This is a genomic window from Planococcus sp. FY231025, assembly GCF_052078085.1.
Classification (GTDB): domain Bacteria; phylum Bacillota; class Bacilli; order Bacillales_A; family Planococcaceae; genus Planococcus.
The window spans coordinates 285429-341162 of record NZ_JBQJJG010000008.1 but is presented as its reverse complement, the minus strand read 5'-3'; the positions used below and the strand labels follow the sequence as shown (position 1 = coordinate 341162).

The window sequence follows — 55734 nt, the reverse complement described above, 5'->3', positions numbered from 1 at the left end:
GAAGGCGTCTGAACAGAAGGAAAAGCAATGCTTCACTGCTTGGGCATTATTTTCAAGAACCAGACTTCAAATAAGATCAATTGTTTCTTAGCTATTCAGTTTCCAATTATGCCTATTCAAAGTAATTATTGTTTTGAGAAGGACTATGAGGATATTTAGAGAATTTATTTAATCAGCTTTATATTTAAAATGGTTTCTGTTTAGCGTTTGAAAGATGTTATGCGCAAAAATTTCTCGCTTGGGGATGCCCAGGCCAACATGGAGGTTTTCATATGCAATATCTTTGTATGGGCTTTTTCAATCAGGATAAAATGGATGCTCTTCCTCAAGACGAAATAAATGCTATCATGCAGGAATGCCAGCCTCCCCTCGAAAAACTCCGTAATAGCGGCTCATTGCTGGTGGATGCAGGTGTTGAGAAAGAAGTGAAGATCTTGCAGCGGGTTGACGGGAAAATCCAGATTTTTGAGAATCTCTTCGCGGAACACAAAAGGGTATTGGGCAGTGTTTTTATTATTGAAGCGAGCAATTTCGAAGAAGCGATTCACATAGCCTCTATGCACCCGACAGTCCAAGTAGCCATAGGGGAACAGCTCGGTTGGGAAATAGAAATCCGGCCGATTCACTCCTTTGAAATGAAAGAATCAAAGAAACCAGCAGGCTGACCATTGCCAGCTGGTTTTTAATATGGAATTTGATGCACAAATGTCATGAAACGGTCTCTGTATTTAAAAAAGGACCTCGTCTTGATTGCAAGTATATAATGGGACATATGTCCTTTCCCGCTCCGCACAACCCATATAAAGTAAAAGGAAGAAAGGTGCGTGGCATTGATGAAAGGAATCTTATTTGCACTTGCAGGCGGCTTCTTTTTGACTTTCCAAAGCGTGGCTAATGCCACAATCAGCGGGCAGATCGGAACTTGGCAAGCTGCAGCGATGACGCAGATGACCGGCTTTGTGCTGGCGGTTCTGATTGTCCTTCTTCTTCGGGATAAATCATACAAGCAGATCAGAGGCGTCTCACCGCTATATGCTTCCGGCGGCCTTCTAGCCGCCTTGGTATTGTTCAGCAATATGACTGCCGTCCATCGGATGGGGGTTACCCTGACCATCGGCGTTTTTTTGATTGCCCAATTGGTTGCCGCAGTGCTTATCGACCAAAGAGGATGGTTTGAGATGAGCAAAAAGAAAATCGGCCGGACACAGGTCGCAGGCGTATTATTAATGATTGCCGGAGTTGTTGTGTTGAAGTGGTAAGGAGGCAAAGGATGGAGAAACAAATAGCTGATCATTTGGAAGGCTTCGGTTTGGCCGATATGTTTCCGCAACGGTTGCAGCGAGCGATGCGGCTGGAATCCTACGCAGCAGGAAAACGGCTGTTCACCCAAGGCGATACAGCCGACACGATTTGTTTTCTGGTCCAAGGAAAACTGAAAGTCTCGATGCTTTCCCCCGAAGGAAAACGGTTGATCCTCGCATTTAAATCGCCGTTCGATATTGTCGGCGATATTGAATACGTGCGGCATTGTCCATTCATCAATACGGTAGAGGCAGTAATGGATACGGTTGTAATCCGCATCCCTAATGAATTGGTACGGGCTGAAATGGCCGATAACACGGCCTGGCTGCAATTCCTGCTTGAAACCATCACGCATAAATTCGAAATGAAATCGCGTGCCATGAACTTTAACCTGCTTTATTCCGTTGATGTGCGCGTGGCCAGCTACCTGCTTTCCATGACGCCTGAAAAGCCGGTGATCGATTCGACATCGCTCGTTGATATGGCGGATTTGATCGGCACGAGCTATCGGCATCTGAACCGGGTACTGAAACAATTCGAACGGAACGGCTGGATAATGAAAAAACGCGGAACCATAACTTTGCTCGACCGCAAAGCGCTGCTTCGCCAAGCCGGACAGAATATTTACGAATAGGAGGAGCTCACATGGCTCTTGGCATTCTTTTAGCGTTGTTCGGCGGCACACTTGTCTGTCTGCAGAATACGTTCAATGCAAATGTAAAAAAACAGGTCAGCGTCTGGTCGACCACTGCTTTGGTCCTCGGACTTGGCTTAGCTGCATCGTTTGCCATCGGCATCACAGTAGAAGGCGCCGGATTATTCCAATTTGAAGCGGAACCATGGTTCTGGTTCAGCGGAATTGTCGGTATCGGAGTTGTCACTTGTGTCACACAAGGCGTGCAACTATTAGGTCCGAGCCGCGCCATATCACTCGTCATGGTATCCCAGATTCTTTTCGGTCTCGCTTGGGATTCGCTTGGCTGGCTTGGCCTCGAAAAAGTACCATTCACATGGCAAACCTTGTTCGGTGTCCTATTGATTAGCGGAGGGGTATTATTGTTCCAATTAGGGCCGGTATTGGAGAAGTTCGCCTCGCTTAGGCGACGCCGTTCATTAGACAGCGTCCGTTGAACCGGCACTTAAGGGATCCATTAAAAGGAGCAGCGGATCACTATCCGCTGCTCCTTTGCTTCTTTTAATTTAATTATACTTAGTTATCAAACGTAAGGATCAAATTGGTCCCGTCAATCTGGCCAGGAGCGGATTCCATTACTATTCCCCGCCAGAACACCTTCACTTGATCTCCTTTTTCAAACTCCGTGTTTAATTGTTCATTGACCCAAGGGATGGAAAAATAAGTCCCCTGTGATTGAGCCGCTTTCTCTTCCAACAACCGCTGTATTTCATTTTTTGTTTTGTTTGCCGTCTCATGCTCCTTTAGCTCAATTATTAAGAGCCGCTCTCCTCCTTCCATTTCGCGCATATCTGCTACATAGCCTCGATCAACTCGTTGAAAGACATACCAGGATGCCGCAAAGAAAAGTAGGATACCAAGAAACCCAAAGAATATCCTCTTTAACATTTGAACCTCCTTTCAGGTTTTTTCTTTTATCCATTCATTAATTGCTGCAATTTCATCGTTCATTTTCAACTCCAGGCGTTCAACTTTGCTCTCTAGTTCTGCCGTTTTATTTTGAGCGGCTTGAGAAACACTATATGCCACGCCTAATCCGATTCCGAAAAGCGCACCGGCTGCTCCAAAAGTTATTCCCCAATATTCCCCCTATTGCTATGTATAGCAAAGTCAAAGCCATCACCTCCATTTTTCTGCAATCGAATCCCCCCCTTTTATACTTCTATCTGAGTAATCCGATGCCGCAAGATCTTCATCTAGCATAAATTTCGGAATAAGCGATTCCTCCAGCAATAACAATCACGAGGCTAAGAAAAAAGATAACCTGCTTCTGAACTTCCGTGATCCTTTCCTGCTGCTCATGCTGATTTCGCAGCAGCGAAAATAGAAAGAGCAGTACAATTGCCCGCCAAATCCCTTCAAGCCAATTGATTTCCTGCTTTAAGCCTAAAAAGATATATCCAATCAATGAATTAATGATGATGGATACAGAGAAAAGCTTAAGTTTCTGATACATTTCGGCAAGATCCTTCCTGTGCGCCACCCAATGAATACTTTTTTCTTTAAAGGGTGGTAAAACTTCTCCTTAGGTTTTGAATGTTTCTATATTCCCTTTAGAATTCTAAAAACAGCTCCGACTATAAAAAAAAATAAATTATAAAAAACGGCTTTTTGTGATAGACGGAACCATTCCTCCTGGAGCACCTTTTCATTCTTCTTCATATTCCACATAAATTTACATATTTTATAAAGTTCAATGAATGATAATGCCCCAAAAATGATTACTCCTAAAAAACTGATTCCGATTGCTAACGATAATAAATTCATGTTGATCTTTTCTCCTCTGATCATTTGAGCTGAAAACTAACTATCGGAACCGCTGGGCTCCCATGTATTTTAAAAGGATAAAGTTGGAAAATCGCCACCCGGCAGGATTACGAATTTCCTGAAATGCCTATCTTCATTTTCTTTTCCGGATAGAAAACAAAGGGAATAACCTCGACGAGTCATTTCGATTGTTTTGCAGTAAAATAAGGCCCGCAATCCAACTCATGCGGAATCACGAAGGTCCACGCAAATTCCCTATCTACTACATAAATATCTTCAATAAAAACATCGAAATGGGCTACCAAATCTCCCCCTTTTAACTCCTTTGCATTTTGAAGATAAAGGGCATTTTCTTCTCCGGCATAAAAGATGAAGCATTCTTTTTTATTCAGCCCGGTAAAGGCAGATATCGCTTTTTCTCCTCTAGTACTAGCTGCTTTATCTAAGCTGAACACATTCCACATGCTCTGATAAAACCGGATTTTTCTCTTTTGGGAGCCGCTCAAAGATTGAGCGAATACGCCTTCCCACCTCGTGAGAAATTCATCTCTCTTTCCTTGCACGACCTGAGAAGGGATGCCTTTGAGGTTGAGAAGTTCTATTTGTTTTTTAATTAAGCTACCCAATCCTGATCCCTCCAAGTGCAATCCGCTTTAGAATCTAAACTAAGCTTTATACCGATCTGAATCGCTATTGGTCATGTCTTTTCATTTTTAAATCATCTCATAAAGCCGCCTTCAGAATGGATGACCTGCCCTGTAATCCAGCCAGCCTCGTCGCTGGCCAAAAACTTGATGACCTTTGCGGCATCACTTGGCTTGCCTATTCTGCCAAATGGAAACATCGGCTGCAAACTTTGCGAGATCTCCGGCGTCATCCAGCCGGTGTCAGTCGGCCCCGGGTTGACGGCATTCACCGTAATGCCAAGCGGGGCAATTTCTGCCGCCAATGTGACAGTTAGTGCATCGACCGCCCCTTTTGTGGTGGCATAGGCCAATTCACCAGGCATCGGTCCCTGGGACTGGCCGGAGGTTAGGTTGATGATGCGGCCTCCTGCTTTCTTCTTGAAGCGCTTGGCAAACTGACTGCTGAGCAACGCGGTTGCGCCGACATTCACTTTGAAATGGTGGTCCAGCTCTTCTGCTGTCAGATTCGAATAATCGTTGTTCGTGGAATAAGCAGCGTTGTTCACCAAAATGTCCGGAGGTCCGATTTCCTGCGTTACCTGCTCCAGCAACCCATCCAGTCCATCATAACGGGTCAAGTCCTTCTCCATACCGGCCGCCTTCACCCCATATTGCAGAAGTTCTTCTTTTAGCCGATCGGGTTCAGACGCGTCCGAACCCCATGGCATCCCCTCGTCATAGGGCGCCCAATAAGTGAAAAAGACATGGCAACCGTTCTTGGCAAACTCCCGGCAGACTGCAGCTCCTATTCCATCAAGTCTGCTTGCCCCGGTCACTAAAGCTATTTTCCCTTCAAGCTGTTTCAATCCATCGGCTCCTTTCTACTGTTTGCTCTCATCATGGTTGCAGCTTTCCATTATTTAATGACTTTGTACCAAACTTCCACTTGCTGCGCAGTTTCGAATGTCTTCAACTTTTCCAGGTGAATTTCACGCTCTTCAAGGCCTTCAAACAGACGAATTCCTTTGCCCAGAAGAATCGGAGCGATCGCGATTTGCAGTTCATCCGCCAATCCCGCTGCAAGCAGCTGCTGTCCCGTGCTCGCTCCGAGTACCAGGACATCTTTGCCGTCCGCGGCTTCTTTAGCTTGGCTAATCGCACTTTCGATTCCATCTTCGACAAACGTAACCGTGAGTTGTCCGTTCTCTTTGGGGTGCTTAGCCGGCGGACGATGGGTCAAAATGAACAACGGCACCTGATACTCATAGTGGTCCGCATAAGCGTCGGCATTTTCTGCCATATCGAATGTATGGCGTCCCATGACCACGGCGCCTGTATTTTCCATTGCTGCCTGAATTCCTTCGTGCGGTGTGTAGCTGGCATACAGTTTCTTCAAATCCCCAGTGGAATCAGCAATGAAACCGTCGAGTGACTGAATCATGCCAAAATATATTTTCCCCATTTCCATCCCTCCTTTAAAAGATTGGACTTCGACGTCCGTTTGGCATATGTTTCGTGGCGTGATATTAGGCTTAATGTGGATCTTCGCATAAGAAGTTAGTCCCCACTAAAAAATTCCGCCTTCTTTTCCTTAATATACGTTTCAAAGGCTTCTTTGGCTAGGTATTTTTCTAGGATGCCCGAAAGAAGAACCGCTCTTTGCGAGCAGAAAGTATTTGCCGGCTGAGGCTGTAAAAGGTTTGAACGAGTGGCCCAAACGGGAAAACACAGTAACAATTACATTCTCAAAAGAAGGGATGATTTTATGTCGAAAATTGCAGTGGAACAACCGTTTACTGACATTCAGCAAGCCTTGCGCAAAAGTGGCTATCAGGCGGACATGATTGACCAGCGGGAGAAAGGCTTAACGTACGATATCCTGGTCGTACGGAATTTGGAAAGCTACGATGATCTACGCTTTAATGGTTCGATCATTGAAGTGAGCGGACGGACAATCAACGAAATTGTAGATGAGGTTGAAGAGCGCCTGATGCGCGCCGGCAAAATCCAGGGACGCGCGGATGCAGAAAAGAGCAGATCCGGAAGCGGATTTTTCACAGGCTTTATCAGCGGGGCGGTAATCGGTTCGGCAGCTGCCCTCCTCATGGCACCAAAGAGCGGCAAAGAAATGCAGATGACCGTTAAGGAAAAATTAGCGAGCAGTGATTCGGGCTCAAGCAGTGAGAAGAGCGGAAAGCTGGACCAAGTCAAAGTAAAAGCTGCAGGCTTGGCAAGCCAGGCAAAAGAAAAAGCAACGGATGCCACTAACCAAGTAAAGGAAAAAGTTTCAAGCTCAAAAGATGGCCAAAGCAAAACCACCGGCCAAAATGCCGAAACAGAACAAATTTCCGTAATCCCGAAAGAACCATACGTTACACCTCAGTCGCCGAATAAACCTAAATTCTAATTATGAAAGAACCGTGCAGGCAGCCCCTCTCTGGTAAGCTGACTGCACGGTTTTCTGCTTCCACATACATCAATTGTATTTGCTAGCCTGGATGCACTTTTTCTTCGCAGTGAAGGAACACTCTGCTTCAGAAGAACGTTTGGCAGCTTTGTCCAACAGTGCTAAAAAGGATATTGAATGCTTTCCGAATCAGTATAAGCTATTATTAATGAATATTATGACTGCGTTGAACAGCGCCGGCTAAAGAGAATAGCTTCAAACCCTATTAGTTTCATAAAGCTGTATCTGGACAATGGCCAGCTATTAAAACACACAAAGACTGGAGTATACTACATGAACCATTTAAGCATTGAAAGCCGGCTTGCCATTCTTGAAGCGATGTTAAACGGAAGCCGCGTAGCGACCGTAGTGACCGATCCCCAACAAAATGACAACCCGATCATCTACACCAATCAAACCTTCGAAACCTTAACCGGTTATGCCCGCGAAGATGTTATCGGATTGAATTGCCGTTTTCTGCAAGGAGAGGACACCAATCCAGCAGCCATCCGCCAGCTTAAGGAAGCGATCGCGAACAATGAAAAAACCACGGTCATGCTCCAGAATTACCGGAAAGACGGGACACCGTTTTGGAACCGGCTGAATATTGAACCCGTGACGATTGAAGGCCGCCCTTATTTTATCGGTACCCAGACCAATGTTTCGACCGAAGAGCAACAGCGGGTCCTTCTCTCAGAGCAGGAGGAAGAAATCAACCGGCTGCTGCTGCCGATACTGCCGATCCGGGAAGGTCTGGCGGCCGTTTCGTTGATCGGCAAGATGAACGATGAGCGTTTTACAATCTTAATCAGCAAGCTAAGCGAATTTGTCCAAAAAAATGCGACGCAGCATGTCATCATCGATATTTCCGGCGTCATCTGGGAAGACCATCCCTTGGTCATCAAATTGAAGATGATCCAGGATGTGATGCGGCTGATGGGCTGCAATCTGTATGTCACCGGCCTTACGCCGAAAGCTGCTATCGAAATTGCAGGATTGCAGGAATTGAACGGTTCCCTTGTTACATTTTCAACCGTCCAACTCGCTATCCAATTCATCGAAACTGCTCCTCTCAAGGTCTGACATGGCCTTTAATAGAAAACCCCGAATGCGCTGCGGCGCATTCGGGGTTTTCTCCTTTTATTAATGAAAATGTCCACTATTTTTGCTGGGCCAACTGAATAAAGTTGCCGCATGTGTCATCGAAGACCGCAATGGTGACTTCTCCCATCTCCGTCGGTTCAATTGTAAACTGTACTCCGAGTTCTTTGAGGCGTTCATACTCCGTCTCAATGTTATCCACGCCGAACATCGTAGCCGGAATTCCTTCGGCAAATATCTTTTCCTGGTATTCCTTGGCAGCCGGATGGTTGTTCGGTTCCAGCACAAGTTCGGTTCCCCCTTGCTGCTCGGGAGAAACCACCGTAATCCATCTGAATTCACCCATGGGCACATCGTGCTTTTTAGCAAATCCCAATTTTTCAGTGTAAAACTGCAGTGCCTTGTCCTGATCTTCAACGAATAAGCTTGTAACGATGATTTTCATCCCAATTCTCTCCTTCCTATTTTTAAAACTGATTTATCAAGGGCTACTCTAACCATCTCTTCAGCAAATCTTTGAGCGGTTCGCCAGTGAACATCAATACGCGGTACTTCCCTTTCCGTTCTGATTTCACCAAGCCGGCTTCATCCAATACAGCAAGGTGTTTGGCAATCGCCTGCCTTGAAATGGACAATTCATGCTTAGTGATGAGGCGCACCGTCAATTCATACAGTGTCAATCCGTTGCGTTCCGTAAGTTCGTCCAATATCAGCCGGCGAGTCGAATCGCTGAGCGCTTTGAATACTGCATCATCATTTTTCATATCTCCATTATAAGCAACCACAAGGTTGCGTGTCAAATTCACAACTCCTTCTATCTACACTGAAACCTCTTTTTCCGTTTGCTCGTTCCGTCTTCAATAAACCGTTTTCCGAACCAATCCCAGCTGCCTTTTCGGATTTCAATTTTTCATTCAGTCCAGCTTTCAGGATATAAAAAAAACGCCTTATCAAGGCGTTTCAGACTGTAGACAAAGTCGAATTATGATGAATAGAGATGTATAAGCCCGACCGGGCTGGCCACTTCGCTTTCCGTGGGCTCGGCTTCAGTCTCCTCGTCACTGCGTTCCTGCGGGGCCTTCAGCTCGAGCTGGTCCCACAGGAGTCTCCGTGGCCAGCCCGATCGGGAGCGTCACCTGTATATAAATAAAGGGATAAGACGCTTACCCTGCTTTGTGTAGCTAGTTCCAAGCCGCTGGCTTTAGGATCCGCAACGGAAGGCGGCGTCTCCTGCGGGAAAGCGAAGTGCCGAAATCCACTCGGATGCGAGTCCGAGTTAGTTCGGCGCGAGCCCGCGGAAAGCGTCCGCCTGAAGTGGAGGATCCGGGATAGCTTCTCTCAAATGTAATTTCATTCTTAAAGAGGGATAAATATTCTTTTGTCTACAAGCTGAAACGCCTTATCAAGGCGTTTCAAACTTTTGATCTAAATTTCTTTTCCTATTAGCTGTGCAAGCGTGCTGCCTAAGACTGCCTCTCAGGACTGACGGTTAGAACTTCACCGCGTCTGCCTGGTCGCTTCTGCGCGCCAGCAGCATCAACGGGATTAAGATCAAGGACAGCAATCCGCCAAGCAGCGAAAGTGTCGTGTAGCTGGAGCCTGCCACCACCATTCCTGACAAAACCCCGCCGGTCGCACCGGAAAGGGCGATAAATACATCTACCGTGCCTTGGGTTTTCGCCCGTTTCAATGGATCGGTGGAGTCAACCACTTTTGTGGTGCCGCTGATCAAACCGATGTTCCAGCCGATTCCGAGCAATGCCAATGCCACAATCAGGAAGAACAGCGAATCCCCCGGCGCAAACGCAGCGATTGCGCTTGCCAGCACCAACGTGGCTCCGGACACTGCCGCCATAAAATTTGAACCGAATCGGTCGACGAGTATCCCGGTAAATAGGGACGGAAGATACATCGCGCCGATATGGATGCCGATGACGAGTCCGATATCGGCCAAATCATGGCCATGTTGCCGCATATGCACCGGTGTCATTGTCATGATCGCGATCATGATCATTTGTGTCAGCACCATTAGGGTGGCCCCGGCCGCGATGCCTTTTGGATTGTGTACTTGTGAGACGTCTGCAGATGCTTCATCATGTTCTTTCCGGTAGGCTTCCAGCGCTTTTGCGATCAGAAACGGATCAGGCCGGAGCAAAACGAAAATGACCGCTCCCGCCAGAAGAAAGGCCGAACCCGATAACAGGAAAGGACCCGACAACTCCGGAATGCCGATGGCTGAAGCCAGCTCGCCCATAACTCCCACCATATTTGGACCGGCAAACGCTCCGATTGTGGTCGCCACCATCGTGGTGCTGACAGCTTTGGCCCGCTGATTCTTGCCGGCCAAGTCCGTTCCGGCATAGCGGGCTTGCAAGTTGGTCGCCGTACCGGCTCCATATACGGTCAAAGCGATAAACAAAAGCGGAATGCTGTTGAGTATCGCAGCAAGTACGACGCCCAATCCGCCGAAACCGCCGACCAAAAAGCCGGCCGTCAATCCTGTACGCCGTCCGAGCCGCTGGGAAAGCCTCCCGACCAGGAAAGCTGCTCCCGCAGAACCTAACGTGAAAAGAGCGACAGGCAGCCCGGCGAACGCATTCGTTCCAAGCATTTCTTCAGCCAGAAGCGCCCCTACTGTGATTCCGGCTGCAAGACCGGCTCCGCCGAATATCTGGGAAAAACTGATCACCAGCAGCACCTTGTGATAGAGCTTTTTCAATTTCTCCGGATCGTCCAGATAACTGCGCACCGTTTCATCGCTAATTCTCATGGTATATTCTTTCCTCTCTGCGGAATCGCTTTCATATTTATTTTCGCGAACACTTTTTCCAGTTTTATCATCTCAGATGTGCAAACGAATCTTTTGTTTTATGTAATAGGGATTGAATAACTTTACAAAATTCATTTTACATTATAAAATTCAACTATTCAATTGATCACTTTAATAGATTGGGGAGAATATCATGGAACCACGCGAATTTAAAGATTTCGTCTACGGGCAATTTGCCCGGATCACTAAAGCCCTTTCCAGCCCACGCCGGTTTGAGATCCTCGACTATTTGTCCCAGGGACCGAAAACGGTGGAAGGTTTATCGAAAGAAACGGGCATGTCTGTCGCCAATACGTCCCAGCATCTCCAATCTCTGCTCGAAGCCAAATTGGTGAAGTTCAGCAAAGACAAAAACTTCGTCTTTTATTCGTTGGCGGATGCCGAAGTGGTGGAAGCTCTCCACGCAATCCGCAATCTGGCGGAAACCCGGTTTTCCGATATCGGCCAACAGCGCAAAGACTATATTGAACGGGACGACAACGTGAGAGTGGTCCAGCTTGAAGAAATGCTGCAGGACCTAAAGAACGGAGACGCTATTCTGATCGACGTCCGGGCGCAGGAAGAATATGAAGCGCAGCATATTCCGGGTGCTTCGTCCATGCCGCTTAAGAGCTTGGAAGATCATCTCGCTTCCCTTCCGCGCGACAAGAAAATCATCGCTTATTGCCGCGGGCCGTACTGCCTGTTTGCCACACAAGCGGTCGAGACATTGAATTCGTTAGGCTTTGAAGCGTTCCGTATAGAAGAAGGCGTCCACGAGTGGAAGGAATCGTGCGTCCATTAACCATTTACCGTATCTAATAAAATGATATTACTGGATAGGTTAACGGACCTAAAAGCTGCTTAAAACTGAAAATCTATTGGAAACGTGATCTTCGCCGTTTCCTCTTTCAAAGGTGAAAGCAATGAAAACCATCCAAATTGGCATCAAGGATAACCTCCTCAACTTCATCTTGCTGGTCATCGCCAATTTCTTCGTCGGTTCCATGGTCGGTTTGGAGCGGACGCTCCTCCCGATCATCGGCGAGGAAGATTTCGGCTTGGCTTCTACCAGTGCCGCGTTGTCGTTCATCATCAGTTTCGGCTTTTCAAAAGCTGTGGTGAACTATTTCGCAGGAGCCATTGCTGACCGGTTAGGCAGAAAAAAAGTCCTTCTGATCGGCTGGGCAATCGGGCTGTTTGTTCCGCTGCTGGTCATTTTCGCCAGTTCCTGGTGGATGATCGTCGTAGCAAACGTCTTTTTGGGCATCAACCAAGGGCTTACCTGGTCCATGACCGTCAACATGAAAATCGACCTTTCCAACCCGGCACAGCGCGGATTTGCCGTCGGCTTCAACGAGTTTGCCGGATACACCGGCGTCGCCGTAATGGCAGCCCTGTCCGGTTTTGCCGCTTCGGCCTATTCGAACCGGCCAGAGCCTTTCTATATAAGCATAGTTATTGTCATCATCAGATTCCTATTATCACTTAGCATTAAAGACACAGCGTCCCATATGAAAATGCAGGCGAGCGTGGCGAATAAAACCAAAGCCGTCTCTGCAATCGAAGTTTTCAAAAATACGACTTTTAAAAACCGGAACCTATCCATCCTGACGTTCTCGGGGCTGAGCACCAATCTTAAAGACGGGATGGCTTGGGGTCTGTTCCCGCTGTTTTTTGCTGGCGCCAGCTTAACCGTACCGCAAATCGGGGTACTGGTCGCCTTTTTTCCTGCTTCTTGGGGGCTTTTCCAACTTTTCACCGACATGCTCAGCGACAGAATCGGCAGAAAATGGCTGATTGTCGGCGGTATGTGGCTTCAAGCCCTATCACTCTGGATGATCCTGGTTGTCGGGAATTATGGCTGGTGGGTCTTGGTCGCAATCCTTTTAGGATTAGGGACAGCCATGGTCTATCCGACGCTGCAAGCTGCCGTCAGTGATATAGCTGAGCCTGCTTGGAGAGCTTCTTCTATGGGAGTCTATCGTTTCTGGAGAGATAGCGGCTATGCTTTCGGGGCTGCTGACAGATATGCTGAATGTCAACTGGGCAATCGGAGTGGTGGCTTTCCTGCCGTTGAGCGCTGGAATTCTTGCAGCGATGCGTTTGAATGAAACATTGCCGCGCTCTTAAGAGCTAGTCAGCCACAAATGTGACTTTATAGATAGAAGGGGCTGAAAGTTTAGTTGCAATGGAATCAATGGCAATATGATAGTCTTCGGCCATATATGGCTTGTACCGGACGAAGTCATCTGCCAAGCTTTGGATGTCTTTTCCTTTCCACGTGCTATCACTATAATAGTCCTCGAGTTTTCTTAGGTACTTTAACTGGATATACACTTTATCAATCTCTTCGAACATCGCTGAGTGCATTTTTTCATCCCATGAAAAATGGGAAATTTCCTTGTTATTCCGGTCATATAAATAAGCATCTAAAGCCATTTGTTAACCTCCTTCTTATTTAAGAATTTATTGATGAGCAGCATGAGAACCTTAATTGGAGCAACTTCAAAAATAACTATGTATTATATGATCTTCCTTTTATTCTAAAGCAAAATTAGAGTTAATTAATAAAAAGAACACTTGTGGGATTGCAAACAACTGAACAACTGAACACCTGCAATTGATACAATTCCTCTGAAAGTCTTTATAAATCCGAGTTATCACTGTAAGGAAGTTAACTGATTTTTAGTTGCTTTTTTATATTATCTAATGCCTCTCCTGGATGCGGCACAATTTCTAATACAACTATTATATCCAGAATTTGCCCATCTGTTAATCGATTGATTTCCAAATTGTCAAACAAGTAAATCAGAAAAGCAATGAGTTCTTCCTCCACAATGTCGCCAGAAATATTAAGATTTAGGACATCCCAAAACCATAATTCCACTTCCTCAATGCTGATAGAATTGTTGATATAGTTTGTTAAAACCTTAAAGATGGCCCCTCTAGTGATTTCCAAATCGTTATCCTCGGGGTCATCAAATATTATCTCTAGCAGATTATTGAATATGGAATCCTCATGATACGGTTTGCGAATAAATTTTGGGTTTACATTCCCGATTAAATATTCTCTTTTAATTGCTCCTTTTACATATTCATTTACCAACGTCCGCAGTTCCGCTTCCAATCCGGCACTTCCCGTCTCATTAAATATCAAGCACTACAAACCCTTTAAGGAGGATTAACTCGTTCGGACTAGAACGACCGACCGATTTAAATCTCGTGTACTGTTTCAACAAGATTAACGGCTTGATTAACCATTTCCCTTAATCGAATGGAACATCACCAATTCTTTTTCAAGCTTGAGAATTTCAGTCCAATCTTCACTTTCCTGGTTGTTTTTTTCCAATCTTTCATATGCAAGCATTAATCTTACTTTCACTTCATTTGTACCCATCGATGAATGTTTGCTTATGCCACGATACATATGTAAATTCTTTTTAAAATTTCTTCTTGCTTCTTTCAAAGAATAATCGCCATTCGGCCCCCCTAAAATTTCCGCTGAAACTGACTCATCCTGGTTATCGTCTTCCCAATCGCACAGTCTACAAATTTCATTCTGGCCCCTATTTTGCAAAGTTGGAAATCCGCAACATGGGCACTTTTCTCTTTTCATACTATCGCACCTTTAGAATTCATCTTTTTTTAATCAACTTTATAGATAAAGCTTATGATTTACTCATCCTCAAGTACCTTTTCGGCAAGACAAATATGTTACCTCTCTTTGTACATCTTATCGCTTTTATTTATAGTTTCAAATAGACTTTTAAGAAAATTCTTCTAAAACGAAGTTCAATAAAATTTGATACAACTAAAAGTGACTCCTTGATTTTTTGTTGCAAATACAACATAATTGTTTTATATTTATATTGAAGCTAAAAAAATGCTCATCAAGTAAATCACAAAGGAGCTCCTTATGACAGAGATTTTGCGCGAGATCGGCATGATTGCCCGGGCCCTGGATTCCATCAGCAATATCGAGTTCAAGGAAATCGACCTGACCCGGGGGCAGTATCTGTATTTGGTGCGGATCTGCGAAAATCCCGGCATTATCCAGGAACAATTGATCGACTTGATCAAGGCTGACCGTTCCACGGCCACCCGCTCCATCCAAAAACTCCAAAGCAATGGGTTTGTTGAAAAAAAAGAAGATCCGCACAATAAAAAGATCAAACGGATCTTCCCGACTGCGAAAGGAAAAGCCGCCTACCCTTTTATCAAAAGGGAAAACGACCATTCCAACCTTGTGGCGCTCGAAGGATTGTCAGCTGCCGAAGCCGAAATGGCTTTCGACCTTTTGCAACGGATCCGGAAGAACGTGGAAAAGGATTGGGAATGGGTGAAAAAAGGCAACAAGCGAATTTATTAACCAAGAAAAGGAGCGGTTTTCCGAATGGCAATTACGGTAAAGAAATGTACAATAGAAGATCTTAGTGAACTGCAAAAAATCAGCAAAGTGACCTTTACAGAGACTTTCGAGGAACATAATTCGCCCGAACACCTGAATGCCTATCTGGAGAAGGCATACAACGCCGGCCAATTGGCGAGCGAACTGGCAAACCCCTCCTCCGAGTTCTATTTTGTTTGTTATAACGCGGAAACCGCCGGCTATCTGAAGATCAATACCGGCGATGCACAAACTGAACCGATGGGCAGCGAAGCGCTTGAAATCGAGCGCATTTATGTGAAGAATAAATTCCATAAGCACGGCTTAGGCAAACGGCTGATGGTTGAAGCGTTCGACATCGCGGCACGCGGAAAGAAAACGAAGATCTGGCTTGGTGTTTGGGAAAACAACGAAAACGCCATAGCATTTTACGGAAAAAAAGGCTTTGTCCAACAAGGATCACACTCCTTCTTTATGGGCGACGACGAACAAGTGGATTTGATTATGGTCAAAACAATAACCCCCTAGGAGGCGCGGCATGTACATTCCAAAACACTTCAAGGTCAGCGACATCGAAGAAATCCGGGATTTCGTCCAGCATAATTCATTCGGAACGCTCGTCACGACACGGAAAGGCAAACCGATCGCCACGCATCTGCCGTTGCAATTGGTGAAGAAAGAGGATGTCTATTATGTAACCGGGCACATGGCTTACGGCAATCCGCAATGGCGGACTTTCGAAGAAGCTGAATCTGTTTTGGTAACTTTCCAAGGCCCGCATGCCTACATTTCATCTTCTTGGTATGAGCAGGAAAATGTCCCGACATGGAATTACCAAGCCGTCCATCTTTATGGTCCAGCCCGCCTATTAAGCTTTGAAGAATTAAAGCAGGACTTGTCCATGCTGCTTGAAAAATACGAAAAGCATCGGGAAAAACCCTTGCTCTGGGATAAACTGTCCTCTTCCATGCTGGAAAAGGAACTCAAAGGGATTGTCGGATTTCAGATAGAAGTCCAGGAAATCCAGGCTGCCTATAAACTAAGCCAGAATCGAAACGACAAAGATTATGCAAACATCATCGAGCAATTGCACAACGAAGAAAATCCGGATTCGGAAAGAATGGCTGATGTGATGGCATCAAAGGTACGCAGTAAAACAGACTGAATGCGAAGAATGGCGGGATGCAGAAAAATTTTTTCTGCATCCCTTTTTTATTCCCTTAGCAATTGTGTCCCGCTTCCATTGGAAACCCAATTTCCTGGAACTCTTAGATGCTTCTCAAAGCTTCGATCGGGCTTAGCCTCGAGGCTTTCCTTGCAGGGGCGTAACCGAAGACGATTCCGATTGTCATTGAGAATCCGAGTGCCAATATAACAGTGGAAGGGGAAAGCAAGAAGCTGGTGCCCATAAATGCACAGATGGCAAATGCGGCGAGTACGCCGGATACTACACCGATAAATCCACCAATCAGCGACAAAAAAGCCGCTTCAAGGAGGAATTGCTGCTGGATTCGTTTCGGCTGTGCTCCAAGCGCTTTCCGGAGACCGATTTCTGCAGTCCGTTCTGTCACGGACACAAGCATCATATTCATAATGCCGATTCCGCCGACTACAAGTGAAATAGAAGCGATGCCCGCAATCAGCAAAGACAGCGTGGTGATCATCCCATTGATGGTCGACAGCATATCTTGCGTATTCCTCAGCAAAAACCCTTCCTCCTGGCTCTTGAATGCTTCACGAAGCACTGTTTCGATGGCGAGGGTCGTTTTTTCCGATTGCGCAGAATCTATCATATAAACGTCGGCCGCCATTATATAATTGGTTCCTAGCAGCTGCATGGAAGTTGTATAAGGGATGATTACCGCCTCATTGATCGAACTGGACGAGAATGCATGCGATTGTTGAAGTGTGCCGATGACTGTGAAATTCATGCCGCCGATCAGCAGGTCTTTCCCGATCGGGTCCTCTCCATAGAACAATTCACTGGCAATCGACGACCCGATTAAAGTGACTTTATTTTCACTTTGGATATCTAAAGGGTTAATCCCTCTTCCCGTTTGGATCAGGTCCTGGTTTTTAGAAAAGTACACATCATTTTTCCCGTTCACGCCGACTTCTTTTTTGACCGTGCCATTGGCCGCTATTGAAGTGAAACCGGATACAGTCGGGGATACGCTGTCCACGTTCCTGATTTCTTCAATTCTTTCTATATCCTGATGCACCAGACCCATTTTGGATGGCGTCCCGATGGCTGTAACGACAATCCGGTCCGCTTTAAAAGAGGCGAAATCGTTGGTCATGTCAACGGTAACCCCCTTGACTATCGTAATCAACGCAATGATGGAGCCTACGCCGATGACAATGCCCAGGATGGTCAATGCCGAACGGATTTTGTTGTGGACGACATTCTTCCAGCTCATTCGCAGATTTTCAATCAGCATCCGGCCATCTCCTCCCGCAGCACGCCGTCGAGAAGGCGGAAGATCCGCTTAGCGCTTTTTGCTGTTTCAGGGTCATGCGTAATCATGATAATCGACTTTCCTTCTTCGTTTATCTGATGAAAAAGATCCATGATTTGCTGTCCCGTTTTTTGATCGAGCGCGCCCGTCGGTTCGTCTGCAAGCAGAATTGTCGGCTGGGTCACCATCGCACGTGCTATTGCCACACGCTGCTGCTGGCCGCCCGAAAGCTGATTCGGCCGGTGCTCCATTTTTCCTTCAAGGCCGACCCTGGCCAGGATGTTTTCTGCCAGTTGTTTCCGTTCTTTCCCATGGATGCCGGCATACACGAGCGGCAATTCCACATTGTCCCTTGCACTCAGCCGCGGCAGCAAATGAAATTGCTGGAACACAAAGCCGATTTCCGTATTCCGGATAGCGGCCAGCTCTTTTTCATCCAACTCCTTCACGTTTTGGCGGGATAAAATGTATTCGCCGCGAGTCGGCGTATCCAGGCAGCCGATCAAGTTCATCAAGGTGGATTTTCCGGAACCCGATGGCCCAAGTATTGCTACAAAGTCCCCTTTGTATATCGTCAAATCAATCTCGCTCAGAATCATTTGCTCTTCTTTACCAAGAAAGTAGGATTTGCAAATGCCGGACATTTTTAAAATTTCCTCTTTCATGGTCTCTCACCTCCAGAAAAGCTGTTCCAACAGCCCTTCCTCGTTCGGCGCATGCATGACGTTTTCTCCGGCTCTGACGCCGCTCTTGACTTCCACTACCATCCCGTCATTGATGCCCGTCGTAATGCCTTTTTTCACCGGTTCCCCTTCTTCGGACGGTTGCAGCACATAAGGCTTATTGGCATTATCAAAGAAAATCACGTCCATCGGCAGCACAGTTGCGGCTTTGGCTTCTTCTTTGATGATTTTGGCTTCAGTGCTCATGCCGATGCGTAATTCTTCATCTTTCTCAAGATCAACCGCGACGGAAAAATAAGCAACGCCGTTTTCATTGACCGCTTCGTTGGAAATAGCGGCAATGGTTCCGCTAAGTTCTTTGGCGAATGCATTGATCGTCACTTTTATCTTCTGGCCGGTTTCCAAAAATTGAATGCTCATTTCATCGACTTTGACGTTGGTTTCAAGGTTTTCATAATCCACCAACTTCACCATTTCTGTGCCTGCTGCCACTGGCATATTTTCTTTGACCCGTACTAGGACGACTTCGCCATTTATAGCCGCTTTAATTTCTTTACCGGAAGCAGCGGACATTAGAACGTCGCCTTTTCGGACTTGGTCTCCAACGTTCACGTTAATGTTGCAGATTTGCATGGGTTTATCGCTTAAGACTGTCTCCCTGTTTTTTGCGTCAATAGTGCCCGGAAAGTTATGGAACGTCATAATATCTCTTGTTTCCGCAAGCTCTGATTGGAAAGCTACCGTTCCTTTCGGCATAAAAATAAACGCTCCCGAAACCGCTCCAACCAGAATGACAAAGATTCCCCACATTAACCATTTCTTCTTTTTGCGCCTGATCACATTTCCCATATATTTCGCCCCCATTTTTTGGCGGTACGGCTTTCCAAAATGCAGAAGCTTCTTACCCGGGTTTGCCCGATTTAATATACCTTATTCATTTTTATTTATGTCAATAAAAAAATGACCTTTTTGATAAATAATAGACTTATGATATCATATATAATCTAATTATTCAGTCTTTTTATCTATGTTTTTTTAAACAGGAGTTATGGATCGGTTTTGAAAGCTTTTGGCCTATGCTTTGCTCTATTAAAGAGGGCTTAAGCATTTTTAAGTAGAAATAAAAAAGCAGCCGATTCGGCTGCTGAGCTTGTACACAAAAGAATAATTTTTCAATTAGATGAATAAAATTAATGAAAGCTGTGTTGGATCCTCCACTTCAGGCGGACGCTTTCCGCGGGCTCGCGCCTAACTAACTAAGAACTTGTGCTCCTGCGCATGCTCGTCGCAAATACTTGCCCTCGCAAGCTTCGGTCAAGCATTGACTGGCGTCCGAGTGGATTTCGGCACTTCGCTATCCCGCAGGCAAAACCGGTGCTCCTGTCTCTGCATCGCTGCGCTAGCTTCGAGACACGAAAGGGCGTTGCATCTCTTCGCTGCTTCGTCGCAAACAAGTCGGCCGAACTGCCTTCGGCCAACTTGCTCGCCGCCTTCCGTTGCGGATTTTAAAGCCAGCGGCTTGGAACTAGCTACACAAAGCAGGATAAGCGTCTAATCCCTTTTTTAGATACAGGTGACTCTCCCGACCGTGCTGGCTACGAGACCATGCGCGTCAACTTAAGCTTCACGAATACGAATACTTATCGAGTCCGAGCCATATTTCCGGTCGACCGCTAAAAAACGTTTCATCTTTTGTAAAACGGGGGATAGGGATACTATCAACCCTGAACTTGAAGGCATGACAAATAAACATTCCAATTCCCCAAAATTCGCGTGTTTGTCTGCCTCTTAGGCTCGCAACCAGCTGATTGGCCCGGGTTCTCTTTCTTTCTTCCGGCCAATGGCGTTCAGGGTTTTCTCGATCTTTTGAAGGGTGCTTAGCCAGTCCGTTCCATCACGGACTCGCCAATGCACCCCTATTTTTTTGGCGATTTCCTTGAGGGCAATCTGTTCACTCAAGATGAAGTTGTGCTCTTGATAGAAACGGACGCGCAATTGATACGTGATCAAGGTGCTCAGAAGCAAGAGAATCAACTCTGCGTAAAATGACATTCCCAACGCGCTTGCTTCATTTGACGGAACTGGTCCAGGTTCAGGTCACTTTTCCACGAACGAAACAAGAGCTCGATCTGCCAACGATACCGGTAGAGCGCCACCACTTCCCCTGCGGGGATTTCGGCGGGCAGGTTCGTCACCAACATGGACACACCCGCTAAATCTAACGATTTTTGCTTAATAACCCCCTGCTTGGTTTGATCACGCCGCTTGATCCGGTATTCTTGGCGTCGCTGCTCTTCCTCTGTCATCCGATAGAGGATGAGGCGGGACGGCAATTTCTTATGTTTCCCTAGGTAGACCCTTGGATAATTTCTCATCTCACCCGGTTTGAGCGTTTTCACTTCCTCTTCCGGAAAGAGTCGTTCGTACGCATACTTTTGAACGATGGTTCCATCCGGATGATAGCGAGGGGTTGGATGCGCTATATAGAACATGGCATCAGCCCTTGTCCGACTAATATAAAAGGCCTCTGCCTGATTGATCTGTTCAAAGGTATCGTATTGAAAATAGCCGAGGTCCTGTAAAAACAATTCATCCTTTCGGATGTTCGCCAGTCGTTTTTGGCCAGACGGGCAATCGTTAGCTTTTGCGGGTTGAATCTCCAGGTGGTGAAACTGGCCGGTCAGGTAATCAATCTCCAGTTGGAACTTGGCTCCTGCCCCAACCGAACTCGGGTACTCTTCCTGGCACTCTTTTGAAAGACGAATGGTCGTGGCATCCAGAATACGGAGGGTACGAAACGAACGGCTGGTGGCTAACCGAATGCCCGGAAGGGCTAAGCTCTTCTGATACCGGAAAAGCTCAAAGAACAACTCTCTCAAGAAGCAGACGGTACGTTCATTCAAGTGATTGTTTAAGGCCTCTTTGGATAACTGCACATGTTGGTCGGCCAAATCCGAACAGAGTTCGGTCAAAGAATGCGCACTCAGAACGCCCGGGGACGTGAATAAGAGCTTCATAAAGGAACTGGCGGTCAGCTTTCGTTTTCGTTGGATGAATTTGGTCGTTTTTGCGAGTGTATCAAGTTCTTTTGGGTGAAAGAAACTGGAATAACTGTCTCAGCTGATACGCTGAATGGTCCCGTTTCATGACAACCCCTCCTTTACCTGATGATATTCTTCTTTACCATCCGGTAAAGGGATTTAACCCTCTATAAATTCTTAAGTTGACGCGCATGGCTACGAGACTCCTGTGGGAGCAGCGGAGCGACTCGAGCTGAAGACCCTGGACTGAGCGAAGCGAATGTTTTTTCAATTTGCGACGAGTAATCGCAGGAGCAAGGGAAGCGGCTGAAGCCGAGCCCACGGAAAGCGAAGTGGCCAGCCCGGTCGGGCTTATACATCTCTATTCAGTCAAATTAGGCTTTGTCTAAAGTCTGAGCAGCCGGTTCGGCTGCTTTAGCGGTAAAGTAATAACGTTATGTGTTTTTCATGCATCGGCCCTCTTCACAAACAGCTGGAACGGACAGCCTCAATCAAATCCGATTTAGCTTGGTCGACAAGTTTTCCAATCATCAAATCTCCATGCAATTCCGGACGGCTATATTCGATGTTAAATTCACTCTCTGCAGTTCCATCAGATTCAACAGTGGTCACACTTACCAATGAAGTTGCATCCAACAAGGTCTTGTTATCGTTCCATCCATGGATCTCTTTTTTCCAGTAGCTCAGCCCGTCTGCTGTTTTACCGTGCTGTATTTCGTTATCCAGTTCAATCCATTGCCAAAATTTCATCCAATCTCTCGCTTTCTTTACTGTAAAGTTATTTTTATATTAGAAGATATAGCTATCCAGCTCGTTTTTTTGCCGCAGGTGGTGGCGGAAATGCATTTCCACCAACTTAAGCCATTCCTCTGCATTCAGCCACCCGAATCCGCCGTGCCGTACTTTGGTGTGCGGATCGATAGCATCGAGCTCCGTTTCCCAACGGGCCATCCGCCGGATCAATTCTTCCATCCGCGCGTTCAAGTCTGCCCTGCTGCCTGAATTGTCCGGAGGCGCATTTAGTTCATCCGGCAATCTGATTTTAACAGGTGGAAAACCGCCGTCTTTGAATAATCTCTCGCCATATTCCGTTTTTCCGAGCGGCTGATCTTCTGCTGACCGGGCGCAAGTTTCCAAATTATCCAGGTATTCGTGGGCGACAACAATTAGATGGTCATACATTTGCCCGACAGACCAGACCCCTGGTGAAGGAATGGTTTTCAGGTGTTCGTCTGAATAACGGCAAAGATCTTTCTGGAACTGCACAAGCAGTTTGGTTTCTGTCATATGGAAACTCCTTTGCTACAGCCTGGCGATACCTATGATTTGCGGTTTTAAGCACATCTATTAATTAATAATAAGTGGTTTTCTACGATGCTGTCGTTTGCGGCATGATTGCTATTGCTCTTCTTCTCCGATATGCCTGTTGGCCCAATCCAAAATCCGCGGATAGGCATCTGCCTTGAACCACGCTTCCGGAGCGAAAGTATCGGTTTCGCCTTGCGGTTTTTCTTCACGGGCGCGGGCCACTTTCAATTGCACCCGGTCTTCGTCCCGCTTTTTGCCGCTTTTGTTTTCGTGCTCATAATGGCCGAACTCTTCTACAATCGCCCGGTATGCATGCAGGGCATCCTCTTTCTGATTGAACTTCCACGATTCCCGCTGGCCGGATGTGCTTAATTGCAAAAAATAATATGCCTCTTTTTCCATTGCCTCCACCTCCAATTACAAAATTTCGATAGGAAGGAGTAAAAAACCTTTTATTGCAGCAACAATGATTTACTATATGGAGTTAGCGTTAACATCTCACATATTTCCGTTTAAAGCCAAGTTTTCCTTCCGGTTTTTTCACTTGCCATTTGAAAAAAACTGCTTATAACCCGTACAGGCCGAGCATAAATATCCCCAAATACAGCAAATATGCCACCGGCAGCAGAATCAGGACAGCTGTTGACGCTTTTTTCCAAAACCCGTTGGAACTCATGGAAGAGGCGATGGCGGCCGATAAATACCCGGCAACTATCAAGAAAATCCACCATTGGCCAATGTACTTTCCGACAAGCGACTGCAGGATCAGGAAAGTAACAAACAGAATCAAAATAGAGACAAACCCTAAGTATTTCCGCAACCGTTCCACTCCTTCCGATTTAACCAATGCGGGTCAACCCGACTTCATATATTTACCATACCACAGTCAATCAAGGGCCTTCCGAAAAAGAATGAAATCCACTTCCTAGGATCACAGCCTTATGTGCTAAAGCTGGCCCCTGTTTCCGGAAATTGTTCCTTAACATAGAAAGAACACCCGCGAAAAGTGTACGGCACTTTTGCGGGCGTTCTCTTTATGGCTCTATTCGTTGTCGGATGCAGCAGGATCTCCTCTTTTATCGGGCGGTCAAGCTTGCTTCGATCCCCTTCATGACTGCGGCGACTTCAGCAGCTTCAATCGGTTCAGTTCGCAGCACATGGATTGTTTCTTCGTCGCGCGTAGCATGAATCGCAATCTCCCCAATCCATTTTCCGGGAATCCCGATTTCTTTTAATGAAGCCGGCAATCCAACTTTTTTATAAAACTCCTTCAGTTTTTCCGCTTCAGCCCCTTTGCCTTCAAGCAGCAATTGCACCAATGTGCCGTATGCCACTTTGTCGCCATGCAGCGCTTTATGGGATTCCGGCGCGATGGTCATGCCATTGTGGATGGAGTGCGCGCCGGCTGTACGGCCGAATTTGTCGCCAAAACCCCCGACCATGCCGCCGACCATGATAATGGTTTCCGCCACTCTGATGAATGCCTCTGACAGACGGCCCTTTTTCGCATCTCCAATGGCTGCTTCTGCATATTCGAACATTTCATCGGCGCAAAGCTTTGCGGTGTAATGGGCGATTTTCAAGGCGATTTGCGGATTCTCGAACCGGCTGATTTGCACATCGGCTTCGTACCATTTTGCGATAGTGTCGCCGATACCCGCAACGAGCAGCGGAACCGGTGCGCCGAGCAATACCCGCGGTTCCGCCAACAGCAGGTCGACGCTTCCCGGGAAGACCGTATAATGGGTCATCGTCCCTTCTTCCGTATAGATGACGCTGAGCGGCGTCCATGGAGCGCAGTTCGAGGCGAGTGTCGGAACGAGGACCGAAGAGGTTCCGGTTTCGTGAGCGACAGCTTTCGCAATATCGAGCACTTTGCCGCCGCCTGCTCCGATGATCGCTTCCGCTCCAAGAGCTCTCACAATATCGCCGACCCGCGCAATTTCTGCCAGTGAGCATTCCCCCTGATACAGATCAAAAGCGGTTTCGACTTTTTCCAGCGCAGGGAAAAACGGACGGAGCGCTTCCCATGATTTAGTCCCGGTCAAAATCAACGCCTTGCTGATGTTTCTAGCGAGCAGTTTCTCTTCCAAGCTATCGAGAACGCCTGCTCGACAGACATATTCAGCCGGTGCGCCTTTTACAATAATGTCTTCCACAAAAGATCTCCTCCCTTAGCGCGTTGCCATCCATTCCGGTTTGCCGAAGCCTTTGAAATCCGAATCGATCAACGCTTCGAATTCCGATGATTCCACAATTTCCACTAAATCTTTGGCGAGCTCGGTGTCTTTGTTTTCGGTTTTCACTGCCACCAGGTTACGGTAGCGGTCAGGCATGTCTTCAAGCACAAGTGCATCCAGCAGGTCCATATCAGCGGCAAGTGCAAAGTTGCCCGGAACCGCTGACAAATCGGAGCTTTCCACTGCCCGCGGCAAGCCGCCCGCTTCGATTGGCTGGAACTCCAGGTTTTTCGTATTCGTCTGGATGTCCTTCTCGGATACGGTCAATTCTTCTGCTGCCGGATCCAATGTGATCAAGCCGTTGTCCTGCAAGACCAGGAACGTACGGGCTGCATTCACCGGATCGTTCGGGATCGCAATGGTCGCCCCGTCCTTGATTTCTTCAAGCGAACCGAATACATTCGAGTAGATGCCCATCGGAGCAGTAGGCACCGTAATCAGCCCCGCCAAGTCCATGCCGTTTTCCTTTGAGAAGTTTTCAAGGTAAACGGAATGCTGGAACAAGTTGGCATCGAGGTCGCCGTTATCCAACGCATTGTTCGGCTGGATGTAATCGCTGAATTCTACGATTTCCACTTCATAGCCTTTTTCTTCAAGCGCCGGTTTGAACGCCTCGTTCAGCATGTCGCTGTATGGGCCGGCGGTGCCGCCCAGTTTGATGGATTTGGAGTCGGCGCTGGATTCTTCCCCGCTGCAAGCAGCAAGCAGTGTGAGCAGTACGAATAGTGCAGCTAGTAAGGCAATCTTTTTCATATGAGTTTCTCTCCCTTTTCTATCGTTTGTCTATTGCTTTTGACGTCCAATCTCCAAGCTGCTGAAGGATTTGGACGAGAACAATCAAAATGACGACCGTGACGATCATGATCGTGTTGTCGTAGCGGTAATAGCCGAAGCGGATCGCCAAATCACCGATGCCGCCTCCACCGACGACGCCTGCCATGGCAGAATAAGCGACCAGCGAGATGATCGTAATAGTGACGCCCTGGACAAGGCCTGTCTTCGCTTCCGGCAGCAGCACATCCTTGATGATCATCCACGGAGTGGCGCCGACCGCGACAGCCGCTTCGATGACGCCTTTATCGATTTCCCGCAAGGAGGTCTCGACGATGCGGGCAAAAAACGGAATTGCGGCAACCGACAGCGAGACGCTGGCTGCAGCAGGGCCGATTGTGGAGTCCACCAGCAGTTTCGTCAGCGGAATCAGCGCGACCAGCAGAATAATGAATGGGATGGAGCGCACCATATTGACAACAAAGCCCAAGACCGATTTAACGAACCGGTTCTCCAGAAACAGGCCTCGGTCGGTAACGAAAAGAATGATGCCGAGCGGCAAACCGATGACGATGGCGATTGCCAAGGAGACGCCGATCATATACAAAGTTTCGCCGAATGCTTTTGAAATGTCCGGCCATAATTCCATCATATGCTGAAAATCAAAGCCCATTTTCAATCACCTCCACAGTAGCGCCCCGGCCTTCCATATAAGTGATGGCCCGGCTGATATTTTCCGGTCTGCCCTGGATTTCCATCAGGAACAGGCCAAGCGGTTTTTCCTGGATATATTCGATGGATCCATGAAGAAAATTCCCTTTGACATCGAAATGCTGAACCGTGTCGGTAATGACGCCTTCCCCGGCGACTGCGCCTTTGAACTGCACTTTGATGACGCTCCCGGTGCAGGCCGCCAGTATCGGAGCCGGCACATCAAAAGACACGACCGATGAAATGAATTCCTTCGTCAATGCCGTTTTTGGCGAGGAGAACAGGTCGTAAACTTCGCCTTCTTCGATCACCCTGCCGCCTTGCATCACAGCCATCCGGTCACAGATTTCTTTGACAACATTCATCTCGTGCGTGATCAGGACGATCGTAATGTTCAATTCCCGGTTGATCTTCTTCAACAGCCGCAGGATGGACAGTGTCGTATTCGGATCAAGCGCAGATGTCGCTTCATCACACAGCAGGACAGAAGGATTATTGGCAAGCGCCCTGGCAATGCCGACGCGCTGCTTTTGCCCGCCGCTCAACTGCGAGGGGTATACATCCTTCTTATCGGACAGGCCCACCATCTCAAGCAGCTCATCGACTCGTTTGGCCGCTTGTGCCTTCGGAAGTTTCGCCGCCTTCAAGGCAAAAGCGATGTTTTCACTGACCGTCTTCTGGCTGATCAAATAAAAATGCTGGAAGATCATGCCGATTTTCAGCCGCGCCTGCCGCAGCCCTTCGCCTTTCAATTGAGTGAGATCCACCCCGGCGATTTTGATTTCGCCGCTGGTCGGGCGTTCCAGCAGGTTCATGCAGCGGAGCAAGGAGCTCTTCCCCGCTCCCGAGTAGCCGACAATGCCGAATACTTCGCCTTCACCCACTGTCAAGGAGACATTGTCCACGCCGGTGACGGTGCCTTTTTTCGTCTGGTACTCTTTTGAAAGATTCGTGATGCTGATCATGGCGGTGCCCCCTCTTTTTTATGCCAATAAAAAATGCCTCTTCCATTAAGAAAGAGGCACCGAATTGGATTAGGCTTATCTCTCAGAATAGATTCATTCTGCAGGAATTAGCACCTTCCCAGATCGCTCTGGAGGTTGCTGGACGTCATAGGGCCTGTCCCTCGGTCTCTCTTGATAATGTTCCATATGTAATTGTTTTTAGCATGTACCCAATAGTAAAGAACATTCAGCCGGTTGTCAAAGCTTTTTTAAGATTTTTATTTTTTAGTTAACCGAAATTCAATTCCTCGTCCACTCTGCCGATGACCATATACGCCGAAGACCCGTTGAAATAATAGGCCGGCTGATTCCCGCTATCGGCCCGGCAAATCGCTGATGGGATTTCAATTTCCCGCAGCGCCTGCATCAGTCCTTCTACGGCATTGGTGAATGTCGGACCCGTCACGCCTGTCATAACATGCGTATCCAAAAAATACGATTTGGCATCAAGCGGCTTCATTGGTTTTTCCGCACAACTATTCAGCAATAAATGCTTGAGCAGGAACGCATGGGCAGCTGGCAATTTTTCGCGGATGCCATTATAGATCAATTCTGGGCCTTCCGTGTTGAAAAAAAGGGTGATGGTATCTTTCGGATCCTTTTCAATCGCCTTCAAAACTTGTGCATGGGCGCAATGAATATGTTCATCCGCCGAAAGGATGCGGTAGGCGGAATTCCGGAGTTCATCCGTGCTGCGGCAGAGCTCTGCGAACATTTCCGTAAAGTCCCCGCTTTCGAGGGCCGCTGAAGAAACGGAACTCGCCGCAAATGCCCGGCTGCCGATATGCAACGAGCTGCTCGACATATACAGCAATGCACGCTTTACCTGATCGGCATTCAGTTGATAAGCATTCTCCGGATAACGGGATTGGTTGTCCAGTGCCTGTTGCAGCTGGCAAAGAGCTTCGACGTGCATATGCTGCTGGTGAAATAGCCCAGCCAGGCGGTATGCAGCGAGCGGATTCACCGGGTCGTAATGCAGCACTTTTTTCAAAGCTTGTTCTGCCGCATAGCGCTGATTGGCATCGCTGGATGCCGCCTGGCCGCAATAGCACAGCAGGAAATTGATCAATTTCTGTTGGATGTATGTATAGTAATGTTCATAATCTGCATCTTCCGCCGCCAACAGCTTAAGATGGGTGTGCATTGCATCATAAAGTTCAATCTTGGAATAATCCAAATTCCCTTGGTTATTTTCAGCTTGAAAGTGAATCTCCTGCTCCAATTCTTCCAGTTCATCCAAACTTATGTCATGATATCGCATGTTCTTCCCCCTAAATAAAAAAAGACCGTTGTATAACTCTGTAAAATGTTATGGTGGGATAATATGATTGCGGTACAAATACTATTATTAAGATATATTTTACATTTCTAACAAAGTTATATCATTTTCATGATACCAATCCTTAATTCGATACACAATATGCGTTTTATTAATTTTTTGTAAAAGGGATGTTTTTTTGAATTTCAGTTCCTTGTAGACTTTCATTAAATTGTCTAAGGACCGTTCTTTTGGCAAAACAAGGCATCCGAGCTTATTCAAATAAAATCTATAAAACCGGCAGAGGTTTGGACACAATGCCATAAACTGCCGGTTTCTATGCTTTGGGACATTTAAATATGCAATTTGATTTAAAGAATATATATAACCGTTAGTCTGCAACAATGAAAAAATCATTTCATCCGACTTCCGCTTCTCCTTGCCGTACATTTTGTGAAATTAAAATTGAAAAACAAAATGTTCTGATGAACTGGTTTGTAGAATCCAATGCTTTGCTTATGCCAGATACATTTCTTCAACGGAAAACGAGGGCGTCAGTTTTAAACAGAATGATTCATGAAATGCTTAGGATTTCGCAAGTTCCACTTTTCAAGCAATAACTCCACATGCCCATCTGATGTAAAGAAAACATCTAAATCAGTTGCTAGCGCAAAAAAACGGGCCGTGAACACTTCCTCCCCTCCATTGACAAAAACTTCAATGGCACTCGTGTCCAGAAAAATATGAAGCTCCTCAAGCGTAGCCAAAAAACAGCTTCGGCTTTCAACCGTGCCGTTTAGAAATCGTTTTCGCACCATCGTTAACCGCTTCTTCTGTTGATCGTAAATAAGCGTTATATTTTTGCGGATTTCTATTTTTATGTTGCCGGCCAGGTTCTGCAGAAAATGGATCTTCAGCTCCCCTACATTCCCCGAAAGCTCTGGCCACGTCTTTGTTTCATTATCTAAGCTTGATTGGAATGAAAGCCCTTGCGTTTCCCGCAACAACTTTAGTTCCGGCAATGGCTTTTGAATAATCCGATCTTTTCTCAGCTCTAATTCGCGTGGCATCGTTAAGGCATGGACCCAGCCTTTTTCAATTGTGGGCAAATGGGATTCCTGTTCCCCTGTAATTCCCATCCAGCCAAGCATGATCCGCCTTCCTTGTTTATCCTGAAACGTCTGCGGGGCATAAAAATCAAAACCACGATCCAACTCTGTAAATTCGCCATGGGGGAACTCAGTTGTTCCAACTTTCCATCTGCCGACAAAATAGCCAGACTGATGCGCATTATGGTAAAAGGAATTTTTCGCTTTCAACCCTTGAGGGGAAACGATGAGGATGTCTCTTCCATCAAGCTCAAAAAAATCTGGACACTCCCACATATAGCCGAAGTCCATCAATCCATTGAAGCGGTTTCCAGCTAAAATTCCTTTAAGCCCCCATTCCTGTAAATCTGTCGAAGCATAAAGCACAACCGCCCCTTCTTCATAAAAAGTTTGCGCCCCTACAACCATGTACCAAGTTCCATCCCTTTCCCACACTTTCGGATCCCGGAAATGGGCTGTGTATCCTTCTGGCAGCAATACAACCGGGCCTTTTTTTTCAAAATCAAAACCGTTGCTGGAAACGGCCATGCATTGATAAGTTTCAAATTTGCCGTTTCCGTGGTCCACATGCCCTGTATAAAACAAAACCATTTTCCCATCGACTTCAATCGCACTCCCCGAAAAACAGCCATCCTTTTCATACCATTCACTCGGAACAAGCGCCGGCTTGTGTTCTTGCCAATAAACAAGATCCTGGGAGGTAGAATGGCCCCAACATTTAGAGCCGTGCGCCGTACCAAACGGGTTCCATTGAAAAAACACATGATACATGCCTTTGTAATGGATCAATCCGTTTGGATCATTCAACAAACCGACCGCCGGCATCAAGTGGAATTGCAGCCGATGCGGATCGCTATTGTGGTTTTTTTGATACGCTTCGATTGTTTGTGTTATTCTTTCAAACCAATTGAATTGGACCATGATAATCTCCTATTTTCATTATTATTAACAAGCATAACGCCTATTTATTAAAAATTCCAACTAATTGCACTTGGCTCGGCGAAACCGGTTGGCCACGTGTCAGGCACGCGCTCACTTGCTCCCTAGTTATGTGTTGACCCCCTTTACATCCCCCAGGCCTTCCGCTAAACTAGAGCCATCGGGGCAAACCCCGGACACAAAAAAACTGCATACCGTTTTCTGCACTAGGGGTGCTTATTTTAGCTGAGATGCAAGCGCAAGCTTCGATCCCTTATAACTCGATCAGGTTAGGACCTGCGTGAGGAAGTGCGGCACATTTCTGGAAAACTCCTTTTTTTGGGACGCTCATAGATTATGGCTGCATCTTCGCGGATGCGGCCTTTTTTGTGGACTTTTTTAAGGAGGAATAGATTTATGCAACCAATGCACTGCGGCACAAGCCCGATTGTCGGATTCCGTTTTTCTTTGCACCCGATGTCAGGGAACTTTGTCAAAATCATCAAAGGGGCGTTAAAAGGGACAGACACCTCAAATGTCTGGATGCATACGGACGACGTCTCAACCGTCATCCGCGGAAAACAGAACCAGGTTTTCAACGTGGCCAAGGCGATTGTGCTCCATGCGGCAAAAACCGGCGAACACGTCGCGCTTTCCGGAACGTTTTCAATCGGCTGCCCGGGGGACTCGGAGGGAGATGTATATCTGGAGAAAGACGACGAGCTGCCTAATCAGGACGCCACCCCTCAGTATGTTTCTTCCCAGTTCGCCTTATACCCGATGAACAATCCGGATTATATGGCAGTCATCTACCGGGAAATCGATCGTGCCAAAGCCCAAGGCGTGTTCAATGAATCGATGCATTACGCAAGCGGCATCCATGGCGACATCCACGATGTCTTCGCCTTTTATGAAGAGTCGTTCACCCATGCGCGCTCAGAAGAGCATCGCCACCTTGTGATGACGATCTCGATGAGCGTCAACAGCCCATCGCACGGAGGTAGCGCCGATGCTTAAAGATTGGAAATTAAAAGAGATTGTCTTGATGTCGCTCTTTGCCATCGTTTTTGGCATCGTCTATTTGGTGTTTGTCCACGTCGGAAATATCTGGGCCGGAATGATCGGCCCGATCGCGTATGAGTGGATGTTTGGCATCTGGTTTATCGTCTCCATCATCTGCATGTACATCATCCGCAAGCCGGGTGCAGCTTTGATGTCTGAAACCATGGCAGCGGCAATTGAAGTGCTGCTTGGCAATGCCATCGGACCTCGCCTGATTTTATCTGGTGTCATCCAAGGGCTTGGCGCGGAAGCAGCGTTCGCTGTGACCGGCTACAAGCATTTTAATTTGGCTGTCCTGATGCTTGCAGGGGCAGGTTCTGCCGTCTTCAGTTTTATTTATGGCTTTTTTGTTTCGGGATATGCAGCGCTCGATCCGACGTTCGTCGCCTGGATGTTCACGCTGCGTGTGTTGAGCGGCATGATCATAGCTGGCATCGGCGGCAAGTATCTCTCGGATGCCTTGCTGGCGACCGGTTCCCTTCGCGGCTATGCCATTGCCCGTATAGATAAAGGTGACGCCAATGCATGATGCCGTCTTTTCCCTCGATAATGTCCACTTCCGGTTTCCCGATTCCGGACAGCGGACGCTCGACGGGGTTTCATTTGAAATTTTCAGAGGAGAACGGGTTGTCATCACCGGTCCGAGCGGTGCAGGTAAAAGCACGCTGCTGTACTTGCTGAACCGCCTCTATCCTTCGAATTGCGACGGAATTCTCGGCGGCTCCATCAAACTGTACAACAAACCCGCCGAAGACTACGCACCAGGTGAAATCAACCGCCGGACCGCAACGGTCTTCCAGGATCCCGATTCCCAATTTTGCATGCGCACGGTCGAGGAGGAACTGGCATTCACTCTTGAGAATCTGTCCGCCGCAGCTGAAGCCATGGACGCGCGAATTGCTGGGGTATTGGAATTGACCGGCCTTGTGGAACTGCGCCATGCAGTGATCCAATCGCTGTCAGGCGGCATTAAACAGCGGGTGGCCACGGCTTGTGCGCTGATCATGGAACCCGAAGTACTGCTGCTTGATGAACCGCTTGCACACCTCGATCCTTTCACTGCCAAGCAATTCGTCGACTGGCTTTCCGTTCTTCAGAAAAGGCAAGGGCTGACTGTCGTAGCGGTCGAACACCGGCTGGAATTATGGGAAACTTTTTTCAACCGGGAAATTGTTTTGGACAGCAATGGCGCACTCATCGCAGACGTCCCTTTCCGAACGAGACCGCCCTATTCCTTTCCTGTGCGGCCCTCCGTTTATGAAGATGTGCCGGCGCTAAAGGCCGAAGCGATTTCAGTAAAAAAAGAAGGCCGGCTGCTTTTAGCTCCCCTTTCCTTTGAAGCGGCACGCGGCGAAGTGGTGGTCATCGCCGGTCCGAATGGCAGCGGGAAGACCACTCTCTTAAAAGCGTTGTGCGGGATCACTCCTTTAACGGGCGGCCGGATCAACGCACAGAAAGTGGGTTATGTGCCCCAATCACCCGAGTTTTTATTCATTGAATCCTCCATAGAGGCTGAGCTCGCTTTTTCCGGAGCCTCCACACAGACAGAAGTGGAAGAGCTGATGGAACGGCTCCGCTTGACGGATATCAAGGGCAATCATCCGTTCTCGGTGAGCCACGGACAAAAACGGCGTGTCGCCATTGGCGCGATGCTCGCTGACAAGCGGGACGTGCTGTTAATGGACGAGCCAACTTCCGGGCAAGACCTCGCAGCGCTTATGGAACTCTCTACCTTGATCCGTGAACGCGTCCAGGAGGGTGCCACGGTTTTGATCGTCACCCATGACATGGGATTTGCAGCGGGGATTGCAGATTCGGTTTTGCTTATCAAAGATGGGATGCTGAGCGGGAAATTTCCTGCCGAGCGGGTCTGGGCGGATGATTCGCTAATGCAGGCGCATCAGCTGATACAACCGAAAGGAATGGTGCAGCATGCAAGATCTTTTGCATGAAATGAACCCGTCGGTGAAGTTTGTCCTTGTGGCAGCATCGATGCTCGTAATTGCCTTCTTTTTCAATCCCTGGACGCCATTCCTATTCTGGGTCGGCATCCTTCTTTTGCAGGTGCTCTTTAGCCGGATTTCATGGAAAAAGTGGATGCTCTTCATGCTGCCTTTCGCTTTTGCAGCATTCGGCTATCTTTGGACTGCGGTCATCTTCGGGGTAGGAATTCAAGATGAGGTGTACTTCTCTATTGCCGGGTTCGAGGTGGCCAAAGAGCAATGGGAAACGGCTTTGTCGTTGTCCGTTCGCGTCCTGTCTTTCTCCAGCTTGTCGCTGTTATTCGCTTTTACGACCGATCCGGTGAAATTTATCATGAGCCTGATGCAGCAAATGAAGCTTTCGCCAAAACTGGCTTACAGTGTCATGGTTGCCTATCAGTTTTTGCCGCTATTGAAAGAGGAATTCACCCAGATCCGTGAAGCCCACCGACTACGCGGCGCTCAAATCAAACCCCATTGGGGGAACAGGTTGCCTGCCTTCCGCCGTCTGCTCATCCCGATGCTTGCCGGCGCAGTACGGAAGGCAGAACGCGCTGCGTTTGCCATGGAAGCCAGAGGATTTACGGGCGAGCGGCGGAAAGCTTATTACCGCCCTGTCCATGTAGGAAGGAACGATTTCTGGCTGGCCCTGCTCTTTCTAATCGTATTGGCCAGCAGCTGCTTAGGCGGAATTTATCTTGATGGATGAGTGCAATGGAATACCTCCGGTTTTGATTTCTCAATAGTTTTCAGCCGCTTCCCGGCCGCTAGTTTCCGGGAACGCGGTTTTTTGTTTCATCTTTGTTTTTTTCTTGTTACGGTCTTTGTTTTTTAGAATATTTACCTTATGTAATTATGTACATTTATATCTTTTTATTGATTTTCCGCAGCCAGACGGCTGTTTCTCTTCATGATTTCGGTTCTGCCGAAACGGGTATACATCAAGCAAGCACTTTTTTCTATCAGCAAGGAGGCATCGGCATGATTGAATGGGACTTGCTCGACGAAAAGGATGACCGGGTTTATCTGGCTTATATGACCAATCGCCAAGATCCCTTTGTGATGTTCGAACGGGATTTCGGCCAAATGATGGCCCGTGCTTTCGCAGAAATCCATGAAGGCTATACCCACCTTTGGGCCATGAAGCGGGTCGGTGTCATTTTGCCGGATAAAATCTGTTACTTCCCGGACAACGAACTGCTCATTGAACCATCTGTCTATGCTGGCGCATCGAAAAAAGAAGTATACATAATATTTTTATTTTCAAAGAACTCACCTTCTTCCCCGTTCATGTATTCCAAAGGCCTCAATTCCGGATTTTACAGTTCGTTCGAAGCTGCTGCGGAAACCGGTGCCCGTTTGCTGAATTTGATGGCAAACACATATCCGGAACGCGAGTTCAAAGTACTGTGCACAAAGCTGCTTTACGACTTCCGGTGGCATGGATAACGGCCGCTTCACGGCCCATATAAAAAAAGCGACAGCCGGATTGGAGTCAATCCGGCTGTCGCTTTTTTCAGTTTAGAGCGCTGAAACGCTATAGGTGAATTCGTCTTCGTCCACAGCATCCACCCCATTGTCCACATGGACAATCGTTCGGAGCAGCAGCTTCGTTTTCGTATTTTCCACAATCCAGCGCTCGTCAGGCACGATTTCGAATTGCTGCATGAGCGATCCTTTCGATTTCAGCGTGCTGACAAAATCCAGCGACTGTTTTGCTACGACATTCTCGATTAGCTGGAAATCGCTGTCTTCCCGTACTTCATCGATTTGCTTGACGACATGCAATTCGACGTATTCGATCTTCTGGTCGCTGTCGCCTCCTGTGATGTAAATCGTGCCGTTCAGCGTTTCACCTTCGTTTAAGTTCGGCCTCTCCACCACTGTTTCAACGGTCAACGAACCGATTCCAATTGAACTTAAAAACTTTTTGAAATTCATAAAATGGAAACCCCCAGATCATAGTAATTTTCCTATACCACCATGGAATTCTTGTTAAACCCTCAAAGCAGCTCCGTGTAATCATATTGGTTCTCAAGATTGCTCTCGTGTCTATTATAGCGCCGTTTGAACAATTTGTAGAGATGCGAAATCAGTACACGGGCGAGTGCATACATCGGGATGCCGAGAATGACCCCGGCAATGCCGAACAGCGACCCCGCTGTCAGCAATACGAAGATGATCGTGACCGGATGGATGAACAAAGTCTTCCCCATCACCTGCGGTGAGATGAGGTTCCCTTCAACGAGCTGGACCACGGTCCAGACGATTGCCAGCTTCACGAGCATGAATGGTGAAGTCACGAGCGCGATAATCGCCGCCGGCGTTATGGCAATCGCCGGCCCGAGATACGGCACCACGCTTGTGACCATCGCCAGGACGCCAAGCAGGAGTGCGTAATCCATTCCGATGATCAAAAAGCCGATATAGACCATGACGCCGATGCAAAATGCCACGATGATCTGGCCCTGGATATAGGCACCCAGCTGCCGGTCCGCTTCGCCGAGCACTTCCCTCGTGTCGTCACGGAATCTTGGTGGCAGGAGCTTCACAAAATACTCCGGCAGCTTCTCGCCGTCCTTCAGCAAATAAAAGAGGATGAACGGCACGATGACAATCGACAGGATGACGCTTGTGATGGTCGAAATGAAACCGGTGATTCCGGTGATGATGCTGGCAATTGTTGCCTGGAGCGTGTCGGCAACATTCGCCGGCAAGGTGGCGATCAATTGCTCAATATCAAAACTTGATCCCCGGTAATAGTCGCCGACAATGGACGTCCGTAGAAAAGCGTCCAGGTTGGTCAGCAATTGCATGAAGTAATCCGGGAATTCCATGATCAGCTTTTGGAACTGCTCCCGGAGGAAAGGCAGCACCAGGACGATCAGCAAAGTGATCAAGCCGATGACCCCTAGGAAAATCAGCAGGATTCCCCAAAGCCGCGGGATTTTCGCTTCTTCAAGCAGCCGCAGAACAGGACGCAGCAGATAATAGAAAATGAGCGCCAGGACGACCGGCAGCACCACCGTCTTCATGAAGACGCTGAGCGGATTGAAGATGAATGACACTTCCCGGAAGATGAAGATGACGAGCCCAAGCAATACAAGCGCCGTCAGTGTAAACAAGGTGTTCGTTCCGCCTAGGAAACGGATGAAATTTGTCGAGAAAAGCGACTGTTTTTCGGGTTCCACCAAATCTCCCACTTTCAGAAAAATATGAACTACTTCTATAGTAGCATAAGTTCAGGTCTGCTTAATGGAGTGGTTGTGACAAAAATTCAGCCAGCGCTTGGCGGTTCTCTTCGATATCGATTTCGAGGACAGCACCGGCATCCGGATATCGGGCGTCCCAGTAGCTTCCTTCAACAGGGACAGTCAGGCGGCCGATGTCGCTTTTTCCGCCTTTAGCGAGTTCAATGGCCAGTTTCGCGCCTTCTGTTGCCGGCAAGTCTGTTTGGACGTAGCCTTGGACCGCTCCTGCCAGTTTCGGATATTTCGGGATTGCCGATACATTGATCAGCTCGTCTTTCAGCGCAGCAACCACTTGCTGCTGGCGGCGTACACGCCCGAAATCGCCTTCGCTGTCAGCACGGAACCGCGCATAACCTAGAAGTTCCTTGCCGTTCAGCGTATGGACGCCTTGTTTCAATGAAACACCGATTTTTTCGGACATGTCTTTTTCAACGTCGATTTCCACGCCGTCCGGCGCCGCTATATCGACCATGTGTTCAAAATTCGCAAAATCGATCATGGCAACATGATGGATCTCCAGGCCGAACATTGCCCGCAGCGTGTCCGCCAGCAAGTTCGCGCCGCCCAAGTAATAAGCCGTATTCAGTTTATACGATTGATAGCCCGGGATGTCGGCGTAAATGTCGCGCATGAACGATGTTAATTTGATTTCGTCCGTATTTTTGTTATGCGACATCAGCATCATGGTATCCGAACGGGACTGTTCTTCACCCCGTGAATCTACACCGATAATCAGGATGTTCTGGAAATCCCCGTTTTCCGGGTCCCCGTCGAACTCCAAAGTTGGTTGCTCTGTATTTTCAGCTAGCTTATATCCGCTTTGAAATTGCAAAAACACATAAATTCCCACTGCTATCACTGCTAAAAGCAGCAGCAGTACGATGCCCCGGAACCGGAACCGCTTTTTTTTGCGCCGTTCCCTTCTGGCTGGCTGTAGTTCTTCTTCCATACTATACACATTCCTTTCTGCATCTTGCTTTACATTGGACGCTATTTCCCTAGAAGAAGTTTCTGCAATCCCATTATAATCATATTTATTGTCTGGAAACAGGGGGAGTGGTAAGATTTTTCTATTCCACTCGAGAGGAGCAAACCCACCTATGACCCAAAAAGCGACATTTGCAGGCGGCTGCTTCTGGTGCATGGTCAAACCGTTCGACCAGTTTGACGGCATCGACAGCGTCATTTCCGGCTACAGCGGCGGCCACGTCGAAAACCCCACATATGAACAAGTAAAATCCGGCACGACCGGACATCTGGAAGTGGTCGAAATCACGTTCCAGCCGGAGGTATTTCCGTACGAGCAGCTGCTCGATATCTTCTGGCAGCAGATCGATCCTACCGACAACGAAGGCCAATTCCAGGACCGCGGCCCTTCATACCGCCCTGCCATCTTCGTCCATAGCGAAACGCAGCGCGAACTGGCGGAACAGTCCAAGCGGGACCTCGATGCAAGCGGCCGCTATAACAAGCCGGTCAACACGGAAATCCTCGATGCCGGACCGTTTTATCCGGCCGAAGAGTACCACCAGGACTATTATAAGAAAAACCCGGACCATTACAAGAAAGACCGGGCCGCATCAGGCCGAGATGAATTCCTGGATTCCGTATGGGACGAAAACAGCGTGAAAAATTAAATCCCCTCAGCCGAGCAGCTTCCCTTTAAAGGAGCTGTCCAAAAAGTCCAAAACTGAAAACCAAAGGAGAAAAAGCCACGCTTTTTCTCCTTTGGTTTTTCTATATTCTGTAAACGGCTGTTGGGAATGGAGGCGGCGAGCAAGTTGGGCGAAGGCACTTCGGACAATTTGCTTGCGACGAAGCAGCGAAGCGATGCAACGCCATTTCATGTCTCGAAGCTAGCGCAGCGACGGTTTTTCATGCACTGAAGCTAGCGTAGCGATGCAGGTGCAATGCAGAGAAAGGAGCATCAGTTTTGCCAGCGGGCCAGCGAACCCGCTGAAAGCGTCCGCCGCAATGAACTGCAGCCCTTCTAGGACAGCCCCTCCTCAGTTGTGCTTAACGGTGTCCATTGACAATCGGCACCAAGTCGATCAGGTCCCTGATTTCATACGTCGGATGGACCCCGGCGTGGTTCTCTTTTCCGAACGGATTGAACCAGCAGGTGTCAATGCCGTAATCCGCTCCGCCTTGTATATCGGATGTAAGCGAATCCCCGACAATCAGCACCGAATCTTTTTCCGAAAGGCCGAGTTTTTTGAAGGCATGGTCGAAGATGCCAGCGTCCGGTTTCTGGAAACCTGTTTCTTCCGAGATGATGACGTGCTCGAACCGCCCTTCCATCGGCGAATTAAGAATCCGCTCTTTTTGGACGCTGCCGAATCCATTCGTAATGACTGCCAGCCGGCAATGCGACAGGCTGCTGATCAGCTCTTCTGCTCCCGGCATGAGATGCGTCTCTTTTCCGAGATAATCGAGATAGGCTTTGCTGAAGGCGTCTGCACTGATATCGAGCTTGTGTTCGCGGAACAGCCGTTTGAAGCGTTCGACGCCCAGTTCCCGCAGGGCAATCCTGCCCTGCTCCAAGTCATTCCAAAGCACAGAACTGATTTTCCGGTAGCTGGCATGATAATCGGAAAAACCTGTCGGCATCCCGTGGTCGGAAAAAGCATTGTGCAGCGCCGCTTTTTCGGATAGCTTGAAATCCATCAAGGTGTCGTCGATGTCAAAAAGGATTGTATGGTAATTGTTCATGTGCACATATGCCTTCTTTCCATATATTAATCGTTGTCGAACCAGCCTTTCCATTTGAACCAGGCCGTCATGCCGATGCCGAGTATGAGCATGATGGCAAGGACGGTGAAATAGCCGTTTTCGGCCCTCAGTTCCGGCATATTGACGAAATTCATGCCGTAAACGCCGGCAATGAAGGTCAGCGGCATGAAGATGACGGTGATGACCGTCAGCGTCTTCATGATGTTGTTCATGCGGTAGGAGTTTAGCGATATGTAGTTGTCGCGGATGTCAGTTGCCAATTCCCGGTTGGAATCGATCATGTTGCTGAGTTTGATGAGATGGTCATGGACATCCTGGAAATACGCCCGTTTCTGTTCCTGGAAAATGAACCGTTTCGATTCAAGGATCCGGTATACCAAATCCCTTGTCGGCACCACGATCTGGCGAAGCTTCAAGAGCCGGCGGCGCACTTCGAATGTGTCTTCCATGATTGATTTGTCGGCTTTTTTGATCCGTTCGGAACCTTCGATGGATGCAAGCCGGTCTTCAAGTGTCTCCACGAGCGGGAAAAATGCATCGACCATTTCATCCATGATCTTATAAGCCACTTCCAGCGGTTTCAGATGGTCTGTTTTGTCCAGATGGAGGAAATAATCCCATGCATAATTGACTTCATCAAGATCTTCGAAATGGAACGTCACGATGAAATTCTCTCCGAGGAAAAAGTCGACTTCATTCGCTTCGAGGTCTTCCGCTGTCAGGGAGTGCATGACCATGAATGTCGTATTGTCGTAGTATTCCAGTTTCGGACGCTGGAGCGAATGGATGCAGTCTTCGATGGCCAGCGGATGGAACCGGAAATGGCTGCCGAGAAGGCTGATTTCATCCGGCGTCGGAATATTGAAGTCGACCCATTGCCATTTCATGTCCGCCAGCTCTTCCAAAGGCGGATCGATGACAACTTCGTTTTGTTGGTTTACAGCTTGTATTCGTATCATGGAAGGCTCCTTGCAGGTTGTTTTTTATTCAGTATAACGGCCAGTACGGCGAGTATGCCGATATAGCCCAGCAAAAGCAGCAGCGTGATGTCGTGGCTGCCATATGTATCGTATAAGAAACCGATGAAGAATGGCATGGCGCTTGATATGATATAGCCCCCCGACTGGATCATTGCCGTCCAGCTGTTGACATCGTCCGCCCGCTTGTTTTCATCAAGCGGCATCAAAAGCGCAATCGGGAAAAGCCCGCCGAGCATGATGCCGAGAAAGACTGCAGAAAGCCAGATCGTCCCTGCCCCTCCCGCAATGAGCAAAATGAGTCCCGATGCACCGGATGCAAGCGACACCAGCGTCCATAGCAAACGGCTCGGAAATTTGGAGAGCAATGCAGGAATCGATAAATTCCCGACCAGTTGGACGGCAGTCATGACGGTCAAAACTGCTCCGGCGGTCAGCACGTCCATGCCCCTTTCTATGGCGATCGGAGCAAGCCACGTAATCAGCGAGAAAAACAGCGCTGACTGGAAACCGAAAAACAGCAGCATCAGCCACGCCCGGCGGTTGCGCCATGGCGATACGGCGGCGGTTTTCTCGAGGTCTGCCTCTTCTTCCGCAGGCTGTTCAATCCGCTGCCACAGCACGATGGCAAAAAGCGCGAGGACACTCCAGCTCGCGAGCGCAAGCGGCCAGTCAAAAGCGGCATAAAAGACGCCGGTCAGGCCGGAGGCAAGCGTGGCCCCCGCACCCATGCCGAATGAATAGACACCGATCAGCGAAGCGGTGCGAGTCGGGAAGTTGCGCTTGATCAGTGCGGACAATAGCGGACTGATCACGGCAATCGCCAAGCCGATGAAAAACGAACTGGCCAACAGCACCGGATACACCGGCACAACGCCGCGCAGGGCTGTCAAAAGACCGATTGCCGCGATCAAGACCGTGATGCTCCGCTTCATGCCGATCCTCCGGTTGAACACAATCGCCAGCGGAGCGAAAAGGCCCATGCAGAACACCGGAATCGATGTCAGCAGACTGATTTCGCTATTGCTAAGCGAAAGATCGCTGCGGATCGTCTCCAATAGCGGACCGACCGATGATATGGCCGGCCGCAGATTCAGCGATACGAACAGGATGGCGATCACCATCACTCCGAGTGCGGATTTCTTGCCTTTGGATCCCATATTTTTATTCCCCTTTTTCTGCTATGTACACAAACTTGTGTTCCCCGCCCCGATTCATTAAAATGGAAATGAAAGGCGGGCTGACTTTATGAAACTCGTGAACTGGAGCTATGCGAAACGCTATAACATCAAAGCGATCTTTGATGAATTCCCGCATGTGGTGGTGTTGTTCCGGCAAATCGGCGGCTATTATTTCATCTTTTCAATGAAAGGGCTGACGAAAGACCACATTCCTACGCGGCGGGATTATGTTCGAATGGAATACCTTTTAAATAAAGATCTTGGACTTCTTGAAGCTTACAAGGAACGAAAACATAAGCAAAACGCCTCAATGCATTAAGTTTATCTTAGACTGCGTTTGAATGCTATCGATTTGGGTGCGTTTCATGGTATACTCATCTTATTGTGAAATTTGGGAGGTACGAAGAAAATGATAGCAGTAAATGATGTAAGTCTTCGCTTTGGTGACCGCAAACTATTTGAAGACGTCAATATCCAATTCAACCCCGGCAATTGCTACGGACTCATCGGCGCGAACGGCGCCGGTAAATCGACGTTCATCAAGATCCTTTCAGGTGAACTTGAAGCTCAATCCGGCAATGTCTACATGGGATCCGGCGAGCGGCTGGCCGTCCTGAAACAGGACCACTTTGAATACGAAGAATACCCGGTTCTAGAAACCGTGATCATGGGCCATAAGAAATTGTACGAAATCATGTCTGAAAAAAATGCCATCTATATGAAAGAGGATTTCTCAGATGAAGACGGCATGCGCGCTGCTGAACTTGAAGGCGAGTTTGCCGAGCTGAACGGATGGGAAGCGGAATCCGAAGCGGCAATCCTATTGCAGGGCCTTGGAATTTCCGAAGAGCTGCATGACAAGAAAATGGCAGAACTCTCGGGTTCCGACAAAGTGAAAGTGCTACTCGCACAAGCCTTGTTCGGCAAACCGGATGTCCTTCTTCTGGATGAGCCGACCAACCACTTGGACTTGAAAGCCATCCAGTGGCTGGAAGAATTCCTGATCAATTTCGACAACACGGTCATTGTCGTTTCGCATGACCGCCACTTCTTGAACAAAGTATGTACACATATTGCCGACCTTGACTTCGGGAAAATCCAGCTGTATGTAGGGAACTATGACTTCTGGTACGAATCCAGCCAATTGGCGACCCGTCTTGCAGGCGACCAGAATGCGAAAAAAGAAGAGAAGATCAAAGAACTTCAAGCGTTCATCGCCCGGTTCTCTGCGAATGCTTCCAAATCGAAGCAAGCGACGTCCCGGAAGAAAATGCTCGATAAAATCGAGTTGGACGATATCCGCCCTTCTTCCCGGAAATATCCGTTCGTCAACTTCACGATCGGCCGCGAAATCGGCAACGACGTGCTGACAGTGAAAGACCTAAGCCAGACCGTTGATGGCAATAAATTATTGAACAACATCAATTTTAATATGAACAAAGACGACAAAATCGTCCTGATCGGCGATCCGCTTGCAAAATCGGCGCTTCTCCGCATCCTGGCTGAAGAAGACGAGCCTGCTGAAGGCTTGATCCGCTGGGGTGTTACCACTTCACGCGCTTACTTGCCGATCGACAACTCGGCTTACTTTGAAGGCAGCGAGCAATCCCTGGTGGATTGGCTGCGCCAGTATTCACCGGAAGACGAAAGCGAAACGTTCCTTCGCGGCTTCCTCGGCAGAATGCTGTTCTCCGGCGAAGAAGTGAAAAAGAAACCTTCTGTCCTTTCAGGAGGAGAAAAAGTGCGCTGCATGTTATCAAAAATGATGTTATCGCATGCCAACGTCCTGCTTTTGGATGAACCGACCAACCACTTGGACTTGGAATCGATCCAGGCTCTGAATAACGGCATGATCGCATTCAAAGGCGCCATGGTCTTCACTTCACATGACCATCAGTTTATCCAGACAGTTGCCAACCGCGTGATTGAAATCCGCGAAGACGGCAGCATCTTGGACAAGCAATTGACCTATGATGAATTCCTTGAGTGGAAAGAAGCTCAAGGCATCTTGAACTAAAAGACTCGATTTCCGCCGCAGCTCAATACAGAGCTGCGGTTTTTTATGCGGCTTCATTCCCGTGCCTGCAATAAAAACAGCCCTCTTCTCAAAAATTGAGAAACGGGCTGATTTTTTATTTCATGAAACGTTTCACGAGGCGTCCTGCCGGCAGTTTGGAGACGAATTTATTGCCGGAATTCGAAATGTTCCGGACAACCGACAGCAACTCTTTGTCCCCTGCCCAATGCTCTTCGATAACCTCTGCCGGGAATTTGTTCAACAGCGTATTGATGATAAAGACAGCCACCACCACGTCATCCAGGAAGCCTCCGGGACCTACCAGAATCTCCGGCAAAAAGTCGATCGGGGCGATAAAATAAAGAATCCCGGCACCAATCGAACTCTTGCTCTTCCCGTCGATCCGACCGTCAAGCATCAAGCGGGTCAGCAAATGGAAGAAATCCGGGGCGAACAAGACATATTGGCTGACTTTTCCGACGCCGTTCGGCCGTTTGTCCAGCCAGTCCTGAATCTTACCGCGCAGTTTCTGGTAAAAATCTTCCTGCTCCTTCTGGCTTGGAAGCGGTTTTTTCAAATACTCATTAGCTTCAGTCATTTAACTTCCCCCTGACTCTTTTGTCATTGACGCAGTCCGCGTCAAAATTACTCATCTAAAAATCCTACTAATGAAATTAGCAGTTTCTGATTTATACCCCTTTTAATAGGTAGATTAAACAAAGATGCCTACGCAACAGAAAAGAGAGGGTCTTTAAACTGTCGAGAAACCTTCTTTAGATAAGTTAATAAAGAATGAACTTTTCACCTCGCTTCGGCCGCTTTGGGAAGGGCAGAGACGATTGCTCCTGCGCAAGCTCGTCGCCATGAGCCGAGAAGGACACTCGACTCATAGATTCGCCCAGCCCCTGACGCGCCGGCGCTGGTTTCGCTCTTTAAAAGCTGGTAACTTTATCCGTTTTACTAGAGCTATCTGAGATATGAAGCAAAACAGCGGAGAAAACCGTACTGCTCCTGTCCCTGCATCGCTGCGCTAGCTTCGGGACATGAAAAACCGTTGCAGCGCTGCGCGCTTCGTCGCAAAGACTTGCCCTTGCAGGCTTCGGGTAAGTCTTGCCTGCGGGACAGCGAGACAGCCGAGACCCCGCAAGTCGCGTAAGCGACTGAGGAGGCTTGGCGCTCGCCCGCGGCAAAGAGATGGCTCTAAGGAAGTTTGAGCCATCTCTTTGCGACGAGCGCATAGCGCGCAGGAGCACAGGGGTTTTACGCAGCTGCTTTGCGGAATATCGATTAAGAGACAAATATTTTATATCTTTCTCAACAACCTACAGAGCCGCTCTAAAAGAGCGGCTCTTGCATTAATTTATCAAATTAGTTAACGCCAACAGCTGAGAATGCCGCTTTAACGCTGGCTACTTCGCTGCTTGCTGCACCGTAGAGGTCTGTTGCAGCCTGGATTGTAGAGATGCGGTAATGGCTATAGTTCGAGCTTGGCGTCAAGTATTGCGTCAATGTACGGTAGAAGATATCTGCCGTTTTCGCATTGCCGATGCCCGTTACCGATACTCCGTAATGCGTTCCGCCGTTCGCCAGCAAGTATGCCGCTTTGTTGCTGATGCCCGAGTTGATGTGGACGCCGCCGTTATCGCCAGTCCCCGTATAGCGTTTCGAGTAATGATCCGGGTCGCCGTTCAAAGTCGGATCCTCCATCGAACGGAGGGCATCACCCGCAGTTCCTGGTGTATAGATGTCTTCCCCGATCTGCCAATCCGGGTTGTTGTTGGCATGATACTCGACGATGGTTCCGAAAATATCCGACATCGATTCGTTGATCGCTCCGGATTCGTTCTGGTAAATCAGGTCCGCCGTCGTATCCGTCACGGCGTGCGTCAATTCGTGCGCGATGACGTCAAGTCCGCCGGAAAGCGAGGTGAACTGGACGCCGTCCCCATCGCCGTAAACCATCTGTGAACCGTTCCAGAATGCATTGTTATAGCTGCGGCCGTAGTGGACCGTCGAAATCAATTGCGCGCCATTGCCGTCATAGCTGTTGCGGTTATGGACTTCTTTGTAATAGTCGTAAGTTTCAGCGGCATAAGCATGCGCATCGACCGCTGCTGCATCATATGCTGCGTTATAGACATTGTCAGCATCGAGCCAAAGCGTACCCGGTGTGCGTGTACGGTTTTTCGCATCATACGTGAAGATGCCGCCGCCGCGAGTCTTGTCGACCAGGTACGAACCGCTGCTGTTGATCAAAGTGGTGAACGATTTCGTATCGCCCAGCACCCCTTTGCCTGAAGCCGTAGACGTTGTGCCAGTCGGAGCCGTCACGCCGTTCGTCGGCTTCGCTTCATGCATCTGGTTGAAGGAATCCAGGACTTCCCCTGTTTTCGCATCAATGAAGTACTGATAGTTGCCCGGTTCCGGGTGCAGGAATTGGAACTCCGTGCTGTAGGCGTATTTCGCTTCGCCGTCTTTTACATAAACGGCCAGCTGAGGACCTACTTGTTTATCCACTTCAACGTCCTCACTGATCTGCGCTTTCAAATCGGCCAAAGCAATCGCAGATGCTTCAGAAGGCTTTACTGTCGCACCTTTCTTCAAGGAGTTCTTCTTGAACAATTCAGGAGCGAGCGATCCTGAAAGCGCTGTCAAAACACCATTCTTGTCGACATGGGCAGTCAGGACATGCCCGAAGACCGGTACTCCTTTGAACGTCTGTTGGAGTTTTACGTTGACCATGCCTAGCTCATCGGTCGATTGCTCAAGCACTTTGAAATTGGCAGCAGCGCCGCCGGAAATTTTGTACAGCTCCTGTTTGTCCTCCAGGTATGTAAAGACGATCTCTTTAGCAGCCTTTTGGGATGGGTTTGTCAATTTGCCAAAAATGAAGTCGGCTGATTTGGTTTTCTGGTTTATGTGGATCTTCTCTTGCACGGCATCATTTGGAGAGGCGGACACAGTCGCAGTTGCCGCGGATAGCGCAAGTGCAGCTGCCAAGCTTAACGTTAACAATTTATTCTTTTTCATGTTTAGGTTCACTCCTTTAAATTGCCGTCCTTGTGTGACGGGTATCTAAAGAATACCTGTATGAGTATTCAGAATAAATAGGCTACTATATCTGTTTTTATTTTCCTCTTAAGAAGTAAATTTACATGCGATTAAAAGAGTTTTCAAACTATTTTGTGATTAAACGTGTCTTTACACCTGATATGTAGCACTTTTTTGACGTCATGGAGATTTAGTTAATAAAAAAAGAGCTGCTCGCGATGAGCAGCTCTTGGAAATTAGATTTTGACTACATTTGTAGCTTGAGGTCCGCGGTTGCCTTCCTCTACTTCAAATTCAACTTTTTGCCCTTCGTCAAGCGTCTTGAAGCCTTCGCCTTGGATCGCTGAGAAGTGTACAAAAACGTCGTCTCCACCTTCAACTTCGATAAAACCGAAACCTTTTTCTGAGTTGAACCATTTTACTGTACCTTGCATGTGTATACCTCCTGTAAATAAAAAATTTGCAATATGGAATTCCATAAAAAAAATTCACATATTCAAAAAAGTACCAACACGAGCTGATCACTTTTTTGAATAGGTGAATAGCGGTATCTGGTGGATTCTTTAGTTCTTTTGTCTATTATACCAATTCTAAATGAGAAGTCAAATAAATCTAAATACTTTTTTAAAATTAGTGATACCTAGGTAAAATAGGATTTTATCCCTCTCTTTAACTGATAAAGCATTGAGAAATCTGATAATTCAGTTCAATTTACAAACTCGCCATCTTTCAGCCATAGGAGTCCATGGTAGACTTGGAGGTCTTCTTCGCAATTGCTGCAATATGCCAGATCCCCAGGATTCCAGAAAGCGATTGAGCGGCCTTCCCTTTTTTGTTTCGTGAACTTCAACGCTAAGGCTTGCGCCTCCTCATGAAAGTTCTCCTCCGCTTGTTCGGCGCTTGGGAACTTTTTGCGGCTAACGATGTTCTCTTGCCATCCCTCGGGCATCCACCAAGGTTCATCAAAGCTTCTTATATAAAAGATCTCATGCAGCACAACCAACTCCCATTTTTCTTCCTATTTAGCATTGTGCCAAATCTTTTGGATTCTGTCCAGCGGTTTTGGCATTTTTCCGGCGGGCCCAAAGTTTGTAAAGGGTTCCCCTACCCTGTAAAATGGAGCTAGACGGGAGAGAAGATGAAACTTTTCCCCATTTGGAACGTATATGTAAAGAGGAGTTAAGGAGGTCTTTCCATGAAGCCTGTTGAAAAATTCATCAAACGGCAGACCGTCAGCTTGCCCATCATGACCGCTATGTTCCCCATTCTTTATTTGGGTGCGGAAATCGGCATCGTGGCATCCGGCGCAGTCGCCGCAGGTACTTATATCGCCAGCAACTCGACTATGAAACAATTCCAATTTTCTTCCGATTCCAAAAAGCTCGGCATGACGCGGAGCGAACTCAAGCATATCCGCGCCCAAGTGAAGGAAGCCAAGAAAAAGATCAAATTGCTGCAAAGCTATTATTACCGGGTGCGTTCCATCGCTTCGTTCAAGCAATTATTGAACATGGTGCGCCTTGCCAATAAAATCGTTTCGCTCGTTCAGCTCCATCCCCGGAAGTTTTATTCCGCAGAGCCGTTTTTCTATTCCCACCTGGATTCTGCCCTGGAACTGACCGAAAAATACACGCTCTTGATCGGCCAGCCGGTGAAGGATATCGAATTGAAGATCGCTCTTCAGGAAACCCGCGAAATGCTGCATTCAATGAACGATGTAATGGAACGGGACTTAAGGAAAGTGCTGTCGGCCGATGTCGAAAAGCTGCGGATGGAACTCGATTACGCCCGCATGACCGTCGGACAGAACGAGGAACAGATTTTGCTTGAAGAAACCCCTACCGATTATGAAGGAGACGTGGACCATGACACAAAATCGCTCGAATCAAAGTGAACTGGATGATTTGCTCGGCAACCCTTTCGGCATTGAGCCCCTTGCAAAAGAAGCGCCTTTAGCCAAACAGGAAGACGGAAGGCCGGTTGCCCTGATGGAACGGCTGACAAAAGAAGAACAGGAAAAAGCGCGTGAACTGGCGAGCCAGATTCCTGCCGGCAACTACGAAGCCATCCTGACCTACGGCGCCAATGCACAGAACCAATTGAGCCAGTTTTCCCATAAAATGCTCGACCATGTGCAATCGAAGGATATCGGCCCGGTCGGCGATGTCTTGAACGACCTGATGAAGAAGTTGAAAGAATTGAATCCGGAAGAGCTGTCCCAGCAAAAACGCGGCCTCCGAAAAATTTTCGCCAAAGCGAAATCGTCGGTCCAGGAAATGATGACGAAATACCAGAAGCTCAGCACACAGGTGGACCGCATCAGCATCCAGCTGGACCATTCCAAACGCGGCTTGCTTGAGGACGTCCAGATGCTCGAACAGCTTTATGATCAGAACAAGACCTACTTCCAGGCGCTGAATGTCTATATCGCTGCAGCTGAATTGAAGCGGGACGAAATCCTTCAAGAAACAATCCCGGCGCTCCGGAAGAAAGCGGAACAATCGAATGACCAGATGGCCTACCAGGAAGTCAATGATATGGCACAATTCCTCGACCGCCTGGAAAAACGCCTGTATGACCTGCAGCTATCGCGCCAGATTACCATCCAAAGCGCACCGCAAATCCGTATGATCCAACAGACGAACCAGACGCTTGCAGAGAAGATCCAATCTTCGATCATGACATCGATTCCGCTCTGGAAAAATCAGATTGCCATCGCATTGACGTTGAATCGCCAAATGAAAGCAGTTGAAGCACAGAAACAAGTGACCGCGACCACCAATGAACTGCTGCTCAAAAACTCGGAAATGCTGAAAGTGAATTCGATCGAGACCGCCAAGGAGAATGAGCGCGGCATCGTCGAAATCGAAACCTTGAAGCAGACTCAGGAGAACTTGCTGAATACCATCGAAGAGACGCTCCGCATCCAAGCGGAAGGTCGCAAAAACCGCAAAGCGGCCGAAATTGAAATCGGCCGCATGGAAGAAGACTTGAAGCAGCGCCTGTTGTCGATCCAGGATGACCGTGAAGGGCACAGATATTAAAATGAAATCCCCGCAAGCTCATCGAAGCTTGCGGGGATTTTTATGTTTTATCAGCCCCTGGAAAGTATTTCGCTTGGGAAGGAAAGTATTCGGGGCGAGAAGGAAAGTATTCGCAATTGAAAGGAAAGTAAACCCGTTTTCTGGAAATTCGAGCCTCTCAAAAATCCACTAGAAGCGCCCTTTGCTTAGGCAAAGGGCGCTTGGCTGTCCTCCACTCCATGAAAGGCGATCATGGAGTCCGTTTCAAGTTTTCTCTCCGTTCGGACTACCCCGTCTGAATCACCAGATGAAGCGTCCGTTTCAAAAGCCGCAGCGTTTGCTCGACAAATTGCTCAAGGGAATCCGCACTGACGGATTTATTTCCATACATCATGCGGTAGAAGGAAGCCTGCTCGTCGGTGATCGGGTGGCTGCTTAGGAATAGATGCAGCACTTCGATATTCCCTTTTCTCGCTTCGGCTACGGCATCCGCCGTATCGACGACGCCGTTCTCTGCATAATTGTATGCTGAAGGCTCGCCGTCAGAGAATACAAGCAAAAAGCGGTGCTTTTCCGGCCGCTTATGCAGCCTGTCGCTCATCCACCGGATGGCAAAGCCGTCCCGGTTGTCTTCATGCGCTTCCATCGCCACGATTTCCGCTGCGTGGTCGCGGCTGCCGTCTTCGAGTTTGTGCATCCATTGGAAATAATTCGGCTGCACAGCATCGCTTGCCTCGTAGGCATCTTCATAGAACAGCACGATTTCATGCGGGACGCCAAGCCCGCGCAGCACATCATGGAACAAAAGTACCGCCTGTTTCGTCTCATCGAGTTTGTCGATCATCGAGGCCGATCCATCGATCAAAAGGCAAAAGACCGCGTCAAGTTCCTTAGATGGCGCCGTTTTCCGGTAGAACGGCTTGGGCCGCTCTTCGAGCACCAGCGGCAGCAGATTGCGGGACAAGCGGCCGGCGTTCAGGTTGGTGCGGACACCGGTCCTGCGAAGCGACATCCGCTTTTTCAGCTCCTGAAGCAGCGCACGGACATGCGGGGCCTGTTTCCTGCGCCAAGCATCGATGAGTGTCTTGGAATCCCCTGAAGCGACGATCCGGCTTTCGGTATAGACGACTTGGCTGTTCGCTGAGCCGAACTTTTTCCCTGCCTGTTTCGGTGCACCTTCCCGCTGCTCGTCTTCGGCGTCATTGCCTTCCCTGTGCTCTCCGTCGGAATCGCCTTGGGCGGTATACTCCACTTCGCCCGCGCCTTCCGCTTCCCGGCCGCCTTCTGCGTAGCCAGAATCGCCGCGCTCGAGTTCAAACTCCATTGCAGCCGATTCTGACGTTTCGGTTTCCCGGTGCCAGGATTGAAACCACTCTTCGATCGTCTCCATCTTTTCATCTGAACCGCTGTCTTCCGCTTCGATGCCCTCATGATAGCGGTACGGCGATGCCTCCTCCAGTTCTTCACCGAATGTATAATAGCTGTGCACCATATCTTCATCAATGAGATACTCGAGCCTGTCCATCATGCTTTCCACTACATATGCTGAATCTGCGGTTGAACGGGCATCGTATATCCTGGACCAGAGAAGGAACAGCGGTTCCCATGCTTCCGTCCCGCCAAGCTCTGTCCCTCGCAGGCGGAGGTAGGCAGCATTCAGGAATGCGTCCGCCTGAAACCCTTTTTGGCGGTTCTGCCGGAATTGGTCCTTGTGATAGCCGGTGTATACCTTTTCCCTGATGGAAAACGCATGTTTCGTTCCCGGCCGCTCTCTGCTGACTTTTTCGCTGAGGCGGAATTCCTCCGCACAAAGGAGCAGCTGCTGCTTTAATTCGGGCAGCTTGCTCTGCGCGCTCTTGATGCGCCGCCACGCCGGCAGGCTGAAATCCCGCCAGTAGCCGGCTGCCATCAGGAAGATATCGGATTTATACCCCGCGCGTTCAATTTCCCTTGGACGGTGGCGCCAGAAGACGCTGATGGAAATAGCGGCCTCAGATGGCCGGAACTCCACTAATTTACGCGTGGTCACCTTAAGATATGGCGCATCCGACAGTGCTCCGGCCAGCATCTCCATGCTATGGAGCAAATTTGTATCGATCGATTCGTTATTGAACTGGATAAAACGGTTGACTGAAGCCATCTGCCCCACCTACTTTTTCCAAGTTTCAGCTAAGTCCATGAATAGTTCCCGTTCGCTTCCATCTTCCAGTTTTTCGGCAATCGCGTAGCGGACTGCCCGCATCGGATCCATATGCTGCGCCAATGCAGTGGCGTCCAGCAAACTGCGGATCGATGCCGCTTCTTCCGACAACAAGCCGTTTTCCACTTGTTTCATCAGATCGGCTGCCAGATTCAGCATGAAAGATTTCAATTCCGGAGAAGCGCCGGGGTACTCGCGCTCCCATAATTCCTGCAGCTGCCTGCCAGTCAAATAGGGGACCGGATACGCGATAAATCGGTTTTTTAAAGCTTCATTCATCGGTGCTGTCCCGATATAGCCTTCGTTGATGGCCGCAATAACACCGAAATCCTCGTGCGCCAGGATCACTTCCCCTGTGAACGGGTTGGTCATCATGCGGCGATGGTCCAAGGCGCTATGGAGAATCGGCAAGGTTTCCGGCTTGGCCATATTGATTTCATCAATGTAGAGGAGATGCCCCTGCTTCATCGCTGTCACGACCGGACCTTCGATAAACTCTATCCGGCTTTCCCCTCCCTGCTGGACCAATGTCTTGAATCCCAGCAGTGCTTCAGCATCCAGATCGACCGAACAATTAATGCTTTGAAGCGGCTGTCGGCAAAGCGCCGATATGCTTTCTGCCAGCTTGGTCTTGCCCGCACCTGTCGGCCCTTTCAGCAGAACGGGTTTGCGGAGCACCACTGCCGACAGGATGTCCTCCCAAAGCGTTTCATCCGGCGGAATATAGCCGCCTGTTGCTATCAGCTTCTCAAATTCGCCGTGGCTGCGGGATTTTCTGCTTTGGATGTCTTCTTCTATAAATGCCATTTGGCTTCCCTCTTTCCATGGAAAAATAAAAAACCGATGAATGCGCATCGGTCCTTTCTTTTGTATACCTGTTGTTGCGGCCGCACATACGGGCCTTATTCGAAATAAGTCTTATAGAATCCGCCGACTTTGCCTGTGTTGTCCACGACAAAGATGAATTCTTCGGTTTCATTTTTCACTTCATAGGTTTTCCCGGCTGTCAGCACGTTCGACACCAAAAACTTCGCCGCTTCGGTATGCCTGCATGTTACGGTCCGGATTGTTTCTTTCGTGAGCCATTCGTTGTGAATCACAGTCCTCATCCTTTTCAAATATGTCTATACTTTTCAGTATAAGGAAAACAAACGAAAATTTCAAACCCGCCTAGCGCTTTTGATGCTTCGTTTTATAAAAGATGCGGCCGGCCACCACTAGTACGATGGCGGCAGACAGCGTTAGCAGGAAGCCTTGAAGGTGGCTGAGAATCGTCTCATAGGCATATGGAAACATCCGGCCGATATTGAAATAAATGAACATCCAGACAAATCCGGCGGAATAAGCGAACAGGGCGTATTGCATAAACGGGTAGCGGTTCGCTCCCACGACATAGGGCATCGCCCAGCGGACCCCTGGAAAAAAGAAGCTGAATGCAATCGCCCATTTCCCGTGCTTCTCCAAGAACACGGAAAACCGGCCGATCGCCCCTTTCAGCCGGGTCTTCTCCAGACGGTGCAGCAGCCGCTCGCCAAGTACACGGCCGATGAAATAAGCGAATGTATTGCTGGTGATCAAGCCTAGGTAGGCGGATAAGAAAGCGTAGACCGGCTTGAAATAGCTGATTTCAGTCAGGACTCCTGAAAAGGCGGCAGCCACTTCGTTCGGAATCGGCATGCCGAAAAGCAGCAGCCAGTTGAAGATGAACATGCTGACATAGCCGTATTCCTTTACCAGATCCATGAAAAAGGATAAATCCATCGCCGTCGACCGCCTTCTTGTCTTTCTTCTATCATGACAAAAAAGGCCATCGCCTGCAACGCTGGAAACCTTTGGAACAATAGCTGCTTAAATTCTCCCTTTAAAAGAAGCCGAAAATTGAGCTTATCGGTCATTCTACGTTTCGGGATACGGTGAAGTAATAAAGAGAATGTTGATATGCCGCTTCGGCGCTTTGGGCATGGCTCTCGCCATGAGCCGAGAAGACCACTCGTCTCATTGCTTCGCCTAGCCCGTGGACGCGCCGGCGCTGTGATAGATTATTGAAAACGGATGAGCTCACTTCTTTAGCAATACTGTCCAAGATATGGAGCAAAACAGCGCAGACGCCTGCGGGAACAGCGAAGTGCTGAGCTAACTCGGGCGTTTAGCCCGAGTTAGCTCAGCGCGAGCCCGCGGCAAGCCAGCTGTTTTGCGGAATATCGGTTATTACGAATTCTTAATTCACCGTCTCTCGAAACGATTTATCAAAAATAAAAAAAACAGCCCTGCTAAGCAGGGCTGCTAGGATAAATATGGATTAGCTTTCAAGCAAAAGGTCTTCTGGGTTTTCGATCAAGTCTTTGACCATTTTCAGGAATCCAACAGAATCGCTGCCGTCGATTACGCGGTGGTCGTAAGAAAGAGCCACATACATCATCGGACGGATTTCGATTGAATCGCCGATTGCTACCGGACGTTTCTGGATGGTGTGCATGCCCAGGATTCCGACTTGTGTACCATTCAAGATCGGTGTCGACATCAATGAACCGAATACACCGCCGTTAGTGATGGTGAATGAACCACCTGTCATGTCGGCAATCGAAAGCTTTTTGTCGCGTGCTTTTTTCGCAAGGTCAGCGATGCTCGCTTCGATTTCTGCAAAGTTCTTCTTGTCTGTATCGCGGACGATTGGAACAACTAGGCCTTCCTCAGTCGATACGGCAATCCCTACATCAAAGAATTGCTTCAGCAAGACGTCAGTGCCGTCAAGTTCAGCGTTGACGTATGGATATTTTTTCAAGGCAGCTGTAACAGCTTTTGTGAAGAATGACATGAAGCCAAGGCGCGTTCCGTTATGGTCTTCCTGGAACTTGTCTTTTTTGCGGCTTCTAAGTGCCATTACGTTCGTCATGTCGATTTCGTTGAATGTCGTCAACATGGCAGTCGATTGTTTCACTTCAAGCAGACGCTTCGCGATTGTCTGGCGGCGGCGTGACATTTTCTCACGCACAATGCGGCCGCTTTCTTCGTCTGAAGACGGCGCTGCCGCTGCTTTAGGTGCTGAAGGTGCAGCTGCTTGCGGTGCGCTTGCAGCCGGCTTAGACGCATGTGCTTCAACGTCTTGGACGCGTACACGGCCCATTGGGTCTACTGGCGAGATAGCTGCCAAGTCGATGCCTTTTTCGCGCGCCAATTTGCGTGCAGCTGGGCTGGCGATCGTGCGGTCAGTAGCAGACTGCTCTTCAGCAGCCGGTGCTTCTTCAACAGCTTCCATTGTTGCTGGTGCTTCTGTTTTCGCAGGTTCTGCAGCTGGTGCTGCTTCTTCCGCTTTCGGAGCCGGTGCTGCTGCTTCGCCTGACCCTTCGCCAACGATGGCAATCACTTGGCCGACTTCTACTGTGTCGCCTTCTTGTGCCAAAAGTTCCTGCACAACGCCGGCTTCTTCGGAAATTACTTCAACGTTGACTTTGTCTGTTTCCAGTTCAACGATGAATTCTCCTTTTTCCACTGTGTCGCCTGGCTGTTTGAGCCACTGGGCAATCGTTCCTTCAGTAATCGATTCTGCTAATTCTGGTACTTTGATCTCTGCCACAAAAAATTCCTCCTTAGAATATCAGGCGCTTGCGCCGTGGGAG

General features: G+C 48.4%; 63 protein-coding genes, 1 pseudogene and 2 riboswitches. Of the genes and pseudogenes, 21 read left to right on the top strand and 43 right to left on the bottom strand.

Annotated features, from left to right (window positions below; translation table 11 throughout):
• The first annotated feature begins 272 nt into the window (after nt 1-272).
• The 4 genes from ACTL32_RS13460 to ACTL32_RS13445 all read left to right on the top strand — a co-directional run bounded on the left by ACTL32_RS13460 (nt 273) and on the right by ACTL32_RS13445 (nt 2433).
• Nucleotides 273-665, top strand: coding sequence for a YciI family protein (locus ACTL32_RS13460; RefSeq protein ID WP_441341960.1), 393 nt, complete (start codon nt 273-275; stop codon nt 663-665).
• 168 nt (nt 666-833) lie between these two features.
• Nucleotides 834-1259 carry a DMT family transporter gene (locus ACTL32_RS13455; protein WP_441341983.1) on the top strand — a complete coding sequence of 142 codons (426 nt, stop codon included), beginning with the start codon at nt 834-836 and terminating at the stop codon, nt 1257-1259.
• A gap of 11 nt (nt 1260-1270) precedes the next feature.
• The gene (locus ACTL32_RS13450) at nt 1271-1936 is read left to right on the top strand and encodes a Crp/Fnr family transcriptional regulator (RefSeq protein ID WP_441341959.1); all 666 of its coding nucleotides are present in this window, start codon (nt 1271-1273) and stop codon (nt 1934-1936) included.
• Nucleotides 1937-1947: 11 nt separating this feature from the next.
• Nucleotides 1948-2433, top strand: a complete 486-nt coding sequence (locus ACTL32_RS13445; RefSeq protein ID WP_441341958.1) for a DMT family transporter — start codon at nt 1948-1950, stop codon at nt 2431-2433.
• Between the two features lie 79 nt (nt 2434-2512).
• On the opposite strand, the gene ACTL32_RS13440 is transcribed toward ACTL32_RS13445, so the two are convergent.
• From ACTL32_RS13440 to ACTL32_RS13410, 7 genes are all read right to left on the bottom strand, one after another.
• Nucleotides 2513-2884: a hypothetical protein gene (locus ACTL32_RS13440; RefSeq protein ID WP_441341957.1), complete on the bottom strand. Its 372-nt coding sequence runs from the start codon at nt 2882-2884 to the stop codon at nt 2513-2515.
• A gap of 12 nt (nt 2885-2896) precedes the next feature.
• A complete protein-coding gene (locus tag ACTL32_RS13435; protein WP_441341956.1) occupies nt 2897-3025 on the bottom strand; it encodes a hypothetical protein in 129 nt (42 codons plus the stop codon).
• Between the two features lie 163 nt (nt 3026-3188).
• Nucleotides 3189-3452: a hypothetical protein gene (locus tag ACTL32_RS13430; protein ID WP_441341955.1), complete on the bottom strand. Its 264-nt coding sequence runs from the start codon at nt 3450-3452 to the stop codon at nt 3189-3191.
• An 86-nt stretch (nt 3453-3538) separates the two neighbouring features.
• Nucleotides 3539-3763 (bottom strand): hypothetical protein, encoded by a 225-nt coding sequence (locus tag ACTL32_RS13425; RefSeq protein WP_441341954.1) that lies wholly within the window; start codon nt 3761-3763, stop codon nt 3539-3541.
• Nucleotides 3764-3942: 179 nt separating this feature from the next.
• A complete protein-coding gene (locus ACTL32_RS13420) occupies nt 3943-4389 on the bottom strand; it encodes a DUF4275 family protein (protein ID WP_441341953.1) in 447 nt (148 codons plus the stop codon).
• A 92-nt stretch (nt 4390-4481) separates the two neighbouring features.
• Nucleotides 4482-5255 (bottom strand): SDR family oxidoreductase, encoded by a 774-nt coding sequence (locus tag ACTL32_RS13415; protein ID WP_441341952.1) that lies wholly within the window; start codon nt 5253-5255, stop codon nt 4482-4484.
• A gap of 50 nt (nt 5256-5305) precedes the next feature.
• Nucleotides 5306-5851, bottom strand: a complete 546-nt coding sequence (locus ACTL32_RS13410; RefSeq protein ID WP_441341951.1) for a dihydrofolate reductase family protein — start codon at nt 5849-5851, stop codon at nt 5306-5308.
• A 303-nt stretch (nt 5852-6154) separates the two neighbouring features.
• Here ACTL32_RS13410 and ACTL32_RS13405 point away from each other — a divergent pair, with 303 nt between their 5' ends.
• Together ACTL32_RS13405 and ACTL32_RS13400 are read left to right on the top strand one after the other, a co-directional pair.
• Nucleotides 6155-6796, top strand: coding sequence for a YkuS family protein (locus tag ACTL32_RS13405; protein ID WP_441341950.1), 642 nt, complete (start codon nt 6155-6157; stop codon nt 6794-6796).
• 333 nt (nt 6797-7129) lie between these two features.
• On the top strand, nt 7130-7918 hold the full coding sequence (locus tag ACTL32_RS13400) for a PAS domain-containing protein (protein ID WP_441341949.1): 789 nt from the start codon (nt 7130-7132) through the stop codon (nt 7916-7918).
• 76 nt (nt 7919-7994) lie between these two features.
• Here the strand turns inward: ACTL32_RS13400 and ACTL32_RS13395 are convergent, their stop codons facing one another.
• The 3 genes from ACTL32_RS13395 to ACTL32_RS13385 form a co-directional block, all read right to left on the bottom strand.
• Nucleotides 7995-8381 (bottom strand): VOC family protein, encoded by a 387-nt coding sequence (locus tag ACTL32_RS13395; protein WP_441341948.1) that lies wholly within the window; start codon nt 8379-8381, stop codon nt 7995-7997.
• 43 nt (nt 8382-8424) lie between these two features.
• Nucleotides 8425-8700 carry an ArsR/SmtB family transcription factor gene (locus ACTL32_RS13390; protein WP_441341982.1) on the bottom strand — a complete coding sequence of 92 codons (276 nt, stop codon included), beginning with the start codon at nt 8698-8700 and terminating at the stop codon, nt 8425-8427.
• A gap of 725 nt (nt 8701-9425) precedes the next feature.
• Entirely contained in the window at nt 9426-10706 is a 1281-nt protein-coding gene (locus tag ACTL32_RS13385; RefSeq protein ID WP_441341947.1) for an MFS transporter, read from the bottom strand.
• Between the two features lie 193 nt (nt 10707-10899).
• Here ACTL32_RS13385 and ACTL32_RS13380 point away from each other — a divergent pair, with 193 nt between their 5' ends.
• Nucleotides 10900-11550: an ArsR/SmtB family transcription factor gene (locus ACTL32_RS13380; RefSeq protein WP_441341946.1), complete on the top strand. Its 651-nt coding sequence runs from the start codon at nt 10900-10902 to the stop codon at nt 11548-11550.
• Nucleotides 11551-11671: 121 nt separating this feature from the next.
• A pseudogene (locus ACTL32_RS13375) lies at nt 11672-12878 on the top strand (MFS transporter).
• A gap of 3 nt (nt 12879-12881) precedes the next feature.
• On the opposite strand, the gene ACTL32_RS13370 reads toward ACTL32_RS13375, so the two are convergent.
• From ACTL32_RS13370 to ACTL32_RS13360, 3 genes are all read right to left on the bottom strand, one after another.
• A complete protein-coding gene (locus ACTL32_RS13370) occupies nt 12882-13187 on the bottom strand; it encodes a hypothetical protein (RefSeq protein ID WP_441341945.1) in 306 nt (101 codons plus the stop codon).
• A 235-nt stretch (nt 13188-13422) separates the two neighbouring features.
• Complete coding sequence (locus tag ACTL32_RS13365) at nt 13423-13875, bottom strand: hypothetical protein (protein WP_441341944.1); 453 nt, start codon at nt 13873-13875, stop codon at nt 13423-13425.
• A gap of 126 nt (nt 13876-14001) precedes the next feature.
• The gene (locus ACTL32_RS13360) at nt 14002-14364 is read right to left on the bottom strand and encodes a CPCC family cysteine-rich protein (protein WP_441341943.1); all 363 of its coding nucleotides are present in this window, start codon (nt 14362-14364) and stop codon (nt 14002-14004) included.
• Nucleotides 14365-14664: 300 nt separating this feature from the next.
• On the opposite strand from ACTL32_RS13360, the gene ACTL32_RS13355 reads away from it, so the two are divergent.
• Genes ACTL32_RS13355 through ACTL32_RS13345 form a run of 3 tightly spaced genes read left to right on the top strand, consistent with a single transcriptional unit; the run spans nt 14665 to nt 16300 of the window.
• Entirely contained in the window at nt 14665-15117 is a 453-nt protein-coding gene (locus ACTL32_RS13355; protein WP_441341942.1) for a MarR family winged helix-turn-helix transcriptional regulator, read from the top strand.
• 24 nt (nt 15118-15141) lie between these two features.
• Entirely contained in the window at nt 15142-15663 is a 522-nt protein-coding gene (locus tag ACTL32_RS13350; RefSeq protein ID WP_441341941.1) for a GNAT family N-acetyltransferase, read from the top strand.
• A gap of 10 nt (nt 15664-15673) precedes the next feature.
• Nucleotides 15674-16300: an FMN-binding negative transcriptional regulator gene (locus ACTL32_RS13345; RefSeq protein ID WP_441341940.1), complete on the top strand. Its 627-nt coding sequence runs from the start codon at nt 15674-15676 to the stop codon at nt 16298-16300.
• 103 nt (nt 16301-16403) lie between these two features.
• On the opposite strand, the gene ACTL32_RS13340 is transcribed toward ACTL32_RS13345, so the two are convergent.
• The 15 genes from ACTL32_RS13340 to ACTL32_RS13270 form a co-directional block, all read right to left on the bottom strand.
• The gene (locus tag ACTL32_RS13340; RefSeq protein WP_441341939.1) at nt 16404-17576 is read right to left on the bottom strand and encodes an ABC transporter permease; all 1173 of its coding nucleotides are present in this window, start codon (nt 17574-17576) and stop codon (nt 16404-16406) included.
• Nucleotides 17570-18247, bottom strand: a complete 678-nt coding sequence (locus ACTL32_RS13335; protein WP_441341981.1) for an ABC transporter ATP-binding protein — start codon at nt 18245-18247, stop codon at nt 17570-17572. Before ACTL32_RS13335 ends, ACTL32_RS13340 begins: the two co-directional genes overlap by 7 nt.
• An 18-nt stretch (nt 18248-18265) precedes the next feature.
• Nucleotides 18266-19126 carry an efflux RND transporter periplasmic adaptor subunit gene (locus tag ACTL32_RS13330; protein ID WP_441341938.1) on the bottom strand — a complete coding sequence of 287 codons (861 nt, stop codon included), beginning with the start codon at nt 19124-19126 and terminating at the stop codon, nt 18266-18268.
• A 939-nt stretch (nt 19127-20065) separates the two neighbouring features.
• Entirely contained in the window at nt 20066-20329 is a 264-nt protein-coding gene (locus tag ACTL32_RS13325) for a hypothetical protein (RefSeq protein WP_441341937.1), read from the bottom strand.
• Nucleotides 20308-21330 (bottom strand): IS4 family transposase, encoded by a 1023-nt coding sequence (locus ACTL32_RS13320; RefSeq protein ID WP_441341980.1) that lies wholly within the window; start codon nt 21328-21330, stop codon nt 20308-20310. The genes ACTL32_RS13325 and ACTL32_RS13320 overlap by 22 nt, the downstream gene beginning before the upstream one ends.
• A gap of 450 nt (nt 21331-21780) precedes the next feature.
• Complete coding sequence (locus ACTL32_RS13315; RefSeq protein WP_441341936.1) at nt 21781-22068, bottom strand: hypothetical protein; 288 nt, start codon at nt 22066-22068, stop codon at nt 21781-21783.
• 39 nt (nt 22069-22107) lie between these two features.
• Nucleotides 22108-22605 carry a DinB family protein gene (locus ACTL32_RS13310; RefSeq protein ID WP_441341935.1) on the bottom strand — a complete coding sequence of 166 codons (498 nt, stop codon included), beginning with the start codon at nt 22603-22605 and terminating at the stop codon, nt 22108-22110.
• A 111-nt stretch (nt 22606-22716) separates the two neighbouring features.
• Nucleotides 22717-23028, bottom strand: coding sequence for a hypothetical protein (locus tag ACTL32_RS13305; RefSeq protein WP_441341934.1), 312 nt, complete (start codon nt 23026-23028; stop codon nt 22717-22719).
• Nucleotides 23029-23191: 163 nt separating this feature from the next.
• Complete coding sequence (locus ACTL32_RS13300) at nt 23192-23446, bottom strand: hypothetical protein (RefSeq protein ID WP_441341933.1); 255 nt, start codon at nt 23444-23446, stop codon at nt 23192-23194.
• Between the two features lie 256 nt (nt 23447-23702).
• Nucleotides 23703-24785 carry an iron-containing alcohol dehydrogenase family protein gene (locus tag ACTL32_RS13295; protein ID WP_441341932.1) on the bottom strand — a complete coding sequence of 361 codons (1083 nt, stop codon included), beginning with the start codon at nt 24783-24785 and terminating at the stop codon, nt 23703-23705.
• Nucleotides 24786-24800: 15 nt separating this feature from the next.
• The gene (locus ACTL32_RS13290; RefSeq protein WP_441341931.1) at nt 24801-25619 is read right to left on the bottom strand and encodes a MetQ/NlpA family ABC transporter substrate-binding protein; all 819 of its coding nucleotides are present in this window, start codon (nt 25617-25619) and stop codon (nt 24801-24803) included.
• Between the two features lie 19 nt (nt 25620-25638).
• Nucleotides 25639-26310: a methionine ABC transporter permease gene (locus ACTL32_RS13285; protein WP_441341930.1), complete on the bottom strand. Its 672-nt coding sequence runs from the start codon at nt 26308-26310 to the stop codon at nt 25639-25641.
• Complete coding sequence (locus ACTL32_RS13280; RefSeq protein ID WP_441341929.1) at nt 26300-27313, bottom strand: methionine ABC transporter ATP-binding protein; 1014 nt, start codon at nt 27311-27313, stop codon at nt 26300-26302. The genes ACTL32_RS13285 and ACTL32_RS13280 overlap by 11 nt, the downstream gene beginning before the upstream one ends.
• Nucleotides 27314-27385: 72 nt before the next feature.
• Nucleotides 27386-27494: riboswitch (SAM riboswitch) on the bottom strand.
• 87 nt (nt 27495-27581) lie between these two features.
• Nucleotides 27582-28616 carry a hypothetical protein gene (locus ACTL32_RS13275; RefSeq protein ID WP_441341928.1) on the bottom strand — a complete coding sequence of 345 codons (1035 nt, stop codon included), beginning with the start codon at nt 28614-28616 and terminating at the stop codon, nt 27582-27584.
• A 557-nt stretch (nt 28617-29173) separates the two neighbouring features.
• Nucleotides 29174-30643, bottom strand: coding sequence for a glycoside hydrolase family 32 protein (locus tag ACTL32_RS13270; RefSeq protein ID WP_441341927.1), 1470 nt, complete (start codon nt 30641-30643; stop codon nt 29174-29176).
• 216 nt (nt 30644-30859) lie between these two features.
• Nucleotides 30860-30965, top strand: a riboswitch (TPP riboswitch).
• 92 nt (nt 30966-31057) lie between these two features.
• On the opposite strand from ACTL32_RS13270, the gene ACTL32_RS13265 reads away from it, so the two are divergent.
• The 5 genes from ACTL32_RS13265 to ACTL32_RS13245 all read left to right on the top strand — a co-directional run bounded on the left by ACTL32_RS13265 (nt 31058) and on the right by ACTL32_RS13245 (nt 35133).
• Nucleotides 31058-31657, top strand: a complete 600-nt coding sequence (locus tag ACTL32_RS13265; protein WP_441341926.1) for a YkoF family thiamine/hydroxymethylpyrimidine-binding protein — start codon at nt 31058-31060, stop codon at nt 31655-31657.
• Nucleotides 31650-32231: an ECF transporter S component gene (locus ACTL32_RS13260; RefSeq protein ID WP_441341925.1), complete on the top strand. Its 582-nt coding sequence runs from the start codon at nt 31650-31652 to the stop codon at nt 32229-32231. The genes ACTL32_RS13265 and ACTL32_RS13260 overlap by 8 nt, the downstream gene beginning before the upstream one ends.
• Nucleotides 32224-33654 (top strand): ABC transporter ATP-binding protein, encoded by a 1431-nt coding sequence (locus ACTL32_RS13255; RefSeq protein ID WP_441341924.1) that lies wholly within the window; start codon nt 32224-32226, stop codon nt 33652-33654. The genes ACTL32_RS13260 and ACTL32_RS13255 overlap by 8 nt, the downstream gene beginning before the upstream one ends.
• Nucleotides 33635-34393 (top strand): energy-coupling factor transporter transmembrane component T family protein, encoded by a 759-nt coding sequence (locus ACTL32_RS13250; protein ID WP_441341923.1) that lies wholly within the window; start codon nt 33635-33637, stop codon nt 34391-34393. Before ACTL32_RS13255 ends, ACTL32_RS13250 begins: the two co-directional genes overlap by 20 nt.
• Nucleotides 34394-34665: 272 nt before the next feature.
• Entirely contained in the window at nt 34666-35133 is a 468-nt protein-coding gene (locus tag ACTL32_RS13245) for a hypothetical protein (RefSeq protein WP_441341922.1), read from the top strand.
• A gap of 72 nt (nt 35134-35205) precedes the next feature.
• Here the strand turns inward: ACTL32_RS13245 and ACTL32_RS13240 are convergent, their stop codons facing one another.
• The 3 genes from ACTL32_RS13240 to ACTL32_RS13230 form a co-directional block, all read right to left on the bottom strand.
• Nucleotides 35206-35625 (bottom strand): sporulation protein, encoded by a 420-nt coding sequence (locus ACTL32_RS13240; RefSeq protein WP_441341921.1) that lies wholly within the window; start codon nt 35623-35625, stop codon nt 35206-35208.
• 62 nt (nt 35626-35687) lie between these two features.
• On the bottom strand, nt 35688-36875 hold the full coding sequence (locus ACTL32_RS13235) for an AI-2E family transporter (RefSeq protein ID WP_441341920.1): 1188 nt from the start codon (nt 36873-36875) through the stop codon (nt 35688-35690).
• Between the two features lie 61 nt (nt 36876-36936).
• Nucleotides 36937-37884, bottom strand: a complete 948-nt coding sequence (locus ACTL32_RS13230; RefSeq protein WP_441341919.1) for an LCP family protein — start codon at nt 37882-37884, stop codon at nt 36937-36939.
• 151 nt (nt 37885-38035) lie between these two features.
• Between ACTL32_RS13230 and msrA the strand changes: the two genes are divergently transcribed.
• Nucleotides 38036-38572, top strand: coding sequence for a peptide-methionine (S)-S-oxide reductase MsrA (msrA, locus tag ACTL32_RS13225; RefSeq protein ID WP_441341918.1), 537 nt, complete (start codon nt 38036-38038; stop codon nt 38570-38572).
• A gap of 379 nt (nt 38573-38951) precedes the next feature.
• Here the strand turns inward: msrA and ACTL32_RS13220 are convergent, their stop codons facing one another.
• From ACTL32_RS13220 to ACTL32_RS13210, 3 genes are read right to left on the bottom strand one after another with little or no spacing between them, the layout of a single operon-like run.
• The gene (locus tag ACTL32_RS13220) at nt 38952-39647 is read right to left on the bottom strand and encodes a YjjG family noncanonical pyrimidine nucleotidase (protein WP_441341917.1); all 696 of its coding nucleotides are present in this window, start codon (nt 39645-39647) and stop codon (nt 38952-38954) included.
• Between the two features lie 26 nt (nt 39648-39673).
• Complete coding sequence (corA, locus tag ACTL32_RS13215; RefSeq protein WP_441341916.1) at nt 39674-40627, bottom strand: magnesium/cobalt transporter CorA; 954 nt, start codon at nt 40625-40627, stop codon at nt 39674-39676.
• On the bottom strand, nt 40624-41805 hold the full coding sequence (locus ACTL32_RS13210; protein ID WP_441341915.1) for an MFS transporter: 1182 nt from the start codon (nt 41803-41805) through the stop codon (nt 40624-40626). The genes corA and ACTL32_RS13210 overlap by 4 nt, the downstream gene beginning before the upstream one ends.
• Before the next feature lie 88 nt (nt 41806-41893).
• Here ACTL32_RS13210 and ACTL32_RS13205 point away from each other — a divergent pair, with 88 nt between their 5' ends.
• Nucleotides 41894-42145 carry a hypothetical protein gene (locus ACTL32_RS13205; protein WP_204892233.1) on the top strand — a complete coding sequence of 84 codons (252 nt, stop codon included), beginning with the start codon at nt 41894-41896 and terminating at the stop codon, nt 42143-42145.
• Nucleotides 42146-42235: 90 nt separating this feature from the next.
• Complete coding sequence (locus ACTL32_RS13200; protein WP_441341914.1) at nt 42236-43843, top strand: ABC-F family ATP-binding cassette domain-containing protein; 1608 nt, start codon at nt 42236-42238, stop codon at nt 43841-43843.
• Nucleotides 43844-43958: 115 nt separating this feature from the next.
• On the opposite strand, the gene ACTL32_RS13195 is transcribed toward ACTL32_RS13200, so the two are convergent.
• The 4 genes from ACTL32_RS13195 to ACTL32_RS13180 form a co-directional block, all read right to left on the bottom strand.
• Nucleotides 43959-44441 carry a YkvA family protein gene (locus ACTL32_RS13195; RefSeq protein WP_204892241.1) on the bottom strand — a complete coding sequence of 161 codons (483 nt, stop codon included), beginning with the start codon at nt 44439-44441 and terminating at the stop codon, nt 43959-43961.
• A gap of 770 nt (nt 44442-45211) precedes the next feature.
• Nucleotides 45212-46873 carry a M4 family metallopeptidase gene (locus tag ACTL32_RS13190; protein WP_441341913.1) on the bottom strand — a complete coding sequence of 554 codons (1662 nt, stop codon included), beginning with the start codon at nt 46871-46873 and terminating at the stop codon, nt 45212-45214.
• Nucleotides 46874-47130: 257 nt separating this feature from the next.
• Nucleotides 47131-47328 carry a cold-shock protein gene (locus ACTL32_RS13185; protein WP_135501373.1) on the bottom strand — a complete coding sequence of 66 codons (198 nt, stop codon included), beginning with the start codon at nt 47326-47328 and terminating at the stop codon, nt 47131-47133.
• A gap of 272 nt (nt 47329-47600) precedes the next feature.
• Nucleotides 47601-47891, bottom strand: coding sequence for a DUF1033 family protein (locus tag ACTL32_RS13180; protein WP_441341912.1), 291 nt, complete (start codon nt 47889-47891; stop codon nt 47601-47603).
• A 198-nt stretch (nt 47892-48089) separates the two neighbouring features.
• Between ACTL32_RS13180 and ACTL32_RS13175 the strand changes: the two genes are divergently transcribed.
• Nucleotides 48090-48788 carry a 5-bromo-4-chloroindolyl phosphate hydrolysis family protein gene (locus ACTL32_RS13175; protein ID WP_441341911.1) on the top strand — a complete coding sequence of 233 codons (699 nt, stop codon included), beginning with the start codon at nt 48090-48092 and terminating at the stop codon, nt 48786-48788.
• Nucleotides 48760-49938: a toxic anion resistance protein gene (locus ACTL32_RS13170; protein ID WP_441341910.1), complete on the top strand. Its 1179-nt coding sequence runs from the start codon at nt 48760-48762 to the stop codon at nt 49936-49938. The genes ACTL32_RS13175 and ACTL32_RS13170 overlap by 29 nt, the downstream gene beginning before the upstream one ends.
• 265 nt (nt 49939-50203) lie before the next feature.
• Here the strand turns inward: ACTL32_RS13170 and ACTL32_RS13165 are convergent, their stop codons facing one another.
• The 5 genes from ACTL32_RS13165 to odhB all read right to left on the bottom strand — a co-directional run bounded on the left by ACTL32_RS13165 (nt 50204) and on the right by odhB (nt 55691).
• A complete protein-coding gene (locus tag ACTL32_RS13165; RefSeq protein WP_441341909.1) occupies nt 50204-52057 on the bottom strand; it encodes a vWA domain-containing protein in 1854 nt (617 codons plus the stop codon).
• 9 nt (nt 52058-52066) lie between these two features.
• A complete protein-coding gene (locus ACTL32_RS13160; protein ID WP_441341908.1) occupies nt 52067-52924 on the bottom strand; it encodes an AAA family ATPase in 858 nt (285 codons plus the stop codon).
• A gap of 95 nt (nt 52925-53019) precedes the next feature.
• Nucleotides 53020-53217, bottom strand: a complete 198-nt coding sequence (locus tag ACTL32_RS13155) for a DUF6501 family protein (protein ID WP_441341907.1) — start codon at nt 53215-53217, stop codon at nt 53020-53022.
• A 70-nt stretch (nt 53218-53287) separates the two neighbouring features.
• On the bottom strand, nt 53288-53878 hold the full coding sequence (locus ACTL32_RS13150) for a DedA family protein (protein ID WP_441341906.1): 591 nt from the start codon (nt 53876-53878) through the stop codon (nt 53288-53290).
• Between the two features lie 538 nt (nt 53879-54416).
• Nucleotides 54417-55691 (bottom strand): 2-oxoglutarate dehydrogenase complex dihydrolipoyllysine-residue succinyltransferase, encoded by a 1275-nt coding sequence (gene odhB, locus ACTL32_RS13145; RefSeq protein WP_204892250.1) that lies wholly within the window; start codon nt 55689-55691, stop codon nt 54417-54419.
• Between the last annotated feature and the right edge of the window lie 43 nt (nt 55692-55734).

Bases quoted from the DNA above. Each gene is read 5' to 3' on its own strand.
- ACTL32_RS13460 (WP_441341960.1), top strand. From the start codon at position 273: ATGCAATATCTTTGTATGGGCTTTTTCAATCAGGATAAAATGGATGCT.
- ACTL32_RS13455 (WP_441341983.1), top strand. From the start codon at position 834: ATGAAAGGAATCTTATTTGCACTTGCAGGCGGCTTCTTTTTGACTTTC.
- ACTL32_RS13450 (WP_441341959.1), top strand. From the start codon at position 1,271: ATGGAGAAACAAATAGCTGATCATTTGGAAGGCTTCGGTTTGGCCGAT.
- ACTL32_RS13445 (WP_441341958.1), top strand. From the start codon at position 1,948: ATGGCTCTTGGCATTCTTTTAGCGTTGTTCGGCGGCACACTTGTCTGT.
- ACTL32_RS13440 (WP_441341957.1), bottom strand. From the start codon at position 2,884: ATGTTAAAGAGGATATTCTTTGGGTTTCTTGGTATCCTACTTTTCTTT.
- ACTL32_RS13430 (WP_441341955.1), bottom strand. From the start codon at position 3,452: ATGTATCAGAAACTTAAGCTTTTCTCTGTATCCATCATCATTAATTCA.
- ACTL32_RS13425 (WP_441341954.1), bottom strand. From the start codon at position 3,763: ATGAATTTATTATCGTTAGCAATCGGAATCAGTTTTTTAGGAGTAATC.
- ACTL32_RS13410 (WP_441341951.1), bottom strand. From the start codon at position 5,851: ATGGGGAAAATATATTTTGGCATGATTCAGTCACTCGACGGTTTCATT.
- ACTL32_RS13405 (WP_441341950.1), top strand. From the start codon at position 6,155: ATGTCGAAAATTGCAGTGGAACAACCGTTTACTGACATTCAGCAAGCC.
- ACTL32_RS13400 (WP_441341949.1), top strand. From the start codon at position 7,130: ATGAACCATTTAAGCATTGAAAGCCGGCTTGCCATTCTTGAAGCGATG.
- ACTL32_RS13395 (WP_441341948.1), bottom strand. From the start codon at position 8,381: ATGAAAATCATCGTTACAAGCTTATTCGTTGAAGATCAGGACAAGGCA.
- ACTL32_RS13390 (WP_441341982.1), bottom strand. From the start codon at position 8,700: ATGAAAAATGATGATGCAGTATTCAAAGCGCTCAGCGATTCGACTCGC.
- ACTL32_RS13385 (WP_441341947.1), bottom strand. From the start codon at position 10,706: ATGAGAATTAGCGATGAAACGGTGCGCAGTTATCTGGACGATCCGGAG.
- ACTL32_RS13380 (WP_441341946.1), top strand. From the start codon at position 10,900: ATGGAACCACGCGAATTTAAAGATTTCGTCTACGGGCAATTTGCCCGG.
- ACTL32_RS13370 (WP_441341945.1), bottom strand. From the start codon at position 13,187: ATGGCTTTAGATGCTTATTTATATGACCGGAATAACAAGGAAATTTCC.
- ACTL32_RS13360 (WP_441341943.1), bottom strand. From the start codon at position 14,364: ATGAAAAGAGAAAAGTGCCCATGTTGCGGATTTCCAACTTTGCAAAAT.
- ACTL32_RS13355 (WP_441341942.1), top strand. From the start codon at position 14,665: ATGACAGAGATTTTGCGCGAGATCGGCATGATTGCCCGGGCCCTGGAT.
- ACTL32_RS13350 (WP_441341941.1), top strand. From the start codon at position 15,142: ATGGCAATTACGGTAAAGAAATGTACAATAGAAGATCTTAGTGAACTG.
- ACTL32_RS13345 (WP_441341940.1), top strand. From the start codon at position 15,674: ATGTACATTCCAAAACACTTCAAGGTCAGCGACATCGAAGAAATCCGG.
- ACTL32_RS13340 (WP_441341939.1), bottom strand. From the start codon at position 17,576: ATGCTGATTGAAAATCTGCGAATGAGCTGGAAGAATGTCGTCCACAAC.
- ACTL32_RS13330 (WP_441341938.1), bottom strand. From the start codon at position 19,126: ATGGGAAATGTGATCAGGCGCAAAAAGAAGAAATGGTTAATGTGGGGA.
- ACTL32_RS13325 (WP_441341937.1), bottom strand. From the start codon at position 20,329: ATGTCATTTTACGCAGAGTTGATTCTCTTGCTTCTGAGCACCTTGATC.
- ACTL32_RS13315 (WP_441341936.1), bottom strand. From the start codon at position 22,068: ATGAAATTTTGGCAATGGATTGAACTGGATAACGAAATACAGCACGGT.
- ACTL32_RS13310 (WP_441341935.1), bottom strand. From the start codon at position 22,605: ATGACAGAAACCAAACTGCTTGTGCAGTTCCAGAAAGATCTTTGCCGT.
- ACTL32_RS13305 (WP_441341934.1), bottom strand. From the start codon at position 23,028: ATGGAAAAAGAGGCATATTATTTTTTGCAATTAAGCACATCCGGCCAG.
- ACTL32_RS13290 (WP_441341931.1), bottom strand. From the start codon at position 25,619: ATGAAAAAGATTGCCTTACTAGCTGCACTATTCGTACTGCTCACACTG.
- ACTL32_RS13285 (WP_441341930.1), bottom strand. From the start codon at position 26,310: ATGGGCTTTGATTTTCAGCATATGATGGAATTATGGCCGGACATTTCA.
- ACTL32_RS13280 (WP_441341929.1), bottom strand. From the start codon at position 27,313: ATGATCAGCATCACGAATCTTTCAAAAGAGTACCAGACGAAAAAAGGC.
- ACTL32_RS13275 (WP_441341928.1), bottom strand. From the start codon at position 28,616: ATGCGATATCATGACATAAGTTTGGATGAACTGGAAGAATTGGAGCAG.
- ACTL32_RS13270 (WP_441341927.1), bottom strand. From the start codon at position 30,643: ATGGTCCAATTCAATTGGTTTGAAAGAATAACACAAACAATCGAAGCG.
- ACTL32_RS13265 (WP_441341926.1), top strand. From the start codon at position 31,058: ATGCAACCAATGCACTGCGGCACAAGCCCGATTGTCGGATTCCGTTTT.
- ACTL32_RS13260 (WP_441341925.1), top strand. From the start codon at position 31,650: ATGCTTAAAGATTGGAAATTAAAAGAGATTGTCTTGATGTCGCTCTTT.
- ACTL32_RS13255 (WP_441341924.1), top strand. From the start codon at position 32,224: ATGCATGATGCCGTCTTTTCCCTCGATAATGTCCACTTCCGGTTTCCC.
- ACTL32_RS13250 (WP_441341923.1), top strand. From the start codon at position 33,635: ATGCAAGATCTTTTGCATGAAATGAACCCGTCGGTGAAGTTTGTCCTT.
- ACTL32_RS13245 (WP_441341922.1), top strand. From the start codon at position 34,666: ATGATTGAATGGGACTTGCTCGACGAAAAGGATGACCGGGTTTATCTG.
- ACTL32_RS13240 (WP_441341921.1), bottom strand. From the start codon at position 35,625: ATGAATTTCAAAAAGTTTTTAAGTTCAATTGGAATCGGTTCGTTGACC.
- ACTL32_RS13230 (WP_441341919.1), bottom strand. From the start codon at position 37,884: ATGGAAGAAGAACTACAGCCAGCCAGAAGGGAACGGCGCAAAAAAAAG.
- msrA (WP_441341918.1), top strand. From the start codon at position 38,036: ATGACCCAAAAAGCGACATTTGCAGGCGGCTGCTTCTGGTGCATGGTC.
- ACTL32_RS13220 (WP_441341917.1), bottom strand. From the start codon at position 39,647: ATGAACAATTACCATACAATCCTTTTTGACATCGACGACACCTTGATG.
- corA (WP_441341916.1), bottom strand. From the start codon at position 40,627: ATGATACGAATACAAGCTGTAAACCAACAAAACGAAGTTGTCATCGAT.
- ACTL32_RS13210 (WP_441341915.1), bottom strand. From the start codon at position 41,805: ATGGGATCCAAAGGCAAGAAATCCGCACTCGGAGTGATGGTGATCGCC.
- ACTL32_RS13205 (WP_204892233.1), top strand. From the start codon at position 41,894: ATGAAACTCGTGAACTGGAGCTATGCGAAACGCTATAACATCAAAGCG.
- ACTL32_RS13200 (WP_441341914.1), top strand. From the start codon at position 42,236: ATGATAGCAGTAAATGATGTAAGTCTTCGCTTTGGTGACCGCAAACTA.
- ACTL32_RS13195 (WP_204892241.1), bottom strand. From the start codon at position 44,441: ATGACTGAAGCTAATGAGTATTTGAAAAAACCGCTTCCAAGCCAGAAG.
- ACTL32_RS13190 (WP_441341913.1), bottom strand. From the start codon at position 46,873: ATGAAAAAGAATAAATTGTTAACGTTAAGCTTGGCAGCTGCACTTGCG.
- ACTL32_RS13185 (WP_135501373.1), bottom strand. From the start codon at position 47,328: ATGCAAGGTACAGTAAAATGGTTCAACTCAGAAAAAGGTTTCGGTTTT.
- ACTL32_RS13175 (WP_441341911.1), top strand. From the start codon at position 48,090: ATGAAGCCTGTTGAAAAATTCATCAAACGGCAGACCGTCAGCTTGCCC.
- ACTL32_RS13170 (WP_441341910.1), top strand. From the start codon at position 48,760: ATGACACAAAATCGCTCGAATCAAAGTGAACTGGATGATTTGCTCGGC.
- ACTL32_RS13165 (WP_441341909.1), bottom strand. From the start codon at position 52,057: ATGGCTTCAGTCAACCGTTTTATCCAGTTCAATAACGAATCGATCGAT.
- ACTL32_RS13160 (WP_441341908.1), bottom strand. From the start codon at position 52,924: ATGGCATTTATAGAAGAAGACATCCAAAGCAGAAAATCCCGCAGCCAC.
- ACTL32_RS13150 (WP_441341906.1), bottom strand. From the start codon at position 53,878: ATGGATTTATCCTTTTTCATGGATCTGGTAAAGGAATACGGCTATGTC.